The organism is Pedobacter aquatilis, from assembly GCF_030409415.1.
GTDB classification, from domain to species: Bacteria; Bacteroidota; Bacteroidia; order Sphingobacteriales; family Sphingobacteriaceae; genus Pedobacter; species Pedobacter aquatilis.
Window position 1 is genome coordinate 1 of sequence record NZ_JAUFPW010000029.1, and the last position, 57,671, is coordinate 57,671.

At 35.2% G+C, this 57,671-nt stretch carries 54 protein-coding genes and 1 riboswitch (1 of these 55 running past the window's edge); of the genes, 24 read left to right on the forward strand and 30 right to left on the reverse strand.

Features of this window, described 5'->3' with window-relative positions; translation table 11 throughout:
- Nucleotides 1-234: 234 nt before the first annotated feature.
- Nucleotides 235-1,617, reverse strand: coding sequence for a histidine--tRNA ligase (gene hisS, locus QWY86_RS11910; protein ID WP_290242410.1), 1,383 nt, complete (start codon nucleotides 1,615-1,617; stop codon nucleotides 235-237).
- Nucleotides 1,618-1,929: 312 nt separating this feature from the next.
- Between hisS and QWY86_RS11915 the strand changes: the two genes are divergently transcribed.
- A complete protein-coding gene (locus QWY86_RS11915; RefSeq protein WP_290242412.1) occupies nucleotides 1,930-2,988 on the forward strand; it encodes a nucleoid-associated protein in 1,059 nt (352 codons plus the stop codon).
- A 294-nt stretch (nucleotides 2,989-3,282) separates the two neighbouring features.
- On the opposite strand, the gene QWY86_RS11920 is transcribed toward QWY86_RS11915, so the two are convergent.
- Genes QWY86_RS11920 through QWY86_RS11945 form a run of 6 tightly spaced genes read right to left on the reverse strand, consistent with a single transcriptional unit; the run spans nucleotide 3,283 to nucleotide 9,364 of the window.
- Complete coding sequence (locus QWY86_RS11920; RefSeq protein WP_290242414.1) at nucleotides 3,283-4,629, reverse strand: DUF58 domain-containing protein; 1,347 nt, start codon at nucleotides 4,627-4,629, stop codon at nucleotides 3,283-3,285.
- 25 nt (nucleotides 4,630-4,654) lie between these two features.
- Nucleotides 4,655-5,632: an AAA family ATPase gene (locus QWY86_RS11925; RefSeq protein ID WP_290242417.1), complete on the reverse strand. Its 978-nt coding sequence runs from the start codon at nucleotides 5,630-5,632 to the stop codon at nucleotides 4,655-4,657.
- Entirely contained in the window at nucleotides 5,632-6,807 is a 1,176-nt protein-coding gene (locus tag QWY86_RS11930) for a DUF4350 domain-containing protein (protein WP_290242418.1), read from the reverse strand. Before QWY86_RS11930 ends, QWY86_RS11925 begins: the two co-directional genes overlap by 1 nt.
- Nucleotides 6,804-7,529, reverse strand: coding sequence for a DUF4129 domain-containing protein (locus QWY86_RS11935; protein WP_290242420.1), 726 nt, complete (start codon nucleotides 7,527-7,529; stop codon nucleotides 6,804-6,806). The genes QWY86_RS11930 and QWY86_RS11935 overlap by 4 nt, the downstream gene beginning before the upstream one ends.
- A 4-nt stretch (nucleotides 7,530-7,533) precedes the next feature.
- Nucleotides 7,534-8,412, reverse strand: a complete 879-nt coding sequence (locus QWY86_RS11940; protein ID WP_290242422.1) for a hypothetical protein — start codon at nucleotides 8,410-8,412, stop codon at nucleotides 7,534-7,536.
- A 1-nt stretch (nucleotide 8,413) separates the two neighbouring features.
- Nucleotides 8,414-9,364 carry a stage II sporulation protein M gene (locus tag QWY86_RS11945; protein WP_290242424.1) on the reverse strand — a complete coding sequence of 317 codons (951 nt, stop codon included), beginning with the start codon at nucleotides 9,362-9,364 and terminating at the stop codon, nucleotides 8,414-8,416.
- Nucleotides 9,365-9,507: 143 nt separating this feature from the next.
- Between QWY86_RS11945 and QWY86_RS11950 the strand changes: the two genes are divergently transcribed.
- Nucleotides 9,508-10,251 (forward strand): RDD family protein, encoded by a 744-nt coding sequence (locus QWY86_RS11950; protein WP_290242426.1) that lies wholly within the window; start codon nucleotides 9,508-9,510, stop codon nucleotides 10,249-10,251.
- Here the strand turns inward: QWY86_RS11950 and QWY86_RS20125 are convergent.
- From QWY86_RS20125 to QWY86_RS11970, 5 genes are all read right to left on the reverse strand, one after another.
- Nucleotides 10,248-10,580: a DUF2752 domain-containing protein gene (locus QWY86_RS20125; protein WP_353958916.1), complete on the reverse strand. Its 333-nt coding sequence runs from the start codon at nucleotides 10,578-10,580 to the stop codon at nucleotides 10,248-10,250. The two genes, QWY86_RS11950 and QWY86_RS20125, sit on opposite strands and share 4 nt — an antisense overlap.
- Complete coding sequence (locus QWY86_RS11955) at nucleotides 10,580-11,077, reverse strand: DUF5684 domain-containing protein (RefSeq protein WP_290242428.1); 498 nt, start codon at nucleotides 11,075-11,077, stop codon at nucleotides 10,580-10,582. Before QWY86_RS11955 ends, QWY86_RS20125 begins: the two co-directional genes overlap by 1 nt.
- A gap of 75 nt (nucleotides 11,078-11,152) precedes the next feature.
- Nucleotides 11,153-11,878: an SGNH/GDSL hydrolase family protein gene (locus tag QWY86_RS11960; RefSeq protein WP_290242429.1), complete on the reverse strand. Its 726-nt coding sequence runs from the start codon at nucleotides 11,876-11,878 to the stop codon at nucleotides 11,153-11,155.
- Between the two features lie 485 nt (nucleotides 11,879-12,363).
- Nucleotides 12,364-13,092 (reverse strand): lipoyl(octanoyl) transferase LipB, encoded by a 729-nt coding sequence (gene lipB / locus QWY86_RS11965; protein WP_290242431.1) that lies wholly within the window; start codon nucleotides 13,090-13,092, stop codon nucleotides 12,364-12,366.
- 14 nt (nucleotides 13,093-13,106) lie between these two features.
- The gene (locus QWY86_RS11970) at nucleotides 13,107-13,757 is read right to left on the reverse strand and encodes a 4'-phosphopantetheinyl transferase family protein (protein WP_290242433.1); all 651 of its coding nucleotides are present in this window, start codon (nucleotides 13,755-13,757) and stop codon (nucleotides 13,107-13,109) included.
- A gap of 72 nt (nucleotides 13,758-13,829) precedes the next feature.
- Here QWY86_RS11970 and dcd point away from each other — a divergent pair, with 72 nt between their 5' ends.
- The 7 genes from dcd (at nucleotide 13,830) to QWY86_RS12005 (ending at nucleotide 23,737) form a co-directional block, all read left to right on the forward strand.
- On the forward strand, nucleotides 13,830-14,366 hold the full coding sequence (gene dcd / locus QWY86_RS11975) for a dCTP deaminase (RefSeq protein ID WP_290242435.1): 537 nt from the start codon (nucleotides 13,830-13,832) through the stop codon (nucleotides 14,364-14,366).
- 84 nt (nucleotides 14,367-14,450) lie between these two features.
- A complete protein-coding gene (locus QWY86_RS11980; protein ID WP_290242437.1) occupies nucleotides 14,451-17,141 on the forward strand; it encodes a carboxypeptidase-like regulatory domain-containing protein in 2,691 nt (896 codons plus the stop codon).
- An 89-nt stretch (nucleotides 17,142-17,230) separates the two neighbouring features.
- Entirely contained in the window at nucleotides 17,231-19,915 is a 2,685-nt protein-coding gene (locus QWY86_RS11985) for a transthyretin-like family protein (RefSeq protein WP_290242438.1), read from the forward strand.
- 87 nt (nucleotides 19,916-20,002) lie between these two features.
- Nucleotides 20,003-20,764: an enoyl-CoA hydratase/isomerase family protein gene (locus tag QWY86_RS11990; protein ID WP_290242439.1), complete on the forward strand. Its 762-nt coding sequence runs from the start codon at nucleotides 20,003-20,005 to the stop codon at nucleotides 20,762-20,764.
- A 146-nt stretch (nucleotides 20,765-20,910) separates the two neighbouring features.
- Nucleotides 20,911-21,792, forward strand: a complete 882-nt coding sequence (locus QWY86_RS11995) for an SDR family oxidoreductase (RefSeq protein ID WP_290242441.1) — start codon at nucleotides 20,911-20,913, stop codon at nucleotides 21,790-21,792.
- Nucleotides 21,793-21,941: 149 nt separating this feature from the next.
- Nucleotides 21,942-23,213 carry a phosphoribosylamine--glycine ligase gene (gene purD, locus QWY86_RS12000; protein ID WP_290242443.1) on the forward strand — a complete coding sequence of 424 codons (1,272 nt, stop codon included), beginning with the start codon at nucleotides 21,942-21,944 and terminating at the stop codon, nucleotides 23,211-23,213.
- A 5-nt stretch (nucleotides 23,214-23,218) separates the two neighbouring features.
- Entirely contained in the window at nucleotides 23,219-23,737 is a 519-nt protein-coding gene (locus tag QWY86_RS12005; protein WP_290242445.1) for an SMI1/KNR4 family protein, read from the forward strand.
- A gap of 94 nt (nucleotides 23,738-23,831) precedes the next feature.
- Here QWY86_RS12005 and QWY86_RS12010 read toward each other — a convergent pair whose 3' ends face one another.
- Together QWY86_RS12010 and QWY86_RS12015 are read right to left on the reverse strand one after the other, a co-directional pair.
- Nucleotides 23,832-24,974, reverse strand: a complete 1,143-nt coding sequence (locus tag QWY86_RS12010; protein WP_290242447.1) for a TlpA disulfide reductase family protein — start codon at nucleotides 24,972-24,974, stop codon at nucleotides 23,832-23,834.
- 89 nt (nucleotides 24,975-25,063) lie between these two features.
- Nucleotides 25,064-26,245, reverse strand: a complete 1,182-nt coding sequence (locus tag QWY86_RS12015; protein ID WP_290242449.1) for a formimidoylglutamase — start codon at nucleotides 26,243-26,245, stop codon at nucleotides 25,064-25,066.
- Between the two features lie 70 nt (nucleotides 26,246-26,315).
- Here QWY86_RS12015 and QWY86_RS12020 point away from each other — a divergent pair, with 70 nt between their 5' ends.
- On the forward strand, nucleotides 26,316-27,278 hold the full coding sequence (locus QWY86_RS12020) for an NAD-dependent epimerase/dehydratase family protein (RefSeq protein WP_290242450.1): 963 nt from the start codon (nucleotides 26,316-26,318) through the stop codon (nucleotides 27,276-27,278).
- Entirely contained in the window at nucleotides 27,278-28,579 is a 1,302-nt protein-coding gene (locus tag QWY86_RS12025) for an HAD-IB family phosphatase (RefSeq protein WP_290242452.1), read from the forward strand. Before QWY86_RS12020 ends, QWY86_RS12025 begins: the two co-directional genes overlap by 1 nt.
- 74 nt (nucleotides 28,580-28,653) lie before the next feature.
- Here the strand turns inward: QWY86_RS12025 and QWY86_RS12030 are convergent, their stop codons facing one another.
- Entirely contained in the window at nucleotides 28,654-29,937 is a 1,284-nt protein-coding gene (locus tag QWY86_RS12030; RefSeq protein ID WP_290242454.1) for a voltage-gated chloride channel family protein, read from the reverse strand.
- Nucleotides 29,938-29,952: 15 nt separating this feature from the next.
- Nucleotides 29,953-30,015, reverse strand: a riboswitch (Fluoride riboswitch).
- A gap of 64 nt (nucleotides 30,016-30,079) precedes the next feature.
- On the opposite strand from QWY86_RS12030, the gene QWY86_RS12035 reads away from it, so the two are divergent.
- On the forward strand, nucleotides 30,080-31,045 hold the full coding sequence (locus QWY86_RS12035) for a tryptophan 2,3-dioxygenase family protein (protein ID WP_290242456.1): 966 nt from the start codon (nucleotides 30,080-30,082) through the stop codon (nucleotides 31,043-31,045).
- Nucleotides 31,046-31,168: 123 nt separating this feature from the next.
- A complete protein-coding gene (locus QWY86_RS12040; protein WP_290242457.1) occupies nucleotides 31,169-32,233 on the forward strand; it encodes a branched-chain amino acid aminotransferase in 1,065 nt (354 codons plus the stop codon).
- A gap of 201 nt (nucleotides 32,234-32,434) precedes the next feature.
- On the opposite strand, the gene QWY86_RS12045 is transcribed toward QWY86_RS12040, so the two are convergent.
- Nucleotides 32,435-33,115 (reverse strand): hypothetical protein, encoded by a 681-nt coding sequence (locus QWY86_RS12045; protein ID WP_290242458.1) that lies wholly within the window; start codon nucleotides 33,113-33,115, stop codon nucleotides 32,435-32,437.
- A gap of 252 nt (nucleotides 33,116-33,367) precedes the next feature.
- Between QWY86_RS12045 and QWY86_RS12050 the strand changes: the two genes are divergently transcribed.
- Nucleotides 33,368-33,823: a ferritin-like domain-containing protein gene (locus tag QWY86_RS12050; RefSeq protein WP_290242459.1), complete on the forward strand. Its 456-nt coding sequence runs from the start codon at nucleotides 33,368-33,370 to the stop codon at nucleotides 33,821-33,823.
- Between the two features lie 294 nt (nucleotides 33,824-34,117).
- On the forward strand, nucleotides 34,118-34,852 hold the full coding sequence (locus QWY86_RS12055) for a class I SAM-dependent methyltransferase (RefSeq protein WP_290242460.1): 735 nt from the start codon (nucleotides 34,118-34,120) through the stop codon (nucleotides 34,850-34,852).
- Nucleotides 34,853-34,862: 10 nt separating this feature from the next.
- Here QWY86_RS12055 and QWY86_RS12060 read toward each other — a convergent pair whose 3' ends face one another.
- From QWY86_RS12060 to QWY86_RS12070, 3 genes are all read right to left on the reverse strand, one after another.
- Complete coding sequence (locus QWY86_RS12060; protein ID WP_290242461.1) at nucleotides 34,863-35,948, reverse strand: acyltransferase family protein; 1,086 nt, start codon at nucleotides 35,946-35,948, stop codon at nucleotides 34,863-34,865.
- Between the two features lie 87 nt (nucleotides 35,949-36,035).
- Nucleotides 36,036-36,821 (reverse strand): glycosyltransferase family 61 protein, encoded by a 786-nt coding sequence (locus tag QWY86_RS12065; protein WP_290242462.1) that lies wholly within the window; start codon nucleotides 36,819-36,821, stop codon nucleotides 36,036-36,038.
- A gap of 26 nt (nucleotides 36,822-36,847) precedes the next feature.
- Nucleotides 36,848-37,078, reverse strand: a complete 231-nt coding sequence (locus QWY86_RS12070; protein WP_290242463.1) for a hypothetical protein — start codon at nucleotides 37,076-37,078, stop codon at nucleotides 36,848-36,850.
- A gap of 227 nt (nucleotides 37,079-37,305) precedes the next feature.
- Between QWY86_RS12070 and QWY86_RS12075 the strand changes: the two genes are divergently transcribed.
- Complete coding sequence (locus tag QWY86_RS12075) at nucleotides 37,306-38,184, forward strand: glycosyltransferase (protein WP_290242464.1); 879 nt, start codon at nucleotides 37,306-37,308, stop codon at nucleotides 38,182-38,184.
- On the opposite strand, the gene QWY86_RS12080 is transcribed toward QWY86_RS12075, so the two are convergent.
- The 8 genes from QWY86_RS12080 to QWY86_RS12115 all read right to left on the reverse strand — a co-directional run bounded on the left by QWY86_RS12080 (nucleotide 38,172) and on the right by QWY86_RS12115 (nucleotide 46,561).
- Nucleotides 38,172-38,981: a DUF5672 family protein gene (locus QWY86_RS12080; RefSeq protein WP_290242465.1), complete on the reverse strand. Its 810-nt coding sequence runs from the start codon at nucleotides 38,979-38,981 to the stop codon at nucleotides 38,172-38,174. The genes QWY86_RS12075 and QWY86_RS12080 overlap by 13 nt on opposite strands.
- Nucleotides 38,981-39,802, reverse strand: coding sequence for a glycosyltransferase family 2 protein (locus QWY86_RS12085; RefSeq protein WP_290242466.1), 822 nt, complete (start codon nucleotides 39,800-39,802; stop codon nucleotides 38,981-38,983). The genes QWY86_RS12080 and QWY86_RS12085 overlap by 1 nt, the downstream gene beginning before the upstream one ends.
- A gap of 9 nt (nucleotides 39,803-39,811) precedes the next feature.
- Nucleotides 39,812-40,939: a glycosyltransferase gene (locus QWY86_RS12090; RefSeq protein ID WP_290242468.1), complete on the reverse strand. Its 1,128-nt coding sequence runs from the start codon at nucleotides 40,937-40,939 to the stop codon at nucleotides 39,812-39,814.
- Nucleotides 40,940-41,054: 115 nt separating this feature from the next.
- The gene (locus QWY86_RS12095) at nucleotides 41,055-41,942 is read right to left on the reverse strand and encodes a glycosyltransferase family 2 protein (RefSeq protein ID WP_290242471.1); all 888 of its coding nucleotides are present in this window, start codon (nucleotides 41,940-41,942) and stop codon (nucleotides 41,055-41,057) included.
- Entirely contained in the window at nucleotides 41,942-42,742 is an 801-nt protein-coding gene (locus QWY86_RS12100) for a hypothetical protein (RefSeq protein ID WP_290242473.1), read from the reverse strand. The genes QWY86_RS12095 and QWY86_RS12100 overlap by 1 nt, the downstream gene beginning before the upstream one ends.
- A 1-nt stretch (nucleotide 42,743) precedes the next feature.
- Entirely contained in the window at nucleotides 42,744-44,570 is a 1,827-nt protein-coding gene (locus QWY86_RS12105; protein WP_290242476.1) for an ABC transporter ATP-binding protein, read from the reverse strand.
- Nucleotides 44,571-44,698: 128 nt separating this feature from the next.
- Entirely contained in the window at nucleotides 44,699-45,685 is a 987-nt protein-coding gene (locus tag QWY86_RS12110; RefSeq protein ID WP_290242478.1) for a glycosyltransferase family 2 protein, read from the reverse strand.
- On the reverse strand, nucleotides 45,686-46,561 hold the full coding sequence (locus QWY86_RS12115) for a glycosyltransferase family 2 protein (protein WP_290242480.1): 876 nt from the start codon (nucleotides 46,559-46,561) through the stop codon (nucleotides 45,686-45,688).
- 75 nt (nucleotides 46,562-46,636) lie between these two features.
- Between QWY86_RS12115 and meaB the strand changes: the two genes are divergently transcribed.
- The gene (gene meaB, locus QWY86_RS12120; RefSeq protein ID WP_290242481.1) at nucleotides 46,637-47,536 is read left to right on the forward strand and encodes a methylmalonyl Co-A mutase-associated GTPase MeaB; all 900 of its coding nucleotides are present in this window, start codon (nucleotides 46,637-46,639) and stop codon (nucleotides 47,534-47,536) included.
- On the opposite strand, the gene QWY86_RS12125 is transcribed toward meaB, so the two are convergent.
- Complete coding sequence (locus QWY86_RS12125; protein WP_290242483.1) at nucleotides 47,523-48,812, reverse strand: aminopeptidase P family protein; 1,290 nt, start codon at nucleotides 48,810-48,812, stop codon at nucleotides 47,523-47,525. The two genes, meaB and QWY86_RS12125, sit on opposite strands and share 14 nt — an antisense overlap.
- A 171-nt stretch (nucleotides 48,813-48,983) precedes the next feature.
- Here QWY86_RS12125 and QWY86_RS12130 point away from each other — a divergent pair, with 171 nt between their 5' ends.
- From QWY86_RS12130 to QWY86_RS12155, 7 genes are all read left to right on the forward strand, one after another.
- Entirely contained in the window at nucleotides 48,984-50,330 is a 1,347-nt protein-coding gene (locus tag QWY86_RS12130) for an OmpA family protein (protein ID WP_290242485.1), read from the forward strand.
- A gap of 97 nt (nucleotides 50,331-50,427) precedes the next feature.
- Entirely contained in the window at nucleotides 50,428-50,568 is a 141-nt protein-coding gene (locus tag QWY86_RS20130) for a DUF6728 family protein (protein WP_353958917.1), read from the forward strand.
- A gap of 10 nt (nucleotides 50,569-50,578) precedes the next feature.
- Nucleotides 50,579-50,959 carry a RidA family protein gene (locus QWY86_RS12135; protein ID WP_290242487.1) on the forward strand — a complete coding sequence of 127 codons (381 nt, stop codon included), beginning with the start codon at nucleotides 50,579-50,581 and terminating at the stop codon, nucleotides 50,957-50,959.
- Nucleotides 50,960-50,961: 2 nt separating this feature from the next.
- A complete protein-coding gene (locus QWY86_RS12140) occupies nucleotides 50,962-51,864 on the forward strand; it encodes an EamA family transporter (RefSeq protein ID WP_290242490.1) in 903 nt (300 codons plus the stop codon).
- Between the two features lie 5 nt (nucleotides 51,865-51,869).
- Complete coding sequence (gene recG, locus QWY86_RS12145) at nucleotides 51,870-53,975, forward strand: ATP-dependent DNA helicase RecG (RefSeq protein ID WP_290242491.1); 2,106 nt, start codon at nucleotides 51,870-51,872, stop codon at nucleotides 53,973-53,975.
- 86 nt (nucleotides 53,976-54,061) lie between these two features.
- Nucleotides 54,062-55,126: an MFS transporter gene (locus tag QWY86_RS12150; RefSeq protein WP_290242493.1), complete on the forward strand. Its 1,065-nt coding sequence runs from the start codon at nucleotides 54,062-54,064 to the stop codon at nucleotides 55,124-55,126.
- A complete protein-coding gene (locus QWY86_RS12155) occupies nucleotides 55,104-55,349 on the forward strand; it encodes a hypothetical protein (RefSeq protein WP_290242495.1) in 246 nt (81 codons plus the stop codon). Before QWY86_RS12150 ends, QWY86_RS12155 begins: the two co-directional genes overlap by 23 nt.
- A gap of 457 nt (nucleotides 55,350-55,806) precedes the next feature.
- Here the strand turns inward: QWY86_RS12155 and QWY86_RS12160 are convergent, their stop codons facing one another.
- Together QWY86_RS12160 and QWY86_RS12165 are read right to left on the reverse strand one after the other, a co-directional pair.
- Nucleotides 55,807-56,025, reverse strand: coding sequence for a PLDc N-terminal domain-containing protein (locus tag QWY86_RS12160; protein WP_290242497.1), 219 nt, complete (start codon nucleotides 56,023-56,025; stop codon nucleotides 55,807-55,809).
- A gap of 14 nt (nucleotides 56,026-56,039) precedes the next feature.
- Nucleotides 56,040-57,671 carry the 3' portion of an ABC transporter ATP-binding protein gene (locus QWY86_RS12165; protein ID WP_290242499.1) on the reverse strand. The gene runs 120 nt beyond the window's last position, so only the last 1,632 of its 1,752 coding nucleotides appear in the window; its start codon lies beyond the right edge, outside the window; the stop codon is at nucleotides 56,040-56,042.

The following is a 57,671-nucleotide window of genomic DNA, read 5'->3' on the forward strand; positions in this document are numbered from 1 at the left end:
AAGAACAAACTACTGAGCAGAGTCTTTGCAGCCGTAAAAAGAGGAACACCGTATCTTGCCGAAATAGCAACCTAAATTAATGCTACTCAGAAAAATTAATTAACCATTTATTTGCAAAAACCATAGAATACGGGTTTAAAAAACATAGGAATGTGGCTAGAAACATTTGCCGATATTCATTGCCGTTGGTTTCAACCAACGGATTCTTGATATCCACAAACCAATTCTAAACCCTTATTTCAACAAATCCATAATCGCCAAAGCCGTCATTTTTTTCTGCTCACCACTTTGCATATCTTTCAAAGTAAGTTCTCCACTTGCAATTTCATCGCCACCAATTAGTACAACGTATGGTATTTTCTTCGCATCAGCGTACGACATTTGTTTTTTCAACTTTGCTGACGTTGGATAAAGTTCTGCTGCAATACCTGCCGTTCTGAATTGTTGCAGGATTGGTAAGGCAAAGCGCTCGGCTTCCTCATCAAAATTGCTAATTAAAACCTTTGTCCCAACTTCTGCTGACGCTGGAAAAAGGTTTAGTTCTTCTAAAACATCGTAAATTCTATCTGCACCGAAAGAAACGCCAACACCTGTTAAGTCTTTTAAGCCGAACATGCCGGTTAAATCATCGTAACGACCACCACCGCCAATGCTACCCATTGCTACTTCATTAGTTTTTACCTCAAAAATGCAACCTGTATAATAATTTAAACCACGGGCAAGCGTAATATCGAGTTCTAATTTTGCCGTTAGCGGCAACGTGTAAGCAATCAGATTTTCTACATATTCAAAAACCTGTTCAATTTCTGCAATACCTTTTAAACCGGTTTCAGATTCTGCCAAAACAGTTTTTAAGCTGGCCAGTTTTTCTTCGTTTGTACCTTCCAGTAAAATCACCGGACGAAGTTTTTCCAAATCAGCTTCTGTAAATCCACGTTCTAATAATTCTTTGCTTACGCCATCCAAACCAATTTTATCAAGCTTGTCAATGGCAACTGTCATGTCGATAATTAAATCGGGTTTACCGATAATTTCGGCTATTCCGGATAAAATTTTGCGGTTATTAATTTTAATATTGAAATCTTTTAAGCCTAATTTGCCCAACGCTTCATCGTAAATCAAAATAAATTCTGCTTCATTTAGCAAACTTTTTGAACCCACAACATCTACATCACACTGGTAAAATTCGCGGTAACGACCTTTTTGTGGTTTATCTGCACGCCAAACCGGCTGCACCTGGAAACGTTTAAATGGAAGTGTAATGTCGTTTTGGTGCATCACCACATAACGGGCAAAAGGCACAGTTAAATCGTAACGGAGTGCTTTTTCAGATAGTTTAGATGTTGCGAGTTGCGAGTTCCGGGTTGCCAGTAATTGTTCATCAATCTTGCTCAGATAATCGCCACTATTCAAAATTTTAAAAATCAGTTTATCACCTTCATCGCCGTACTTTCCGGTTAAAGTTGAAAGGTTTTCCATACTTGGTGTTTGAATTTCCGCGTAACCGTATTTCCTGAAAACCGTTTTGATGGTATCATAAATAAAGTTGCGTTTTACCATTTCTACCGGAGAAAAATCGCGTGTACCTTTTGCTAATAAGGGTTTAATAACTGACATAGCCGCAAAAGTACAAAAAGGATTAATAACCACGGATATTTTAGAATTGAATTGGTCGTCATTGCGAGGCACGAAGCAATCTATTGCATTAAGATTGCTTCGTGCCTCGCAATGACGGAAATGTGCCTTAACCTGCTTTCACACTTAAACCCGGTAACAGCGGATACCGGCCTGTGGTTAAGGCCTGCAGGCGTATGAGCGGATAACGGGACTGAAATTGCCAAGAATTACCGATAATCATTTTCAAAAAATAAATGGATTTTAAAAAATCGTTACGAATCTTTCCGGTAGGTTTTACTTACTTTTGGCCCCATGATTTCATTTTTCGAAGCTTCGTTAAAGCAACTTTCTATACACCACACCGGCAATAAATTACTGGAAGAATATTATAATTTATCTGATGCGCCTCTGAAAATTGACGATGAAATATTGAGTAATTTGTTGATGCAGTATTTTTTAAAGCCTTTTGAAAAGGTAAATGAGGTTTATCATTTATATCACCCAAGCGATAATTTACAGTTAAACGAGGTTTTCCATTTTGCGAATGAGATTTTTGAAAATAATTCGCTCTTCCACGAAAATTCCGAGCAATTAGCGAAACATTTATATGATGTGGCGAACCACCCGAAAATAAAATCAGGGGAATTGTATGTTGCCTATTTTGAAAAAGTTCAAATCGAGGGCGAGCAGCTTGATGTTGTTGGGATTTTTAAATCGGAAAATAAGGATACTTATTTAAAAGTTTACCCCGAGCAAGATGGTTTTAATGTGAGTTATGAGCAGGAGGCAATTAACATTAATAAATTGGATAAAGGCTGTTTAGTTTTTAATGTGGAGAAAGAGAATGGGTTTAAAGTTGTGGTTTTAGACCAGGCAAAAAGCAGTAATGATAGTGCTGTGTATTGGAAAGATGAATTTTTAAAGCTTAAAATTAGGAACGACAGTTATAACCAAACCAATAATGTATTGGGGGTTTATAAAAATTTTGTAACCCAAAAGCTGGATGAAGATTACGAAATAAGCAAAGCCGATAAAATTGATTTACTTAACCGTTCGATGAAATATTTTAAGGAAAAAGAAACTTTTGATATTGAAGAATTCGGAAATGAAGTTATTGGAAATGCCGAAGGGATTGAATCTTTTAAAAATTACAAGAAAAGTTACGAGCAAGAGTATGAAAGTCCGATTGCGGATAGTTTTGAGATTGCAGATGCTGCGGTTAAAAAGCAAGCCCGTGTTTATAAAAGTGTTTTAAAATTGGATAAGAATTTCCACATCTACATTCATGGCAATAAAGAAATGATTGAAAAGGGTTATGATGATGAAAAATCGATGAATTATTATAAAGTTTATTTCAGAGAAGAGGAGTAGGGGTTTAGTTGGTTGGTTTTTTAGAAAGGAGTAGTTTTACATACTCTGACCCATATAAATGTATTGATGCAAACTCATAATGATATTTTTGTATTCCCGCCCAACTAAGCCTAAGCAGCAAATCTTCGTTAAGCTTAAATCGGCCTAACAAATTTTTGGGGATAGCTTAACCAAGCCAAACTCCTAACTTCAATACAAAAATTTTAAGCCGACAGTTTTGTTTCTTTTGCTGCCAAAAGAAAAAGGCCCGTCCGGCCAGGACAAAAAATAAATATCTATTGTGTTAATTCGCCATTAAATTTTTTGCTGTGCTTTCAAAGCCAAATATTGATTTATCACATTAATCGTTAATTTCTGCGGTGGGGTTAAAATAGAAAGAATGCCATGTCTGTTTAATTCCTTAACCATTACTTTTTTTTCGTAGATAAATTTTTCTGCAATGGTTTTGTGGTAAATGCCTTCAATGTCTTTCGCAGGTTCGGTACTTAAACTTCTTAACTCCGTGTTTTCGAAAAACACAACCAATAGCAAGTGGTATTTTGAAATTCTTTTTAGGTAAGGCATTTGCCTTTGCAATGCAGATAAACTTTCGAAATTTGTGAAAAAAACCAGAAGACCACGTTGTTTAATAACCGAACGTATGGTGCTATAAAGCGCTTCCATGTTACTTTCTAAATAACGTGTTTTCTCCTTGTAAAGCACTTGCATAATGTGACTCAGCTGAGTCGATTTTCGCTCTGCCGGTACAATAGAACCAATTTTTTCAGATAAAGTAATAATGCCAGCTTTATCTTGCTTAAGCATTGCCACTTTTGATAAAGCAACGGTTGCATTAATGGCATAATCGAGCAAACTTAAACCTTCAAATGGCATTCGCATTACTCTCGATTTATCGATAATGCAGTAAATATTTTGCGAACGTTCATCGGTATAAGTATTCACCATCAAGCTGTTCTTTCTTGCTGTAGCTTTCCAGTTTATTGTTCTGATATCATCACCGCCAACATAGTTTTTGATTTGGTCAAACTCGGTACTTTGTCCGATTTTTCTGATTTTTTTTACGCCAAATTCTGTTAGGTGATGAGAAGCTGCCATTAGCTCATATTGCCCAAGATTTATAAAAGATGGGTAAACCGGAAGCAGTTTTGAACCATCGAAATTAAATCTACGACTAACTAAGGCAAGCGCAGAACTGGTGTAAACCCTAATAAAACCAAAGTCGTATTCGCCACGCTTTGTTGGCCTTAAATTGTAATGAATAGATTTAACATCACCAGGTTTTAAACTCAATTTGAAATCTTTATCGCGTAATTGAAACTGAAATGGAACTTCATCAATTACCCTAAGTTTTACGCCAAAACCATATTTGTTTTGAATTTGAATTTGTATCGGGTTTTCATCGCCATTGCTTAATCTTTTTGAGGTTATTCGATGCGCATCAATGCCATTGTTTAAGCGGTAAAGAATTACAATATCTATAAGCAACAATATAAAAACAGCTCCAGTAATTATCTCCGGAATTTCGCTCAACCAACCAAAAAAAAACTTCAAAATAAACAATATTACACAAGCGGTTAAGGCTGCGAACAACCTGTTGCTTAGAAATAAGTTTTGGTAATACTGGTGAAATATTTTTTTCAATTGATTTGAGTTTTAAGCCTGAAAACTATCTTGGTATTTCTATTCTTTTAATAATTTGATGAACAACATCAGTTGTGGTAATGCCTTCCATTTCTTTTTCTGGCGATAAAATAATACGATGCGCCAAAACTGGTACTGCGACCGTAATAATATCATCAGGTGTTACAAAATCACGATTTTGTATAGCAGCCAGAGCTTTTGCACTATGAATAATTGCCAGCGAGGCCCTTGGTGATGCACCTAAATACAGCGATGGATTATTCCGGGTTTCGTTAACGATTTTGGCAATAAATTCGATAAGCTTTGGCTCTACAAATAAGTTGCGGATAATTTCCCTTGCCGATTTAATTTGCGCTACAGATAAAACAGGTTTCACTTCATCAAGTAAAGTTTTATTCACCAATGTGTGTTGCTTCATTAAAATCTCGGTTTCCTCCTCAAGCGATGGATATTTAACTTCGATTTTAAATAAAAACCTATCCAATTGTGCTTCGGGTAAACGATAGGTTCCTTCTTGCTCAATCGGGTTTTGCGTTGCCAAAACCATAAAGGGTTCTTCCATTTTATAGGTTGTGCCATCAATAGTAACCTGGCGCTCTTCCATAATTTCGAATAAGGCAGATTGCGTTTTCGCAGGCGCACGGTTAATTTCATCAACCAAAATAATGTTGCCAAAAATCGGACCTCTCCTAAATTCAAAATCTCCGGTTTTTGTATTAAAGATTGGCGTTCCCAAAACATCAGATGGCATTAAATCAGGCGTAAACTGTACTCTCGAAAACTGCGCATCAATGGATTTTGCCAATAATTTTGCGCTCAGGGTTTTTGCAACTCCCGGAACACCTTCAATTAAAATATGTCCATCAGAAAGCAAACCAACAATTAAAAAATCGATAACTTGTTTCTGACCGATAATAATGCCACTCAATACCGTACGGATTTGATTTACCGAATCGGTTAGTGCAGTTAAATCTGTGCGCTGGTTAAATTGTTCCTCTTCCATTAGGCTTTAGTGTTTTTGTAAAAATCTTCTATAATCTGGTTTAAACCAATTAATTCTGTATCGCTATAACTACTTAGCGATGGTATTTGCATGATATATCGGGTAAGCGATTTCGCCATTGCTTCGTTAATACCGGTTTTATGCATTAAGGTTGTAGCAAATGAACTATCAATTTCATTCGTTCTTAAATAATAGCGACTGCGTAAATGCTCTAGCAAATAGCTTATTTTCTTTTGCGCAATATCGAGGTTGTTGTGCTCGTGATAATAAACGCTACCTACGACTTGTGCATATTCTACAGATGTATTGGTGTATGGATCTGCAATCGGAATAATTCTTTGTCGTCTTTTTATATCGTAAAAAACAAAAAGCAACAGACTAAAAATGCAGAGGTAATAAGCGTATTTTAACTCCGGATGTTTAAAAAATACACGCAAAATATCGGTTTGCCCGGCATCAACGATATTGTAATATTCATCAAAAATTAAGGTATTAGTACCTTTTAAATAGCTAAGGGTTTTGGCTGCATACTCCGGCCCATATTTATCAAGCATGTTAAAATTACTATAGAAACCTGGTCCGGCGATTAAATATAATGCACCTTTACCATAATTGTAGCGGATAAAATTTGGTTTGTTATTCGCATCAATGCCTAAAATTGTGGTTTTTGAAGTATCTACATTTCGGTAATATTGATTGCCGATACCCTTATCAAAACCATAATTTACTACCGTTTTTAAACTCGGGTTGGTAAAGTTTAAGGAGCTTCCATCTTGATTAAAGTTATAAGCTGATTTTACTTTTAGTTCTTTTTCAGCATAATTCCCTAAATTATAACTGGCGATAAAAACCTTGTTTCCGGCAGAAGCAAACTTTTTTAATTGCTCAAAATCTTGCTTGGTAATTTTTACCTCAGGTGCTATAATTAAATAGCTGGCGTTATTGTAGTTTTTGCCTTTTAAGGTGTTGTAAATTGGTGTAGCAGATGCTTGCTTTTTTGTGCCGGGTAAAACATCCTGTATCCGGTTAAATAAAATAAATGTTCCGTAAGGGATTTTACTATCTTTTTTATAAGAAGGCGACCAATCTGTTGGTGTTGGTTTGTTAAATTGAGCCACAAGGTAAACCAATATCAATATTAGCCCAATCGCGAAATATACCTTGTAACTCCTCATTTAATTGCAGCGTTAAACTGGTTAAAGGAATGGTTAATTGGCTCAAATTTATTTTCATCAACCGGGAAATCTCCATACCATATATAATCAAACTGGTGGGTAAGTTTACCAAATGCAGATTGCAATTCTGGTTTGCTTATTTCTGTTAAATAGTTGTAGTTTGTTTTATCAGGTTTCCAATCTATAATATTGGCATCGCTTAATTTCTTCAAGCTTCTTAAATATAAAAGTCGCACCGCAAGGCGATATTTTCCTTGTCCGATTAATTTCTGAAGCTCTTTTTCATAATCGATTTCATGGATGTTGTCATTCAGCACATCATACTGTAGAATGGTTTCCTTTGATTTTTTGCTGAAAATATTCTCTGAACCAATGATTTTTATGATGATGTAAACCATAATGGCAATACCTACAAAAATGAAGAAATATTTAGACCCGGGAGTAGAACCAGCAGTAGTTATTAGTCGGGAAATCATTTCCCAAAACCACATCCAAAACCTATCCCAAAGGGATAAATCGCGGGTTTTTGACTCATCATATTGAAATTCTTTCTGCTCCGAATAGGTTTCAATCGCTCTTTTATCAAAAGATGAAGGGGTTACTTTACTGCTATCCGTTTTAACTGATGCGGTTAATTTAGTTTTTTCAACTTGCGCATAAACCTTCGCTTGCGTAAAGAGCAATAAATAACAAACAAGAAACTTGAACACCGATTTTAACATGCGCTTAATATTCTTCCGGACGATTATCAACTGGTTTTTCTTCGTTTCCGAATGTAGAAATACGTTGCATTAAGCCTGCGCTTTCCTTTTGCTCAACTAAACTGAAGTAAGATAGGGCGATGGTAATAATTGGAATTACGGTGCAAACCTGACAAAGGTATTGTATAACCGTACCAAGCATTGTAAACGTTAACGACATTTGTGGTTTGCTACCAGAAAATAAGCCAAGCATACTAAATAATGTTGTTGGTAAAACCACAAACGACATGCAGGCGTAAACGATTATCCAAATAATAAATAGAGTTCCAAAGGTTATCCAAAAATTATCTTTTATTAGTTTAAAACTTCTGTTAAATGCGTAACCAATTGTGCCATTTTCGATAACGATAATCGGGAATACCAATGAGATAATTGGCATAAGCCAAAAACCAGGAAGCAGGCAAAATAGAAAACCAACGGCAAGCAGTAAGCCTAAAAGCAGTGAGCTTCCAAAAATCCGAAAGAAATAATATTTAAAATAACCCCAAACTTCATCTGTTGTAGGTGTTAGATTGCCTTTTTGCACATAAATCGCAATGTAAGAAAGTGTTGCTACAGTTGTACTGGCGTAGCCAGCAAGTGAAAATAAAATGGCCAGAAAATATTCCAGGCCATAAAGACCTGCGCCAAATCCCCTGTTTCTAAATCCGTCTAAATTGTTTACGATGTTCACCATTTTGTACTGTTGCAACAACATGGCCAACATTCCGGCAATCATGAAAAGTCCGGAAAAAATAAAATAGGTTTTAACGAGTGGTTTGAAATTTTGACGAACAAACGTGAACGTATCGTTAATTATCTGACCGAAATCGCGTATTTTCTTAAATTCTATTTTAAGGAGCATATTAACTTAATTGTGATTTATAATAAATTTTTCTAGGGTAGATAAAAACATACCAAATGATGAAAGTGGCAGAGCTTGTTAAAATCAGGCCGCTTAACGTCCAGTGCATTTCGGTATGACGGGTAACAAAACTTTCGAAAAAAGCAGCTACAATAAATATTGGTACAAGTCCAAACACTATTTTTAAACCATCTTTAGCACCCTTTAAAACGGATGCCATTCTCGTGTAAGTTTTTGGAAATAAAAAGCTGTTGCCTAAAATAAGTCCGGCGGCACCGGCCAAAACAATTGCAGAAATTTCTAAAGTGCCGTGAACCCAAATCACTAAAACCGATTGAATACCCAACCCTTTGCTAAAGAAGAAATATTGAAACGAACCTAGCATTACACCATTTCTGAATAAGGAAACAATGCTTCCGAAGGAAAAAAGTATACCTAGAACAAAGGTGTATAGAGAAACGAAAATGTTATTTGCCCCAATTTGGATAAACATCATTATTGGGTTCTGTTGCTTATATACGCCGAATGGGTCGCCTTTTGCAATGTTATCATTGGTCATGTTTACATAACCGTCGCCCAAAATTAGTCTGATAAAAGTATCATCATACTTTGCAGAAATTGCGCCAATTGCACAAGAAACCAAGAAAAATACAAGTGAGTAAATGACTTGTTTTCTATGCTCGAAGAAGAGTAAGGGTAATTCTGTTTTCCAGAAAATTAAAAACCGGTTTGATTTTTCTTTTTTGTTTTTATAAACCGAGCCATGAAGTTTGGAGGCTAAGCCGTTTAAATAGGCTGTTGTTTTTGAGTTTGGATAAAAAGTTTTAGCATAAGCTAAATCATTTGTTATTTCAGTAAAACGATCGGCAAGTTCATCAGGACTTGCTTGTTGCAAATCGTTAAATCGCTGCCATTTTTCTGTATTTTGTTTAACAAATAAAGCTTCTCTCATTAATAGCTACTCAAATCTGTGGTTAAAATAGTTTAAATTTTCTTGCTAACAAAAATAAGCGGCAATTGCTTTATCAATTTTACGCTGAAAAATTTACAAACGCGAAACTATCATCTATGCATAAAAAAAATTATGTTTGAAATATGGAAACCATTACAATTAGCACTGCTCAAAATGTTGATATTGAATATGAAGTTGCAGGCTTGGGCGAACGCATAGCTGCCCGATTAATAGATCTTGCTGGCTTTGCAGTTTTGTACATCGTGGTTTTAATTTTAATGGTTGCGGCACAGTTCAGTACATCGGGCAATATTTCAATCGTCCTGATTATTCTATTTGCGGTAATATTTATTTTTTATGACTTGGTTTGCGAAATGCTGATGAACGGGCAAAGTTTCGGGAAAAAAATTATGAAGATAAAAGTCATCAGCCTTGATGGCGGACAACCAACCTTCGGCCAATATTTAATGCGTTGGATTTTTAGAATTGTAGATTTTGGAGTGTGGTTTGGATGGGGTGTAGTTGCCTTAATTTCTGTAGCAGTTACAGAAAAGCACCAGCGTATTGGCGATAAATTAGCGAAAACAACATTAATTAAAACGGTTCCCCGTACAAAAATTGATAACGTTGCCTTTAGTTTTTCATTGCCAGAAGATTACGAGCCCATATTTAAAGAGGTTTTGCATTTAAATGATAGAGATGCTGAACTTGTTTACGAGGTTTTAACGGGTTACTACACAACCGGAAATGCAGATTTAATTTATGCGATGGCCGCAAAAATTAAAGCACATATCGCTGTGAATATTCCTGCCGGGATGAACGAACTTCAGTTTCTGGAAACCGTTATGAGAGATTATAAACACATTACCGCCAATATTAATGTTTAGTGGATAAACATTTTATATAAGTAACATATCAATACAAAATTACCAACGATAATTATCATTGATTTTAGCACAATCGGGCTTTTTGCAAAGGGAAATTTTTGAATGATAAAAGCTGAAATAAACACCAAAATTAATGGAATTGCTGGAGGGTATAATTCCCAGCTTTGTTGAAAATTACCCTGAAACAGCAAGATAACTGAACGCTGAAAACCGCAACCAGGGCAATCTAAATGAGTTAATGTTTTAATAGGGCAGGGTATTAAATGATTTTGCAGCCAATCAACTAAATTGATTGTGCTGCAAAATATTTGTAAAGTAATCAATAACATTAAACAACCGGAGGAGGCGTATCGTTAGGATTGTTTTGATTACCAAATGGATTATTGAAGTTGTTGTTTTGGTTATTGAACGGGTTATTTCCGAAGCCATTATTTTGAGCCTCTGCCGCTGATGGACCTAAATATCTAGCATTTCCAAAACCTAAAAGTGGCCAGAAAACGTAAGGAAATATAACTAAGCCAACGGTAAAACCCTCTGATTTTCCGAAACTTTTACTTATTAAGTTTATTAACCAAATGACGAAAACAGGATAAGTACATGGAATCAATAACCACAAAATCCAAATCATTGGCTTGCCAACAATTTCAATCATCACAATAAAATTGTAAATTGGAATTAAAGCTGCCCAACCTGGTTTGCCGGCTTTTTCAAAAACCTTCCACATTCCAACAATCAGCAATACAATAATTGCCAAATAAACAATAATAGCAACTGCGCCAATGCCCGCGGCTATACCGCTACCTTCATAAGATTCGTACTCATTCATAAGTTTTCGTTTTTTAGATTAATAATAAACTAAGCTAAAATTTTAAAATTAAAAATGAAAGAAGCTGATATTAAATTATTTAAGTACTGCAGAAATTTTTGGTTGCAGTGCGCTTGCCCAATTTTCATACATTTTACCGCTTGGATGTAAACCATCGTTTGCAATTAATGTAGCATCATTTGCGGCCATTCTAGAGCCAAGTGTAATATTTGTGAAACTTACGCCTGCATCATTAGTTATTTTTTCTGCTGCTGTGTTAAATGCATCAATTTCTTTGGCAATTGCTTCAGCAGATTTGAAGCCACTTTTTGCGAAAGGTGTTACGCCCCAATCGGGTATAGAAACTACAAAAACTCTGGCTTTTTTCCCGCCAGCAAAACCAATGGCGGTTTCCAATAACTCACGAAATTCTTTTTTGTAAGTTTCTAAACTGTAACCTCTATATTGGTTATTTACGCCAATAAGTAAGGTAACAAAATCGAATTTTTGGGTAACTTTTGCCTGTACAATTGCGCCCTGAAGCTCGTCGGTTGTCCAGCCAGTTCTGGCAATTATTTTCGGCGTTTCTAAGTTAATTGCATTTTTTGCCAGTAAATTTTTAAGTTGAAAAGGAAAAGATTCATTTTGACTAACCGCCTCACCAATTGTATACGAATCGCCCAAGGCAAGGTATGTAAAAATACCTGTTGTGTTTTTTTCTACAAAAGAAGTATCGGTTGGTTGATTTACAGGCATTGGATTTTGCTTAGTGCAACCCGAAGATAGAAAAGAAAATAAAATAGCGCTCAATAAAATTTTCATGCACTAATTTACGCAAAAGTAGCTTACACGGTTTTAGATTTTTAGAAGCTCAACGGGCTTGCGTTTATGGCTAATTTTGTCCCGCCAATGCTGCAATCTTTTGGTTAAACTTACGAAGTCTAACAGGCATCTTCCAGTAGAGACTTCGTAAGTTTAAAGAACCAAAAGTATTTTCGCGTATGTCGGGGCTAATGTTCGCGGCTTGTTAAAATTATCACAATTATCCGTTGGTTGAAACCAACGGCAAAGAGCATTAGGAAGTTTTATAGGGTTTTAAGGAGAACAAGTTGTTTATTGCAGGCTTGCTTTAGGTGCCTGTTTTATGTTAAGCACTTTGTAGATTCGCAAGTTTTGTGCACTATTCTTTGTTCTCAAACCCGATTGAAGTGAAAAGCCCGCAAGCGAGGCACGAGTGCGGACTTGTAACGTAAAGCGGGACTGATGCCCGCCAAAAGTACCAACCGTTCATTTTCAAAAAAATTATATTATACCAATTCCATTTTGAAAAGATTGGCAATATGATTTTTCAGTTTTTCCTTCACTTCTTCGATATTGGGTTTATAGCCCAATTCATGTTCTAAAGAGGTAACCGCTTTATCATCAATACCGCAAGGCACAATGTTTTTAAAGTAATCTAAATCAACGTTTACATTAAAGGCAAAGCCATGCATGGTAACCCAACGACTGCAACGAACGCCCATAGCGCAAATTTTTCGGGCTTTCTCATTATCAGCATCCAGCCAAACGCCGGTATAGCCTTCGTATCTTCCGCTTTCAATTCCGTAATCTTTAAGGGTTAAAATTACCGCTTCTTCTAGCATTCTAAGGTATAAATGTATGTCGGTAAAGAAATTATCTAAATCTAAAATCGGGTAGCCAACAATTTGGCCAGGGCCGTGATAGGTAATGTCGCCACCGCGATTTATCTTGTAATATGTTGCCTGCTTATCTTTAAGGCCTTGTTCATCTAGCAGCAAGTTTTCTGGATGACCGCTTTTACCCAAGGTATAAACATGCGGGTGCTCATTAAAAATAAGATAGTTAGGTGTAGGTAAATTTGTGCCATTAACGCGATTTTCGCTTTTGATGGCTACGGTTTTATTTAACAAATCTTCCTGCCTATCCCAGGCTTGCTGGTAATCTGTTAACCCCCAATCTATAAATTGTGTTTTTACTAATTTATCCGCAGCGTATTTTTCACTTTCCTCGTTCATCTTCTTATTACGGTTTATTTTTCCGCAGCCTGTACATAGCCAACCATATAGCCATCTTTTGTTTTAAAATAATTTACAGTTAGTTCGCGTGTTCCGTTTGGTAACTCTACCAAGGCATTTAAACTGCCTTCGCTTTTTAGCTTAAAGGGTTTGATGTGTATGTGGGCCTTAAATTCCAGCCCTTTTTTACCATGCCATTTGTAAATTGCTTCTTTAGCACACCAACATACATAAAGTCCTTCGGTGTTATCGCCAATTTGCTTTTGTGCAAGCTCAACATCACTTAAAAACTTATGCTTTATGCTTTTTATTTTATGTTTGATGAGTTCGATATCAACGCCTACAGCGTAATCCTTACTAATCATTACAGCTGCGTAATCGTAAGAATGGCTTAAAGAAATTTTATAATCGAAGTTTACGAGGTATGGTTTGCCATCTTCATCAAATTTGCAATCGATATACTCGGCGGTATTTAAAAGCGTACGTAAAAGTAAACGAGTGCTTAACCAATGGAGCAACCGTTTTCCATTATTTAATGATGAAATGATATCGAGCTCATGCTGTTTTAACTGTAAACCGGCTAAAAGTTGCGCTTCTGTTTCCTCAATTTTCCAGATTGCCAGAACAGAGTGTTCATCAATATTTTTATTATAAACTATTGGCATTTATAAAATTGAAATTTAACATGCAAAATTATCTTAAATAAATGATAATTTAGGCCAAAAATACGCATAATAATGATATTATCTGATAAAAGGATTTTAGAGGAAATTGATAAAGGAACAATAATTATTGAACCTTTCGATCGCAGTTGCTTAGGCACCAATTCGTACGATGTACATTTGGGCAAATATTTAGCAACCTATAAAAGCCGTGTATTGGATGCAAAAAAACATAATGAAATTGAGCATTTCGAAATCCCAAAGGATGGTTTCGTGCTTCAGCCAGGTACATTATACTTGGGTGTAACATTAGAATACACCGAAACGCATAGTCATGTGCCATTTTTAGAAGGTAAAAGTAGCACCGGAAGATTAGGAATTGATATACACGCTACTGCTGGTAAGGGCGATGTTGGGTTCTGCAACACCTGGACTTTGGAAATTTCAGTAGCGCAACCCGTTAAGGTTTATGCAGGAATGCCAATTGGGCAATTAATTTATTTTGTTGTAGAAGGCGAAGTAGAAACCATGTATAACAGTAAAGGCAACGCCAAATATAATAACAAAACAACCCGGCCTGTTGAAAGTATGATGTGGAAGAACAGCTTTTAGCTTAATTTGGTTTTCATGTAAAATTCATAATTATATGCCTCAGGTTTTGTATCTTGAGGCATATTTACTTTTACACTACACCAAATGAAAATCAAAGTCTCGCTCCTTCTAGGTTTTTTCGCTGTGCTTTTTAGTTTTTTAGCATTTAAAATGGACGATGATCCATTCACCCAATTGCTAAAAAAGCTAGAAGATTACTCAAATAAATATCCACAAGAAAAAGTATATCTCCACTTAGATAAACCTTACTACGCCATTGGCGATGATATATGGTTTAAAGCTTATACTGTAAATACTAAAACGCTTGCACCATCAGAAATTAGTAAGATTTTATATGTAGAGCTTATTAATGAAAAAGATTCTTTAAAAAGACTTGTAAAACTGCCACTAATGGGAGGCATAACCTGGGGTGATTTTAAGCTTACAGATTCACTGGGCGAAGGAAATTATCGAATTAGGGCATACACAAGTTACATGCGTAATTTCGGAACAGACTTTTTCTTTGATAAAAACATTAAAGTTGGTAATGGCTGGGCAAACAAAGTCTTCACTTTTACAGAATATAAGTTTAGCAAAGAAAATAATACCGATAAAGTAAATGCAAGTATTCGTTTTGAGGATAAGAATGGAGTTGCTTATAAGGATAATGATGTAACCTACGAGGTTCAGCTGGATTACAGGACAATAGCCAAAGGTAAGGCCAAAACTAATGAATCTGGAATAGCAAATATCGATTTTGCGAATAATCAATCTTTCCTCAATAAAAAAGGAAAAGTTATTGCAGCAATTACATTAGATAACAAACAAAAGGTTATTAAGAATATTCCGATAACATCGACAAGTAACGAAGTTGATGTACAGTTTTTGCCCGAAGGCGGTGCCATGGTAGAAGAATTGCCACAAAAAATAGCAATAAAAGCAGTTAATGGAGCGGGTTTGGGAGAAGATGTTAAGGCTAAAATTGTAGATCAAACCGGAGCAGAAGTTACAAATGTAGAAACTACACATTTAGGCATTGGAAGTTTCATCTTAAACATGCAGGCAGGAAAGTTGTACACGGCAAAAGTTACTTTCAAGGATGGTTCTCAAAAAGATTTTCGATTGCCTTTGGCTCAAAAAAGCGGTTATGCGTTATCTATAAATAATTTAGATACTGGAAAAGTATCTGTTAAAATAATGACAACCGCAGATTTAACAAATTCTGATGAGGTAAAGATTGTAGGACAACAAGGTGGAAATATATACTATGTTTCGAAGGCAAAAGTTGATAAACAATTGCTAACTGCAATTATTCCAAAAAGTAAATTGCCTTCGGGAATTATTCAGTTTACGTTGTTTTCTGCTAATAATCAGCCCCTTGCAGAACGCTTGATTTTTAATAAAAATAAAATTGATGTGATAGATGTTAAACTAAATACGTCTGGCGCTTCTGCTGAGAAAAAGGGAAAATCGACTATAAATTTTAATGTATCAAACAGACAAAAGCCTTTGATTGGCAGTTTTTCTGTTTCTGTTACAAACGCCAGTAAAGTTACACCCGATGAAGATAATGAGAGTAATATATTTGCCAATTTATTACTAACATCAGATTTGGCTGGTTATGTAGAAAAACCAAATTATTACTTTAAAAATGATGATACAAAGACCATAAAAGATTTAGATAATTTGCTATTAACACAAGGCTGGCGGAGATTTCTTTGGAAGAACGTAATCAATGGAGTTGGTCCGACAATTACTTATAAGCCTGAGCAATCTACCTCGATTAGTGGTGTGGTAACTAAAGGTGGTAAACCCGTGCCTAATGGTAAAGTAATGATAATGGCTACCAAAGGAGGATTATTTATTCAAGATACGATAACAAATGCCGAAGGTAGATTTAGCTTTGATAACCTCGAATTTAACGATAGTGTAAGGTTTGTAGTACAAGCCAGAACAAAAACAGATAGAAAGTTTGTAGAAATTAAACTTGATGCGCATCCAGCTCAAATTATTACCAAAAGCAAGAATGGAGCAGAAATAGATGTTAATGTGAACAATACATTAATGAAATACATTAAAGAAAGCGATACATACTTTAATGAAATGACAAGATTGGGATTGCTGGAACGAACCATAAAATTAAATGAAGTTACCGTAACTGAGCAAAGAAATCCAGCCAAAAATTCGGCGAATTTAAATGGTGCTGGTCGTGCTGATTTTATATTAACTGCAAAGGATTTGGAAATGTGTGTAACACTCTCGCAATGCTTAAACGGAAGAATACCTTTTGTTTTGTGGAGAAATGGCATCCCTTACTCAACCAGAAGTCAAAATACACCAATGGCTATCGTTGTTGACGGCATGAATGTTGAAGCTGATTTTCTTGATGTTTTGAATCCCAATGATATTGAAACGATTGAAGTTTTACGCACCCCCGGCAATACAGCGATTTATGGCAGCCGTGGTGGTGGTGGCGTGCTCGTTATAACTACAAAACGTGGTGGTAGCGGCGTTGTAGCTAATAGTTATGCGCCCGGTGTAGTTACGGTTAACGAAAAAGGTTTCTCCATTTCCAGAGAATTTTATGCGCCAAAATATGATGGTGCAACAAGCACTTCAAGAGCAGATTTTCGTAGTACGATTTACTGGAATCCGCAAGTTGTAAGTGATAAAGATGGAAAGGCAACTTTTAATTTTTATAATGCCGATGAAGCTGGAACCTACAGAATTGTTATTGAGGGCATAGATGCTGACGGGCATTTTGCAAGATCTGTATCAACATTTGATGTAAAATAAATATTGCAATAACTAAAAGGTTAGTACTATGCTATTGATTTGTGCCTCAGGTTTATTAACTTGAGGCATAATCATTTTACCTAACCATTATGAAAAATCTAATCACTCGCCTCCTGCTATTCTCGGCAGTTTTTGTAACACTCTTAGCCTTTAAAGGAGATGACGATCCTTTTAATGCTATCCTTAAAAAATTGGTTGATTATAATACAAAGTATCCACACGAAAAAGTTTACCTCCATCTCGATAAACCATATTATGCCGTAGGAGACGACATTTGGTTTAAAGCTTACGCAACAAATTCTAATACTAAAGGACTTTCATCATTAAGCAAAATAATTTATGTTGAATTAATTGATGAAAAAGATTCGTTGAAGAGGCAACTTAAATTGCCACTTATGAATGGCGTAAGCTGGGGTAATATTAAAATAGCTGATAGTTTGATGGAGGGCAACTACCGAATTCGGGCATACACAAACTATATGCGGAATTTCGAAACCGACTATTTCTATGATAAAACTATTAAAGTTGGCAATAGCATTTCAAACACGGTTTTCACTAAAACAGCCTATAAATTCAGCAAAGAAAATAATTTGAATAATATTAATGCAACCATACATTTCGAAGATAAAAATGGTATGCCATATCGGGAAGATGAGATTAGTTACGAGATTCAAATTGATGATAAAACACAATCAAAAGGTAAAGCTAAAACAGACTTAAATGGTGATGCAAAAATTAATTTTACCAGCAATCAATTTAATAAGCAAGGTAAAATCTTAGCTCGTTTGCAACTTCCAAACAAGTCAAAGGTTTTAAAAGTGATACCAATTTTAAGTACATCTAACCAAATAGATGTTCAATTTTTACCCGAAAGTGGTGTTCTGCTTGAAGATTTACCACAAAAAATTGCCGTTAAGGCTATAAATTCTACTGGTAGAGGCGAAAACATTTCGGGCGTGGTATTAGATGATAATAAAAAAGTAGTGACCACCTTCCAAACCGCACATTTAGGCATGGGCAATTTTATTACAAATGTACAACCCGGTAAAACCTATACGGCTTTGGTTAAATTTAAAGATGGTTCTGAAAAGGAATTCAAATTTCCTGAAATACAAAAAGGCCATTCAATCTCGGTTGATAATACCGATGATAAAATATTAAAAGTGAAGATATTATCCTCTTCGGATTTAATAAATGGAGCGGAGCTTAAAATTATAGCGCAGAAAAATGGTTCTATTTTTCATGTGGCGAAGGCTAGAATTAATAAGCAATTGGTATCAACATCAATTGATAAAAGTAAACTTCCATCAGGTATTACGCAGCTTACATTGTTTTCTGGCGATAATCAGCCAATTGCGGAACGTTTGGTGTTTCTAAATCATAAAAACAATCAATTAGCTATTGATGTAAATGCAGATTCAGTTTCTGCAAGTAGAAAAGGCAAAACTGTTTTTAACTTTAACGCATCTGATAATAGCAAAGCAGCAATTGGTAGCTTTTCTATATCTGTTGCCAATATTAGTAAGATTAAACCCGATGAAAATAACGAAAGCAATATTTTAAGCAACTTATTACTTACATCAGATTTAGCCGGATACGTTGAAAATCCTAATCACTATTTCTTAAATGATGATGAAAAAACCAGGCAGGAATTGGATAATTTAATGCTTACTCAAGGCTGGAGCCGCTTTGTATGGAAGAATGTAATTAATGATGTTGCTCCAAAAATAACATATGCCGCAGAGCAATCTGCTGTAATAAGTGGAATTGTTAAAAAGGGAGGCAAGCCAGTAGTTGGCGGTAAAGTGATGTTAATGGCAAAGGATTCAAAAGCTTTTGTTTTGGATACCATAACCGATGCACAAGGTAGGTTCAAATTCCAAAACCTGTTGTTCAAAGATAGTACAAGATTTGTTGTCCAGGCCCGTACAAAAAGTAATGAAAAAAATGTGAACATTATACTAGATAATGTACCTGCTCAAATCATCACAAAAAATAAAAATCTGGCAGATGTTGAGGTTAATGTAAATGAGGTTTTAATGACCTATATTAAAGCCAATGATAGCTATTTCGATGAAATGAGGCGTTTAGGATTGATGGATAAAAGCATAAAACTTAATGAAGTAACCATTGCAGGAAAAAAGAACTTAGCGCCAAACTCATCTAACTATAACGGGCCTGGAATGGCAGATTTTGTATTGGGTGGAGATAAGATGAAAAATTGCCCTACCTGGACTTGTGTTTGGAGGCAAATCCCTGGTATAATTGCAAGGTTAGATACGCCAAGATTAATAAGAGGCAGTTTTGGCTCAACTACTTTAAAGCAAACGCCTATGCTGTATGTTGTAGATGGTATATATCCTGGTAGTTTAGAGGGTTTAATGCCGGCAGATATTGAGAGTATAGAACTACTAAAGACAATCGCTTATACAACTATATATGGTTTTGATGCTGGCGGAGGAGTTCTTGTAATTACCACCAGGCGAGGAGTAGATACACCGTATATTCCTGAAGGTATTGTTAATTTAAAACCAAAGGGTATTACTGTCTCTAAAGTATTTTATGCACCGCAATATGATAAGCCAGAGCCATTAAATATTGATGATACAAGAAATACAATCTATTGGAATCCGGAAGTTATTACAAATGATACTGGTAAAGGGCGGTTTGAATTCTATAATGCTAACGAGCCAGGAAATTATAGAATGATTATAGAAGGTATTGATGTATCAGGACGTTTAGCGAGAAAAGTATATACTTATAGCGTTAAATAACTAAAAAGTAATAAATTTGAATTAGTATGCATGCATACTAATTCAAATTTATTACTTTGCTTCAAATACATTCAAAATATCATTAAAATGAATACAATAAAAGTTAGCGTTAAAGATCGTTTGGCTACGATTACCTTAGATAGAGGCAAGTCTAATGCCATGAACCGGGAATTAATTGTAGAATTTAATGATATGTTGCAAAACATCTCCAATGATGATAATATTGGTGGTGTTATTTTAACAGGTAAGGCGCCTTTCTTTTCAGCAGGGCTGGACCTTGTAGAACTTTATAAGTATAATGAAGAAGAGGCTAAATCTTTCTTTGAACTTTTTTTCAGTTTTACGGCAAATCTGGTCGCTTTTAAAAAACCAATTGTTGCCGCCATTAGTGGTCATAGCCCTGCGGGTGGTTGCGTTATGGCCTTGGCCTGCGATTACAGAATCATGGCAGAAGGTCAATTCATCATTGGTTTAAATGAGGTTCCGGTTGGGATTATCGTGCCGAACAGTATTTTTCAATTATATTCATTTTGGATTGGCAGCGCAGAAGCATCACGAAGTTTGTTAACCGGAAAATTGTTTAATCCTGAAGAAGCATTAAAAATCGGTTTGGTAGATGAAGTTGTAAAAAATGAAAGTTTGCTTACTGCTGCAGAGCGGAAAATAAAGAAATTTATGGAGCTTGAAAGCAACACCTGGTCGCAAAGTAAACTCAATATTCGAAAGGATTTAATAGCTGCCGTAAATGGCGACCAATCTGCTACACTCGAGAAAATGCTGACGCAATGGTGGTCGCCATCAACCAGACATATCTTGAAAACCATTTTAGAAAATCTTCAGAGAAAATAATCAAATTCAAAATCACAGTTGAACAATTGAACAATTATCCTGTTCAACAGATAACCAATTTCAACGATTAAACGGTTAACCAATTCAACAATTAACCAATTAACCGCTTAGTCAGTTCATCAATTAACCAGAAAACAACCACATATATGTTAAATTTCAATCAACCAATGCTTCGTGATGATGCTTTAAAAGGTAAAACTATCCTAATTACAGGCGGTGGTACTGGACTAGGAAAGGCGATGGGTATTTATTTTTTAAAATTGGGTGCCAACTTGGTTATCACCAGTCGTAAGCAAGATGTTTTGCAAAAAACGGCTGATGAAATGGAAGAGAAAACAGGCGGTAAAGTTTTGGCTGTAGCTTGTGATGTACGCGAGATTGAACAAGTTGAAAACGTTCTCGCAAAAACAATCGAAAAATTCGGTTCGGTAGATGCGCTTTTGAATAACGCTGCGGGTAATTTCATCTCGCCGACCGAGCGCCTTTCAGCGAATGCATTTTCATCAATAATTGATATTGTATTAAAAGGCACAGTTAATTGTACTTTAACTTTTGGAAAGCATTGGATAAAAGAAAAACAAGCTGCCACGGTTTTGAATATTATTACAACTTATGCTTTTACAGGCTCTGCGTATGTTGTTCCGTCTGCTTGTGCAAAAGGAGGCGTATTAGCTTTAACGCGTTCGCTTGCGGTTGAGTGGGGTAAATATGGCATCCGTACAAATGCAATAGCACCAGGTCCTTTTCCTACAAAGGGCGCTTGGGAAAGATTGTTACCCGGAGATTTGGCCAAAAAGTTTGATTTTAAAAATCGTGTGCCATTAAAAAGAGTTGGCGAACACCAGGAGCTTGCAAATCTTGCAGCATTTCTAGTAAGCGATTTTTCTGGATATATCAATGGCGAAATCATCACAATTGATGGTGGTGAATGGCTTCAAGGTGCTGGTCAAATGAACGGTTTAGAAGCTATCCCGAACGAAATGTGGGATATGTTGGAACAAATGACCAGAAGCGCAAAAGGAAGTTAAAAAAATGAAAGATGTAATATGGATGATGGAAAATGCTGGACTTTCCATCATCCATGTTTTTTCCCTTATCCATCTACCATTTTCCCTTATCCATCTTTTTCCATCGCCCATTTACCATTTTCCATCCCTCATTTATTATCTTTGCCCACATGAATATCTTACTATTAGGTTCAGGTGGCAGAGAAAGTGCATTCGCCTGGAAAATCAACCAGTCTTCACATTGTGATAAATTGATTATTGCACCTGGTAATGGTGGTACTGGCGCTTACGGAACCAATATCAACATCAGCGTAAACGATTTTGATTCAATTAAAAAAATTGTTTTAACTGAGCAAATTGATATGGTTGTAGTTGGACCGGAAGAACCATTGGTAAACGGTATTCATGATTTTTTTCTTGCTGATTCAACCATTGCACACATTCCCGTTATCGGACCAAAGAAAGAAGGCGCAATTTTAGAGGGTAGTAAAGATTTTTCTAAGCAGTTTATGGAGCGTCACGGCATTCCTACTGCAGCTTCACGTTCATTTACCCCAGATACTTTAGAAGATGGATTAGCTTACCTTCAAAACCATGCTTTGCCAGTGGTTTTAAAAGCTGATGGATTGGCGGCAGGTAAAGGCGTTTTAATTTGTACTGAAACTATTGAGGCTCAGGAAGAACTTAAGCTAATGCTAGGCGGCAAATTTGGTGCTGCTGGCGCAACAGTTGTAATAGAAGAATTTTTAAATGGTATCGAGCTTTCTGTTTTTGTTTTAACGGATGGCGAAAACTACATCACTTTACCAGAAGCTAAAGATTACAAACGCATTGGACAGGCCGATACAGGTTTAAATACCGGTGGTATGGGTTCTGTTTCTCCGGTTCCTTTTGCATCAGCAGAGTTTCTAAATAAAATTGAAGAAAGAATTATTAAACCAACGGTAAATGGTTTAAAGAAAGATAATATCGATTATACGGGTTTTATTTTCTTTGGCTTGATAAAAGTTGGAGACGAACCTTACGTTATCGAATACAATGCCCGCATGGGTGATCCGGAAACAGAAAGTGTTATCCCAAGAATAAAAAATGATTTGGTTGAACTTTTTATGGCAACTGCCAATAAAACTTTAAACCAGGTTAAGCTCGAAATTAGCGAAGAAACTGCTGCAACCGTAATGATTGTTGCTGGAGGATATCCGGGCGAATACATAAAAGGGAAAGCCATTTCAGGCATTGAAAACCTTCGTCATTCTAATGCTTTCCATGCCGGAACTTTATTGGATAATGATGTTGTTAAAACAAACGGTGGGCGTGTAATTGCCATCACAAGTTTGCAAAAAGATTTGTTTACCGCACTTCAATCAGCAACTGCTGATGCTGGCAGAATTTATTTTGACGGTAAATATTTTAGGGAAGATATTGGTTTCGATTTAATTTAATTTTGATGGATATCAAACTGAAAAAAACACTGAAGAAAATTTCAGAAACTGCGATTAAACAAGGAGAGTTCATATTTACTGATGAACAAACTAAGTTGAAATGGTTAGGAAATGAGCCAGCTTCTGCGGATGAGATTAAGCAACTGGAGGAGAGATTACAAATCACTCTACCAAAAGATTATAAAGACTTTCTATCGATTACAAATGGCTTTACTACCCCAAATGAAAACATTGAGCCTACTTTTGAATCGACGGTTAATGTTGGGTTTTTAAAGGATATTGACCCGGAAATAATTGAAATTTGGATTAATAACGATGAACTTTTGGATGTTGCAATTAAATTAGCCAGAAGCATTATTGTTGGTGGCAGAAATCAAGAGCAATACTTCCTCTTAGTTCCGCCATTATCAGAAAGTGGCGAATGGGAATATTGGAAATTCGCATCATGGATTCCTGGAGAAGACCCATATGAAGGTATAGAGAATTATTTTATCAATGCCCTCGATTTTCTGAAAGGGGCTTAGGAAAATCGGTTTTAAAATCAAAAGCCACAGATTAACAGATTATTTTTACCTAAAATCTGCTAATCTGTGTCTTTCCTATATTATAGAAAAAATCTTACTTCGATTTGCTGCCTAAAAGCTCTTGCAATTTACTTTGTAAGGCTTCTTCTCTTAATCCCTTAGCGATAATTTTACCATTTGGGTCTATTAAGAAGTTGGCCGGAATAGAACGGATGCCATACATCACTGCCACTTCATTTTCCCAGAATTTTAAATCTGAAACTTGTGTCCAGTCTAGTTTATCATCAGCAATGGCTTTCACCCATGCATCTTTTGCACCTGGTCTATCTAAAGAAACGCCTAAAACAGTAAAACCTTTATCCTTAAATTTGTTATAAGCTACAACAACATTTGGGTTTTCCTGACGGCATGGTCCACACCAAGATGCCCAGAAATCCACCAAAACATATTTACCTTTAAAATCAGATAGCTTTACAGGCTTACCATTAACATCATTTTGTGTAAAATCCATTGCCATTACACCAACAGCTGTTTTTTTAGTAGCTTCTAAAGTTTTAGCTAGAGTTGTACCAATTTTAGTTGCTCTTAATTCAGGGCTTAAGCCTGCAAAGGCAGTTTCAACTTGCGTTTGAGCATTCGGATCTCCAGATAACTGGCTTAATGTTACCAAGCTTACATAAGATTTTGGATTACTTTTAGCGAAAGCTAAATAAATTGGCGTCATTTCCTCCGAAGCTTTTTCAAAACGCTCACGTATACCAGATACAATTGCTTTATCTTCCTTTTCTGCTGCGCTAAGTTTGGCGTACTCAGCATTTAATGCTTCGAGTTTGTCTGTAGCAGGCTTTAAGCTAGCTTTTAATTTTGTATTATCATTATTGGCTGGAGTTCCGCTTACAGCTATTGATTTAATTGAATCAGCAGAGCTTACTACAATATTCCCTGGCTCCAAAAATAAATTCGCATAGTCTAAGTTTTTGGTATTTGCACCTTTAACATAAGGATTTATTTTTGCGAAAAGATTACCAGATATTGGATCGGTAGCAGTTCCTTTAAACTCAAATTTACCATTGGTAACGGCAGCAGAATCTGTTTTGCGCTGACCATTTTCGTTGTAGATAAGATAAATCTTGTCGCCGGTTTTTAAAGCTTTTGCATCACCCTTAACCGTAAAGGGCTTTTGAGCTAGTGCAGCGAAAGGCAGAATTGCCATTGCTGATAAAATTATTTTTTTCATTAGTTGGTTTTTTAAGTTTGATGAGGGTTAAAACTCTTAAAATCAAATGTAAAGAAATGTAATCTTATCAGGTTATAATTTATGTAAAATTATGATAGTTTTTGGTATGTACGCCACCATAAATCAGGCATATCGCCATTTACTGCAGTCTGATAATCATCATAACGGCATGGAACCAAATGATAACGCTCATTTTTAGATTGCTGCGCAGGGTATGGAACCTGCATCCACCACCTATCTGATTTTTTGCTTTTCACGAATGTCATCTCGCCAGAACCATCTTTTAAACTTGTTCTGTAGATAATAAATTGAGATTTTGGAGTCAATGGAAAATCCTTTTTACGAGCATAAAAGCCATCTACAAAATACCAAACCATTTGTGCCAGTAAAAATGCAGTTTGACCATTATTATCATAGGCTGGGTTAAATTCGTAAAAACCGATAGAAGTTAACTTATCATTCATGCCTGCATAACGGGCAATTCTGCAAGCTTCTTCACCATCAAATCCGTTAGGCGTTGTATTCGCATTTGCAGCAGCATCAGCAGAACGTATGGCGCCAATATCAAAACTCACCATATTCGCATTGCGGATTATTGGTTCGGTAAGGGTAATGTCTTGTGCAAATTCGCCAACACGGTGTGCATCAAAATAAAGCTTATCCATAACGTTTAAACTTTCCTGATTTACAAAATAAGTTTGATAGCCAAGGTTACTGAAGTTGAAGAGATAGTTAGGCTGATGCAAGAATATTTTGTTCAAATAACAATCAGAACGGGTTTCAATGCCTTCACTTTCGTGCCCGTCGATATCAAATTGGTTGTCAACAACCACCAAATCTACTTTTTGCTCTAAATCTTCATAGCCTAAATATTGAGCGTATGTGATGTCTTGTCCGCCGCCAATAATTACCGGAATAATGTTGTTTTTAATTAATTCAGAAACAGCCATTTTCACTGCAATGTAAGTGTCAGAAACGTTAGCCCCTGGTCTTATATTTCCTAAATCGACAAGTTTGCTTTCAAAAGCACCTTCGTTAAGCTTGTAAAACTTTTCTCTAAAATAATCAGGGCCAATTCCGCAGCCTTCATTATTTACCGCATTTCTTCCATCTAAAACTCCAAAAATTGCAATATCAAATTTACCTTCTTCCAAATCGGGAAATGATTCAGTATGAAATTCAGTCTTCATGCCCAGCTGACTGGTTAAAAAACCTTGTTTTGGTGTAAATTGATCAATATTTAAGGGAGAAAAGAAATCGGTTAATGACATATATTTAAAACTATCGCCTCAAATATCTATTTTTGAAAGCGTATTTTCACCAATAGCCCCAAAAAATATAATGATACTCGTAACCGGCGGAACGGGATTTTTAGGATCTGAATTAATAAAACAGCTTACTGATAATGGTTTAGCCGTGCGGGCGCTGAGAAGAAAAACATCTAAAATCCCATCGCTACTTGCAAACATAAAATTAATTACTTGGGTTGATGCCGATATAAACGAGCTCGCTGATTTGGAAGAAGCCTTTGTTGGCATTACAAAAGTTTTCCATTGTGCAGCTTTTGTTTCTTTAGATTCGAACCATAAAAAACAACTTTTCCATGTTAATATTGATGGAACTTCAAACCTTGTAAACCTCTGTTTAGATAATAATTGCAGATTGGTGCATGTAAGTTCTGTTGCAGCTTTGGGCGAACCTAAAAAAGGAAATCAAATTACAGAAAAAGATGTTTGGGAATACGATGCGAAGGCTCATGCTTATGGTTTATCTAAATATGAAGCCGAAATGGAAGTTTGGCGTGGCATAACGGAAGGGCTGGATGCCGTGATTGTTAATCCATCCGTAATTATTGGTAAAAATGCTGGTTTTGAAGGTAGTGGTGCAATTTTCAAATTGGTAAAAGGCGGCTTTCCGTTTTACACGAATGGCGCATCGGGTTTTGTTGATGTTGAAGATGTTGTAAAATCGATGATTGCACTTATGGATAGCGATGTTATTGCAGAGCGCTATATTATTTCTTCTGAAAACATCCACTATAAAGATTTATTTACTTCGATTGCCAACGGTTTTGGCGTAAAGGCGCCAACCAAAGAAGCTAAACCCTGGATGCTTGGAGTTGCCTGGAGAGCCTTAAAATTCTTCTCCTTTTTTACCAGAAGCCAACCATCAATTACCAAAGATACAGCCAAAAGTAGCGTAACTTTAAGCTACTATTCAAATGATAAAATCGTAAACCAAATCGGCATACAATTTAAGCCACTTTCAAATAGTATTGCAGAAATCACCCAACACTTAAAATAATGCCTAAACAAAAAGCCTACTACATTATTGATTTTGATAGCACTTTTACACAAGTAGAAGCATTAGATGAACTTGCCAGAATTTCTTTAAAAAAGCATCCGCAGAAAGAATCTATTTTTCAAAAAATTGAAGATTATACCAATCTGGCGATGGAAGGAAAGTTGTCTTTTTCTGAAAGTTTAGCGCAGCGTGTAAAATTATTAGAGGCAGATGAGGAGCACTTAAAACAATTAATCAAGCATTTGAAGAAAAAAGTTTCGACTTCTTTTTCTCGAAATGCAGAGTTTTTTAAAAAACATGCTGATGAGGTTTTGATTGTTTCTGGCGGATTTAAAGAATTTATAACGCCTGTTGTAAGTCAGTATCACATTAAAAAGGAAAACATTTATGCCAACACTTTTGTAACCACAGGTGATGGAAAAATTATAGATTACGACCATGCAAATCCATTAAGCGAGGAAGGTGGAAAGGTTAAATTGCTACAGCATTTAAAATTAGAGGGTGAGCTTTTCGGTATTGGAGATGGATATTCAGATTTCCAACTTCGTGAAAGCGGTTTGATCAATAAATTTTTTGCTTTCACTGAAAATATCGCCCGTGAAAGTATTGTTGCAAAAGCCGATCACATTACACCAAGTTTTGATGAGTTTTTATATGTGAATGATTTGCCAAGGGCAATTTCATATCCAAAAAACCGCATTTTATGTCTGGTTATTGGTGATGTTGATCCTAAAAGTATCACACTATTGAAAAATGATGGTTTATCAATCAGGCATAAAACGAGCTTCGAAGAAAAGTACGTTAAAGATGTTGGCGTAATTTTACTTGCAGATGGAGAGAAAATTGAAAAAATTCAGCTTAAAAATGCTGTAAAACTAAAAACGATAGGTTATTTAGGCAATTCAAAAAATAAAATCGATTCAGCGTTGTGTACCAAAATGGGCATCGTCATTTTTGATGATGCTAAGGGAAACCCTCGTAACTTCGATTTTATACCTAAAAGGATTATCTATTTTATGAACACCGGAGCAACTTATCTGAGCACGAATTATCCGAATTTGCAATTGCCAAAAATTGATAAATCGCACCGTTTAATCCATATTCATAAAAATGTGCCAGGTATAATGGCGCAAATTAATACGGTTTTTGCGAAGCATAATATCAACATTGTTGGTCAATTCTTAATGACCAATACAGATATCGGCTATGCCATTACAGATATTAATACGGAGTATGATAAGCAATTGTTTAAGGCGCTTAAAAAGATTGAGCATACCATAAAATTCAGAGTTTTGTACTAAGGTATTATTGTCATTCTGATAAAAGCGAAGAGTTTCTTCAAGGTTTTTCGCTAAAATAAGAATGACAAATTCATTTAAAAATGATGCCTCTTTATTAGCAAATGTTTTGGGCTTCCCACAGCTTGAGAACGGTAAATTCCGCTGTGCCCAGAAAATAGATATGCAATAACGCAGGCAATAGCAATGTAAATACCACTGCTGCTTCCGAATAATTCGATGCCCATTATCATACAAGCTAATGGTGTATTTGCGGCACCAGAAAAAACAGCCACAAAGCCCATGCCTGCTAACAATGCAATCGGTAGCGGTATAAAAATGCTTAAAAAGCTGCCTAACGTTGCGCCTATAAAAAATAAGGGGGTTACTTCACCACCTTTAAAACCGGAACCTAAGGTTAATGCAGTTAAAAATATTTTTATCGCAAAGGCAAAATATGGTTGCTGGATTTGGAATGATTCTGCTATCGTTGGAAGACCTAATCCAATATATTTAAAAGCATCCGTAAAGAAAATTAAGATGACCAATATTGCTCCACCAACAACTGGTCTTAATGGCGGATATTTTATGTTTGAGAAAAGTGTGCTGAAACCGTGACTCAGTGCTGAGAAGGCACGGGCAGCAAGCCCAAATAAAATTCCCGCGGAAATAGTTAGTAGAAGATTTAATGCATTTAATTGAGGTATAACATTTATCTCATAATGGCTGTGACTAACACCCCACGTCTTACAAACATAATCTGCAATGACCGCAGTTAAAAATGAAGGTAACATAGCGGTGTAAAATAAGCTTCCGATGATGAAAACCTCTAAGCCAAAAACTGCACCAGCCAATGGTGTTCCAAAAACCGAGGCAAAACCTGCGCTTATTCCACAAATTAATATAACTTTCCTATCTCTTGGCTTTAGTTTGAATAGTTTTGTAAACTGATCTGCAAATGCTCCGCCAATTTGAACTGCAGTACCTTCTCTTCCGGCTGAGCCACCAAATAAATGTGTAATGATTGTTCCACCAAAAACCAAAGGCGCCATTATTAATGGTATTATTTTTTTGGGGGTTTGAAGTTCTTCAATCAGTAAATTATTGCCTTTTACAGCATCTTTACCAAAATGGTAGTAAAATAACCCAATGAGCAAGCCTGCTACTGGAAGCAAATAAATAATTTGTGTATTTTCCTCCCGATAGGTAGTAACGAAATCAAGGCTAATAAGAAATAGAGCAGATGCGGTGCCTACAATGACTCCTAATATAATTGAAATAATAAGCCACTTTGTTAAGCTTAACCATAAAACACGGACATCTAATTTTAAGAATCGGGTAACAGATAGAAGAAAAACTTCCATTAATTTTTTAACAGGCATTTGAATCAATTTTTATAAATCGTAGGAGTCATCAGCCTGTTTGGGCGGTTTTGGCGGTACCCCATCGCCATGCGCTCAAATTTATAAAATTTAGCTTTTGTTGCAAAATGTTTAACACCTTTGTAAAGAATAAATATTGCTGATGGATTTTACACCAGAAATTAAAAACAAGCTAAATCAATTACAGGAAAAATATACTGCTATGGGGCAGGATATGGCTTCTTACCTTGATGGTTTATTGTACGCTGATTTTTTAACCTATTGGGATTACATACATTTGGATACGCTGTTAAGTCTGCAAAGTCCAAAAACGCCTTTTCCGGATGAAGAAATATTCATCATGTACCATCAGATTACGGAGCTTTATTTTAAACTAGCCATACATGAATTTAATCAGGTTGCTGAACATGATAATCTTACCGTTGAATTTTTTACAGCCAGGGTTAAAAGGATAAACGCGTACTTTAATGCCTTAACAACTTCGTTTGAGGTGATGGTTGATGGCATGGAAAAGGAACAATTCCTGAAATTCAGAATGTCGCTTTTACCGGCTAGTGGATTTCAATCTGGCCAATACAGAATGATTGAAATTAGCGCAACAGATTTCATCCGCCTTACAGATAAAAGCAAACGCGAAGAACTAAAAAATGCTTCGATTGAAGAACAGTTTGAACACATTTACTGGAAATTTGGTGCAACAGAACTCGCATCAGGTAAAGAAACACTAACCTTAAAGCAATTTATCAAGAAATACGCTGCTCAATTTTTGGAGTTAGCAAAAAATAGAGCATTAAGCAATTTTGCAGCTTTGTACCATAAGTTAGAAGCCAAAGGCGATGATATAACTTTATTGGCAGAAGAATTGAGAAAGCTCGATTTATATGTTAATGTAGAATGGCCTTTATCGCACTATAAATCTGCAGTTCGCTATCTCGAAAAAGACCCTGTAGATATTGCCGCAACAGGCGGTACAAACTGGCAGAAATATTTACCTCCGCGTTTCCAAAAAAGAATATTTTATCCGTTTTTATGGACTGAAGAACAGATGGATGAATGGGGTAGAGGATGGGTGCTTAGTGTGCTTAAAACACTAAAGAACAAAGATTAATATCCTAAAATACTATTAAGATAGCTCGTTTTTTAGTACCTTGCGCAATATAATTAATGATTGAATTAGAGAATGCATGTCTATTACTCATTCAAAAAGCAATCATTCAAAAATTAAATAACAATGACTGAAACATTAGATATAAAAGTTGTTAAAGCCGATAAAACACGTTTATCAGTTACAGATTTTTCCCAATTGCCATTTGGTAAAGTTTTCACCGACCACATGTTTACAGCAGATTATGAAGATGGGGAGTGGAAAAATTTACAGATTTTGCCATACGGACCAATTCCAATGAGTCCGGCTATTTCTGCTTTACATTATGGTCAAGCAATTTTTGAAGGTTTAAAGGCTTATCGCCAGCCAGATGGTAAAATAAGTCTCTTCCGTGCGGATAAAAACTTTGAGCGCTTTAATAAGTCTGCTGCAAGAATGTCGATGCCGACAATACCTGAAGAGATTTTTATGCAAGGTTTGGCGACTTTAATTAATATAGATCAGAAATGGGTACCTGCTCAAGATGATTATGCATTATACATTCGTCCGGTAATGTTTGCAACCGACCCTTATTTAGGCGTTAAAGCTTCAGATACTTATAAGTTTGCCCTGCTTACTACGCCAACTGGTCCGTATTACAGCAGTGCTTTAAAAGTTAAAATTGAAACTGAATTTACAAGAGCAGATGATGGTGGCGTTGGTTTTGCAAAAACGGCTGGTAACTATGCCCGTTCGTTATACCCATTTGAACAAGCCAAGAAAGAAGGTTACGACCAACTTATCTGGACAGATTCTGTGAACCATGAATATATTGAAGAAGCCGGAACTGCAAATTTAATCTTTGTTATCAACGGTAAATTGGTTACGCCTTCTGTGCGCAGTACGGTTTTAGATGGTGTAACTCGCGATACAATTATAAAATTAGCTAAAGCCGCAGGTGTAGAAGTTGAGGAACGTAGAGTTTCAGTAAAAGAAATTATTGAAGGTATCGAAAACGGATCTTTAACCGAAGCTTTTGCTGCCGGTACAGCTGCAACTGTTACTCAAATTGGTGAAATTGGTTATTTAGGCAAAACCTATAAATTAACTGATTCTGCTACAAGAACAATTTCGAATGGTATTGCGAAAAAATTAAATGATATTCGTTACGGCTTAATAGCAGATGAATTTGGCTGGAACTGGGTTTTGTAAAACTTAAATAATTTGAAGTTATGGGTCTTAATTTTGCCAATAAGCATGAACGTTTAACTAAGCCCAAGCGCAAAATCTACGAATACGAAACACAGTTTTAATGGCAAAAACATTTATTAGAACCGTATCACGTTAATTATATCTAAAAAGCTCCAAACTAATCATTTGGAGCTTTTCTTTTTACTAACCTTAAATAAAAATCTATTTGATTTTTAATTTTTGAGTTGTACTATCTAAGAAAATGTAATTCAGCATACAGAAAGAAGCAATTGCGCCGAACGTATGCCATAAAAAATGAGTGCCAATTTCCAATATTTCCCACTTATCAGCAATTCTAAAAGTTAGCGCAAAAATGAAGGCGAGTAGTGCAAAACCTACCCATTTGCCATTCTTCCACTCGGTTTTTAATAAATATCCAAATACCGGGAACAACACTAAAGCTGCCATGAATGCATAATTTATGTTTACGAAAATCTGAAAATCGCCACCGGTAAATTGTTTCCTTAATACAAGTTGAAAAATAGCATATACCAAGACAATTAATACGGCGAAATACCATTTTGTAATTTTAGCCAAAAAGTAAATTCCTGCCGATAAACATAGCAGCATTATTGGCATCCAATCCATCATAATAAATATCGGCCAGCGCCTTAAGCCATGGTAAGTTGTTCCGCCAATGCCACCAATGTAAAGCAAAACTAAGGCAAATGATAGGAACTTATATGTTTTAAATTTCCTCCAAACTTTAAAACTAAAATAAACTGCAATAGCCAGAAAGAAACAACTTGTAATTGTATTGAGCGGTTCGGGGAAGAAGTTTGCCAGATTGGTTTCGGTATAAATTGTACCTCCATCTGGTGGGGTTTGAATTAGTGCATTCATATTTTGCAACATGAGTTTTTTAATAATTGCAATGTGCATTTATAAACTCAATGTTTTATCGCTTAGTGTTGGGCGCTAAGTAAAAAAATTGCGACTGAAAATTAATAAAATAGTAATATGATATGATTTGTAAGTCGGGCGTACTTATAAGATATATTATAGCAAATCGGTGTAAGGAATTTTTATTATGACAAACCTTTTTTTAATCCTTCGTGTTGCTTAAGTACATCGAAACTATAAAAAAATAAAGATATGAATACTACAACATTAACAGCGGAGGTTTTAAATGACCTTGTTCAAATTAACAACGATAGAATTGAAGGTTATGAACGAGCTCGCAAAGAATTAAAAGATGGGGATGCAGATTTAAAATCTTTATTCTTAAATATGATAGAAGAAAGCCAAAAAAATAAGTTGGCATTGGCTCAAGAAATTGGCGTTTTAGGAGAAGACGTTGAGACAGGTACAACCAATTCTGGTAAAATTTATAGAGCATGGATGGATGTTAAAGCTTTATTTACAGGTCATGATCGTCAAACTGTATTAAACAATTGCGAGTTTGGTGAAGATGCGGCACAAAACGCTTATAAAATGGCTTTAGAAGTTGAAGGTGTTCCTGCAAATATTAGAGAATTGATTTCCGAGCAAAAGGCTTCATTAAGAGTTTCTCATGATGAAATTAAAAGATTGCGTGATGCACATGCTTAAGTCATAAATTTAACATCATAGGATTTTTTTATTATATTGTCGACGACTAATACATAAACAAAATCTATTTTGAATATATCCAATTCATTGAAGGCGAGTAACGAAAATTGCAAAATTTGTTACTCGCCTTTTTCCAATAAATACCTTGTGAAAGAAATGATGTTTGGCTTTCGCGACGAATTTAAATACAATCAATGCTCAAGTTGTGGCTGTTTGCAAATTGCGGAATTTCCTAATAATATTGACAAGTATTATCCCCCGTATTATTACTCCTTTAATGCTGAAACGGCACTTTTGAAAAGACAGCCATTTCTGAAAAGGCTTGTGGGTCATTTTAGGTTGAAAAAGCTATTCAAAAAGGACCGACCAGCCTTGCGCTATCTAAAACCAATTAATCCAAATTTCTCAGATAAAATTTTGGAAATAGGCTGCGGCAAAGGCAAACAAATTTGTGATTTATTTAACCTTGGTTTTGAAAATATTGAGGGTGTAGATAAGTTCATCCCAAAAGAAATTGATCATGGTTTTGGTGTACGTATTCTTAAAAAGGATATAAAAGAACTTAATACCAATACTTATGATTTAATTATCATGAACCACGTTTTGGAGCACATGCCCGAACAGCAGGATGTTTTAAAGGATTGTAGGCTATTGCTTAATGAAAAGGGTTGTTTGCTTATAGCCATTCCTATTGTTGCAGAAGCTTTTAATGTATATAAAGAGAATTGGGTACAGTTGGATGCGCCAAGACATTTTTTCCTCCACACCGTAAAGAGCATGAAAATCTTAGCCGAGCAGACTGGTTTCCAAATTAAACATACGCTTTTTGATTCATTAAACTTCCAGTTTTGGGCAAGCGAATTGTATAAAAAAGATATAGAGCTCTTTCCCGCAGAAAATAATCGATTAGCTTATCCTGTAGAAAAGTTTTTCACTACAGATGAAATTGATTATTTTGAAAAGCAGTCGGTAAAATTAAATAAAGAAGGCCAAGGCGATACAGCAGTTTTTTATTTATATAAATCCTAAATAGGAATATTTATTGCCCAACAATCCATTTGATTCTATTTACTTTATTAATCAAGTAAACCAAAAAATAACTCGCAAAATAAGCCATAAAAAATCTTACGTATTGAATTATTACTAATTCAAATGATGATTTTCCGGCTGATGTAATGCCTAGAGGATTAAAGATTGTGGGCAATACCTGTACTATAATTATATAATGGATTAAATGAATTCCGTATGTGCTACTACGGGGATTTAATTTTTTAATCCACTGAGGATTACCTAAGCGGTATAAGAAAACAAAGCATACTAATGAATACACAATGTTGGTAAACTTTAAAGTATTGTATGGATCAGCTTTTACACCCGCATTTATTAAATAGTAACTTTCCCAGCAAGAAATAACTAAGGCTATAACAGCAGCCAAACCTAATGTATATACAGAACGCCTCTTAACCCATGTGTTAAATTCTTTAAAATATTTGTGTAGAATTACGCCTAGCCACAAATAAAAAACAAAGCCTAATATAGCTGTAGTATGCGTGCTGTAAATCCACTCGTGGTATAAATTAATAGAGTAAAATAATGAGCATAATCCTAAAAAAATACCAACTTTATAGCTGTATAGATGCTTTCTGAAAATTAATAAAATTGAAATACTCCCTAGAAAGTTCAGAATAAACCAAAAACTTGTTTTAACCACAATATTATAAATGTGTTCTCCAAGGCCCCAAAGTGGTTCTTCGAACATTGGCGACCAACTATGTTTTATGTAAACAACAAACAGATTGGCATATATTAGAATCAAAAATATACATACCCAAAACAACCAAGGTTTAAACGTACCATCAAAACGTCTTTTTAAATATTGTAACGATGTTGTAGTATGTATTTTATCGCCAATTAAAAAGCCTGCAAGTATGTAGAACATAATTGTACCGAACTTAAAAACCTGCATGGTAAAGAGCTGGATTGATTGCTCATAAACATCCTTAAAAAATTTAGGTTCAGGCCACATATAAGTATGTTCTATAACAATTGTTATAATGGCGATAAATCTAAGTGAATCAATAAAATCGTAATTTGCTCTCTCTTGTTTTTTTGTAGCACCATCCATAATTCTGCAATATTATAAACTAAATGTGAATAATCATTGAATAATGTTTATTGCTTATAATATTGATATAAATTTTTAGTATTAGTCTTAACTATTATAATTAATTTCCATATTTAGTAATAAGTTGTTTAGTTTATCAGGTTCAATGGCTAAATTACAACAGTCACCTCCTTCTATAACTAAGTTTTCATTATCAGGTTCTCCAAAAAGATAATAGTATTTTAAATCTAATGCATCAGCTAAATGCCAAAAACATTGATTATGATAAATTTTATCTCTTCTAAATTCTAATACCGAACCATATTTAGGCATAAACATTGTGTTTACTAACCCAGCTCCATGGATTGAAACAATTGATTTTGAAGACGCAGCTTTTAAAATTTGTTCTTTCCAGCTCATGTCTTCAAATCGAACTATCTCGTATCCATTACTTTTTACAACATCTTGAATATAATCCTCGTTCAAAACTTTTCTATATCTAGCTTGGTCGCGGGTAATGTATATTTTGCTAAGGTTAGCTTCATTTTTCAATTTGCCCCCGATGTAATTTTGAATATCTTTCATTATTTTATCATTGGTGTAACCTGTTAAACAAGTATGGGTTACGATTGAAAGGTTTTTAACTTTTAGGAGCTCGTTTTCCTCAATAAACTCTACACCTGCAGGCTTTAATTCAAAAAAATCAAGTGATTCTAATCCAATATTTAAAACATATTCTGTTTTAGGTAATAATATTATAAAGTCTTTAAGAAACTCTTTTATAGAGAATAATCGAGGTAAAACATCACAAAACCAATGGTAATGAGCATTTGACCAATCGTCAAACGCTAATAAATATCTTCTGTTATCTAATTTCCTTTTTTTCTTTATCAATACCTTTTTAATGTAATGCTTTCTGCTTAAGAATTTTGGAATGGTTTATCATCAAGTAATGAAAATTTATTAAGCTTCATTTTTCTTTGCTCGTATGCAAAACCACGATAATTTACAATACAGTCCATTAAATCGATAATTTTTATATCAAAGGTTTTGTATGAAAACTCGCGTCTGCAAAAATCTAATTCGCCTTCAGAGTAATTGACTGGCATTCGTCTATGAATCAAATAACTTTCCAAAATATCTATTGGCATAAATTCTTTGTGTTTTAAATTAAAAATTTTAAGGGTCTATAATTCAATATCTTAAAGAAAAATTAATGAAGGAAGTGTTAATGACATTTATCAGCAATTTTTATTATTTGAAAACAAAAGTAACATTAAGCTTTAGTGAAGTTGTATTTTTTTTTATATCGTTTGCTATAAATGAGGTTCGAATATTTAATTTCGTGTATAATCTATATTAAAAGCCCGAATTTTCAATGATATCTATAATTATATCTTCAAGCAACCGTATTTTTTTAGAAAATATAACCAAAAATATTACCGAAACTGTTGGGCTTACTTTCGAAATTATTAGTTTCGATAATGCAGATGGTAAAAAGGGTTTATCAGAACTCTACAATGGAGGTGCAAACAAGGCAAAGTATGATCTTGTATGTTTTATGCATGAGGATGTAAACATCAAAACTAAAAATTGGGGAGTTGTTATAGCTAATATTTTCGAGCAAAATGAAAAGGTAGGTTTAATTGGCCTTGCAGGTAGTTCGTATAAAACGCTGGTTCCTTCTGGGTGGTTTTGCGATGCCGGATCAAAGATAACCAATCATGTAAATATGCTTCAACGGTATAAGTTTAGTGAAACAGAAACTAAACTTGTTTATCAAAACCCAAAGGGCGGCTCAATTTCAAAAGTTACAGCAGTTGATGGCGTTTGGTTCTGCACCAAAAAATCAATTGTCAGCGAATATCCGTTTGATGGAACGCTTTTTCAGAAATTTCACTGTTACGATTTAGATTTTTCTTTTAGCGTAAGTCAATCTTATGATGTAATGGTAACTTATGAAATATTATTGGAACATTTTTCTGAGGGAAATTATGATAAAACCTGGATAGAAGAAACGCTCAAACTTCATGAAAAATGGAGCAACTATTTGCCATTAGATTATGAAGGCTTAAGTAAAAAGGAAAAATTTATTGCCGAAAAATATTCTTTTCGTGTTTTTATAAAGCAAATGTTAACTGTGGGGTACTCTAAATTCGAAATTTTTAAGATATTCTGGAACAGCTCATTTCGAAAACACAATCTTAAATTATTTTTTAAACTAGTAAAGGAAATTCGCCGAACTCAAATTTCGTAACCAGCAGATTTAAAATACGGACGCCAGAAATCTAAATGTAAATCCCAGGCGTGGCAGCCAAAAGGTAACTTTCCATCTGTTATTTCAATTGCTCTTTCTGGTGCTGTTTCAATAGAAAAATGGATTGCTTTTTTATAAGGCGGAACTGTAATCCTCTTTGATCTTCTATTTACCTCAATTGTCCAAAACATATCCTCATTAAAATATCCTGAGTTTTGATATTTGTATGAATTTACTAAATCGGGTTGCTCAACGCAGAAGTTGTAAAAGGCAGAAACTTTTCTTAACGAAAAGCCTCCATTACCAACATTATTATTCATTTGACGTTGAATTTCAGGCTTACCATGTTTATCCAGGTAATTATATCTTCTGTGGAGATAAGTTCTGATTTGTTCCTTAAATTTTTTAAAAAGCGTTGGATATTCTTTTTCTCTTAACCAGGGCGCTCCAATATAGTCATAGCCTAAGTTACACCAATACTTCAATTCGTCAGCAAAAACAAAAGCATCTAATTGATAGATAAGCATGTATTCATAACTCAAAAATGCTTTATAAAAATCTGTTTCCAGCATCAAATCATTATAGCTAAACACATTTTTAAAATATTCATCTGAGAAAGAAATTACACCTTTTACAAACGACAAATCAAAGTTTATAGCTTGCTCATTTAAACTCTTCGGTTTAATTATTATTACATCATGTGATGATAAAATTCTTTGACATTGACTTAGCGCAATTCTCTCCAATACCGTTAAATCTGTTTTATATATTGGAATAATTACCGTGTAGTTAGACATTATTGCGCTTCCTTTTTCGTAAATAAACTTAAGGTACTCATTAAACCTTTTAATATTTTAAAAGCGATTTTGTTTTTTGAGATGGCTAGAAACTGTTTTGTTCGCTTTGAGTTTAATACTTTGATATTTTTATAGTCTTCAATAAATAGGGGAAAATACTTCTCCATTGTTTTAGCTCTTTCAGCATGCATTAATTTATGATTATCAATAACAGATGAAATGCCTTCAGTATCATAATTACAGATAACCTGATCTATGTGCTGATATGATACATTTGCCTTGCAAATAGTATAAATAAAAAACGCCCAATCAGATACTATTTTATACTCTTCATTATAATAAAAAAAATCATCAAATAAAGTTCGTTTTATGAAACTTGCCTGATGCGAAAGATTATGCTCCACAAAATAGCTAAACGTAAGTTTATTCGGATAGGTACGAATTTGCTCACCATTTTTTTCTATATATGCAGCATCTCCATAGTAGATATCAATATTTTTATCCAGATGAGGAATAGCTTTTTCTAATGTTGAATTTTCATAGAAAGAATCACCACTGTTTAAAAATAAAATGTAATCTCCTGTAGCTTTGCTGATTCCTTTATTCATGGCATTGTACACGCCAGTATCTGTTTCACTAATCGAATAGGTAATGTTTGCCTGCTCTTTAACTAATACGCTTTCAACACCATCAGTACTTCCGCCATCAATAATGATAAACTCAAAGTTTTTCCAGGTTTGAGCTTTAACACTGTCAACGGTTTTTTGCAACCCGATTTTGTTATTAAAATTTACAGTAACGATGGATAATTTTACGCTCATTTTTAATAATTATGTATCGAGTTTTTTAAATAATTCAGTTAACTTTTTAGAAACTTCAGCAGGTGTGTAATCAAAAATTGATTGATACGCATTTTCTTTTACCCTATGCCAAAGATTAGCATCCTGATACAATTGAATAATTTTATCAGCAAAATCTTTTCTTTCATTAGCGAGCATCACATTTTTTTCATGTGTTAAATTCATGCCCTCGGTACCAATTTCTGTTGATACAATTGGTAAACCAAACTCTAAACTTTGCCCGATTTTACCTTTCATTCCGGCTCCGTATCTCAGTGGTGCAACAAAAATTCTTGAGTTTAGAAAATACTCACTTACATCTTCTAAAAAACCAGGCACAAATACATTATCTCCAGCTAAATTTTTCACCTCATCTGGCGGGAAACTACCCAATAAATAAACGGGTATTTTGCCGAGCTTATTCCATACCAAAGGCATAATTTCATTAATCAGCCATATCACAGCATCAACGTTTGGCTCGTGTTTATATCCACCAATAAAAACAATTCCCTTTCGGTTTTCAAATTTAATTTCTGTTTCAGGAATACTTAAAGCGTGTACATTCGGGATAACAGTAATATTGTTAATGCCCTCTTGCTCTAAAAGTTTTAGTTCAGTATCGGTTACAACAAGCGTCGCGTCTGCCTCTTTTGCCAGGTTTAATTCTATTTTTTTAAACTTTATGGCTTTTTTATTCAGCTTTTCATTTTGCTCTTTTTCTGCCTGCCTTAACATCCGCACAAAATGTAAATCAACAGTATCGAATATAATTTTAATCTTTCTATTCGATTTTAATATTTTTCTGAATTCGATATTTAAAATCGGTCTAGAAATCCATGCAAAATCAATATGTTTTTTGAGCCCATCGAGATTATAAAGCAATCCATTTCTATCTGGCGAATTTAGAAGAACATCAACGCCCAAATCAGTTAACTGTTCGTAATAGGGCGAAATTTTTATTCCGTTATTTGGAAGGTAAATAACATTGAAATTTAAGTTTTTTAAAATTTTTATGATTTCAAACAACCGTTTCGAACCTGAAGATTTATCGTGTTGAGGTAGATCATCATCTATAACCAGAATTGTTTTTTTTGATGAATCTAAAAAATTAAAGACCATGGCTATTGGTTGTGTATTCTTAAACCATGATTTTATTTTACTCAACATACGGTAACTTTCTTTATACGATTAACGAACAAAAATATAATATTAATCCTTTAAATGTGCAGCAATATTATTTTGAACTCTCCCGGTATATTAATTTTATTAAAGAGAAAACAGAACGTTTTCTGATGTAGAAAAGTGATTTTACATTAGATACTAAGGTGTTAAAAAGCTTTGTTGAGAAACTATCCGTATTTAATAGCTCATAACCATTTAATAAAGATTGAATAAATTCTTTTAGATTTTTAGGTGTTAAAGGATGGTTGAGGAATAAATTTAGATGCGCTTTTCTGGTTGTTTTAGCATCAGTTTTATCTTTTCCGGTAGAGCTTTCTTCATGTTTACGATGAAGCACAAGTTTATCTGTTAAATAAGTAATTCTACCCGTGCAAGCGGCAGTATAGGCTAACCACCAATCGTAATAAAAATGGGCTGGAAATTCAGGTGTTAAGGTTAAAAGTTCTTTCTTTATTAGGCAGGTATGACCAGAAACGCAGTTATAATAAAGTAGGTTTTTTGCGCATTCACCTTTTACAAAACGATGGTGCGAAAGCGTACTTTTTCTTGTTGATTTGTCTTGATTATCAATAAACTCTGAATTGTGGTAAATCAAAAGATTATCGCCAATGTTATTAACTAAAACAGAAATTTTGTTTTCGAGCCAAATATCGTCCTGGTCTGCAATGGCAATAAAATCACCGGAACAATTATCTATCGCCTTTTTAAAATTCTGATTGAAACCTAAATTAAAATCATTTATCCAAAACTTAATATTCTGATTTTTTGCGGCGTAATATTCTAAAATTGCTGCCGTTCCATCACTCGAAACGTCATCGCTAATGATAATTTCCAGATTTGGGTAATCTTGATTTAAAATTGAATCGAGTTGCTTAGCGATGTATTTTTCGCCGTTGTAGGTGCATAGAGCGATAGAAACCAGAGGTTGTTTAGTAGCCATTATTTTCTACGCTTATGTAACCCGTTCCACATCCTAACAAAAAACAAAAACAATGGGTTTCCGCCTAACTTGCCTAAAAATGTCCCCGATAAATGAAAAACTGTTGAATTGGTTTGTATCCATCTGCTTCTAAAAAAGCGATTGTATTTATTTATTAACTCGGTTCTAATTCTAAAAAAGTCATCGTCACGATTTCCACGGCTTTTATGCGTTAAGTTAAATGGGATCACGTAAGATGAAAAACCATTTAGTTCGGCTTGCAATACCAAATCGGTTGCGTACAAATGAAAACCGTTTAAATTATTCGAAACTTTAAGGTTAGCACTATTTTTTACCAAAAGGAAATTTTCATCTAAACCTGTAACTTTTAATGGAAACTTTCCTTTGTTCATAAAAGTTCCATCAGGATAAGAAATATAATATACGATATGGTTTGGTCCGGCTGCACCGGCATTGCCACAAACGCCCCAGCTGGGGTCTAAATTATCGAGTTGCGCCAAACATTTTACTAATTCATCATAACCATCTTTGTTTATCAAAATATCTTGATGGCAAATAATGATATATCTCCCTCTTGCTTTTTTTAGAAATAGATTGATGGCAGAAAATGCATCGAAATTATTTTTTTCTGCGTTATCTGCATAAATAAATTCGCACTTATCTTCGTTAAAACCTTCCGTTAAAAATGATTCGAGCATTTCGTTGTACTCTTGTTTTCGGGTTACAAGTGTACATATCGAAAATTCAAAAGCGTAATTTTCTGCCTTAATAGAATTTGCGATATTTAAAATACTACTCATTTTAATCGTTAAATGCTTGCATGTCAATTAAACGTTTGTACAGGCCATTTTGCGACATTAGTTCCTGGTGAGAACCTGTTTCGATAACTTCGCCCTTATCAATCACCACAATTTTATCAGCATGCTGAATAGTGCTTAAACGGTGTGCAATTACAATAGAAGTTCTGTTCTTCATCAAGTTATTTAATGCTTCCTGTACCAATTTTTCTGATTCTGTATCTAATGCAGAGGTTGCTTCATCTAAAAGCATAATCGGTGGATTAGCTAAAACGGCTCTGGCAATACAAACGCGTTGTTTTTGTCCACCTGATAATCTATTGCCTCTATCACCAACCAAAGTCTGGTAACCGCTTTCCGTATTTTCTATAAAGTCATGCGCATTAGCAATTTTTGCTGCCGCGATAACTTCGGCTTCTGTAGCATCTGGTTTTGCAAAAGCGATGTTATTAAAAATGGTATCGTTAAACAAAAACGATTCTTGATTAACAGTACCCATATTGCTGCGAATACTTTCTACAGTTAAATCACGGTAATCGTGACCATCGATTTTCACAGTTCCTGATTTTGGGTCGTGAAAGCGAGGAATTAAATCCATCAATGTACTTTTTCCACCACCCGATGGGCCAACTAATGCAACGGTTTCTCCTTTTTCTATCGTTAAATTAATGTTTTTCAAAACCTGTTTTTCGCCATAACTAAAAGCAACATTTTCGAAAACTAATGATTTTCCAAAGGTATCTAATGTTTCAGCTTTAGGCTTATTGGTGAGTTCTGGTTTGGTATCAATTAATTCTAAAACACGCTCGCCAGCCGAAATACCAGAATGAATGCCGCTAAAAGAATCGGTTATGGCCTTTATTGGCTGCATAACCTGACTAAAAGTTGCAAGGTAAACCACAAATTCACCGCCTTTTAAATTTCCCTGACCAGTTAAAATCATTGTACCACCGTAAAGCAAAATAAAAACAACGACTAATACACCCAATGTTTGCGATACGGGAGATGCAAGCTGTTGTCTTCTTGCCATTTTACGATTTAAAAATGAATAGAATTTGTTTTCTTCGCCGAATTTTTCCTTAACTCTACTCGATGCGTTGAAAGCTTTAATGATTTTAATTCCGCTTAAAGATTCATCCAAAAAGCCAATCATTTTAGCGAAGGATTCATGAGATTGGGTTGCCTGCTGCTTTAATCTTTTAACAATTTTACTAATGATAAAACCAGAAACCGGAATTACTAAAAGCGAAAACAAAGTTAATTTTACAGATATAGATAACAATACGGCAATAAAAAAGATTAGTTGTAGTGGCTCTTTAAAAACAACCTGCAAAGTGTTTGTAACAGTAAATTGCACCACCTGTACATCAGATGCAACTTTAGAAATTATATCTCCTTTTCTTTCATTGTTGAAATAGCCAACATGCAAATTCATCACATTGTTGAATACCGTTTTGCGGAGGTTTAGCAAAGTATGTACCCTTAAATCTTCCATGTATCGCTGAGAGAAATAACGGAAAAAATTTGAAAGTAACACTGTTATCACAATTACAATACAGATTATTTTTAAGGCATAAACATCACCGTGTTGAAGACTAATCTTATTAATGTACTCTTGAAAAATCTCTCTTGGGTCTACAAGAGATTTGCTTTCTGTGGTTGGTATTGGAGTTGAGCAATCGTCTTTTAAAAACAATGCAGTCATCAACGGTCCTAATAAAGTGAATAAAAACGTATTAAAGATAATAGCAAAAAGCGTTGCAATAACATAAGGTATGGCAAACTTTTCAATGGGTTTTGCAAAGGATAGTAAACGAAAATAGGTCTTCATTTTATAAAAAATGGAATATGTATGATGGATGATGAATAAACACCATCCAAAAAAAATCTAATTAAAACTTAACAAATGTACGGTTTTCAAATAGAGGTTTATATTTTGAGGTGTTTAGCCTTGTAAAATTACAATCGCTTTATGCTTTTGCCTGCGAGCGATTTATCTATGAGTTGCGTAATATCGCTCACATCAAGTTGTGAATTGTATTTGCTCTTCAGTTTAATTAATTTACTTCTACTGGCTGTAATTGCATTTTTCATTCCTTTATATTCTTGAAAGGCATTCCATATCCAGAACTTGCCGGTTAAAATTTTCGGAATAATTTCAGCAAAAAGTAAATGTAAAGGCAGTAAGTTTAAGCGTAAGCCATTTAGCTGAATAGCTTGCAATAAAAATCTGTTGCGATAATATATCTTCTTTATAAAATTCGATTTTATTTGGGTTTTTGTACTTCCGCTAACGTGATGAAAACACACAGATTGGTGTTCGTAGTAACACTTCCAGCCCAACTGCCAAGCCCTTAAACTTAAATCAAAATCTTCTGATGAGAAAGGTGAAAATATTTCATCAAAACCACCTAATTCTTTGAGTTTTTTAGCCTCAACCAAAGCATTAGCGCCAGATAGATAAGCAGTATAAACTTGCTCGTCTTCGGGGTTTTCGCTGTAATAGAACTTATTGGCTTTAATTCTGCATCCGCTGTAATAGAGAAGTCGGGCGGCATCTTCAATTCTGTTGCCATCAACACTCATTATTCTGCCCATCACCCCAAACGTATCTTCCTTTTCAAAATACTTCCATTGGTGCTCAAAATAATCTGGCGTTAACTTAACATCCGAATTTAAAAGTAAAATTAGTTCATATTGCGATTCGCGGATGCCATGATTACAGGTGTAAGAAAAACCCCTGTTCTTATCATTTATAAGCAGCTTAACATTTTGATAATTATTTTTAATAAAATTGATGCTATCATCTTTTGAACCATCATCAATTACGATTACTTCGAAATCAGTTTTAGCATTTTCTACAGCAGTAAAAACTGATGGTAAATAATTTTCTAACAGATGCCTGCCGTTATAATTTGGAATTACAATTGAAACGCTTTTTTGCATCTATTTCACTATTTTATAATTACGGTATTCGAATAAACGTAGTCCGGTTAAATCTTCAATTTTTTGCAAAAGCTTTCTCCTGAAATTCATTTTTGAAGGCAGCTGCGTCAAGTCTTGCTCAAATTTCCAGTTTGCAGCGGCAATTCTATCCTTCATAACTTCTGGGTGGCTGCCCTTAAAATGAACCAATCTATCTGCGTTATGCATATCAAACGTATTTTGTACCGGGTAACGTTCTTCAATCCATTCTTCTGATTGATAATATTGATTGAAATTTCTAACCTTGCCTTGTAAACCTTTTGGTGGTTTCACCCATCCATAATGATAAATGAAGGCATCAATTAGTTTTACTTTTAACTTTCTATCATTAATTCTAAAACCTTGTGCATCTTTATAAGAATGTATGCCCGGCAGGTTTTTAAGAATTCTTACTTCTCTGCGGTACCAGCGTCTTGATTCTGCTAAATAATCGTAAGAAGCATAGAAATGTTTGTACTTTAAAAGCAGCGCTTCTACATTTTTATTATGCAGTTCCGCCTCCATTTCCATTTTTATCAGCGGCAAATAATCTTCGTGAATGGCTTCATCGCCCTGAATGTAAACCATCCAATCGGTTTCTTTTGATATTTTGGCTATGGCTTTGTTGGTTTCATCGGCAAAAACAAAGCCACCTTCCTTCAAACTTTCATTCCAAACGGTATCAAAAGTTTTGATTTTTGGGTCGATGCTTTTAACCAAGGCCGCAGTTTCATCAGTCGAGTTGCCGAGCGCAACAACAAATTCATCGCATAAAGGCAAAACTGAAAGTATGGCTTCTCGTACCGGATAATCGTTCGCCACAGCATTTCTGATAAAGGTAAATCCGGTAACTTTCATTTATAAAATTTGTTGTTGATTTTAGCTTCTTAACGCTATATATTTTTGTTTATTTGTACAAATATAGTTTTATTGATGAATACCAACCTATCGGTTATACGCGAAATTAAGCAAGGCAATATTAAAACGCTCGCCAGAACTTTAACACTGGTTGAGAATGATATTGCACCTTCAAACTTAATTTTAAAGGGTTTAGAGAGTAAAGCAGAGGTTAGGGTAATTGGTATAACCGGTCCACCGGGAGCTGGGAAAAGCACACTCGTTAATGAGATAGCAAATCATTTTACCAAGGAAAATAAACGTGTAGCCATTCTGGCAATCGACCCAACCTCGCCATTTAATTTTGGTTCTTTATTGGGCGATAGGATTAGAATGGCAAGCCAATTTAATAACCCGAATGTGTTTATCCGTTCGCTTGCTACGCGTGGTGCATTAGGTGGCATTTCTGCAAAAACTATCGAAATGGTTGATGTTTTAAAGTCAGCAAACTTCGATTTAATTATTGTAGAAACGGTTGGCGTTGGGCAATCGGAAGTTGAAATTGCTGGTTTGGCCGATAAAACGATTGTGGTTTTAGTACCCGAATCGGGAGATGAAATTCAGAATATAAAATCTGGATTGATGGAAATTGCAGATTGCTTTGTGGTTAATAAAGCCGATAGGGAAGGTGCAGATGTTTTTGCCAACAATTTGAAAAAAATGGTTCATCAGGGCGCTAAAGAAATATCTGTTTTTAAAACCATTGCTGATAAAAATACAGGTATAGATGATTTATGCGATTGGATGAGGTCGCCAGTATATGGAAATCAGGCAGGAAGAAAGGAGTTTTTGTTTGCAGAAAAAGCTTGGAAACTTATTCAACAGGAAAAAATGAAAGGTATTGATAAGAAAAAGCTCCGCGAATCAATCCGCGAAGCTTTAAAAAATGATAATTTTAATATTTATCGTTTTGCTGATGAATTTACGAGTTCATAATGTCCTCAATTTCTTCAGCTTCTACGGGTATATCTGCCATTAAATCTATATTTCCGTTTGAGGTAATTAAGATATTGTTTTCTAAACGAATACCCAGCCCTTCTTCCGGGATGTAAATTCCAGGTTCTACGGTAAGGATATTTCCAATAGCAAAAGGCGTGTATCTTCCCGCAAAATCATGTACATCTATACCTAAATGATGAGATGTACCATGCATAAAGTATTTTTTGTAAGCCGGCCAGGTTGCACTTTGTTTTTTTACATCATCTGTAGAAATTAAACCTAAATTAATAAGCTGTTCGGTCATTATTTCCCCAACCTGCTCATGATATGTGTTCCAAACCGTTCCATCAACAATCAACTTAGTTGCTTCTTTCATTACATGAAGTACGGCATTGTAAACATCTTTTTGTCTTGGGGTAAAACGGCCACTAACTGGTACCGATCGACTCATATCCGCATTATAGTTTGCATATTCTGCTCCAAAATCAAATAAAATTACATCGCCCGCTTTACACTCCTGATTATTATCGTTATAATGCAAAATGTTGGCATTATGCCCAGATGCAATTATTGGCGTATAAGCATGACCGGTTCCACCTTGTCTGATAAATTCATGAATAATTTCGGCCTCAACTTCATACTCATTAACGCCAGGTTTTATAAATTTCAAAACCCTTACAAAAGCATCTCGGGTTAATGCGCAAGCTTTTTTTGTTAATTCGATTTCAACATCAGATTTGATTGCTCTCAGTTGCCTCATAATTGGAGCTGAACGCTCAAAATGATGCAGCGGATATTTGGAACGGATTTCATTAATAAATCTGATATCGCGATAGGGAACTGTATGTGCATATCTATCGTTTTCGTTTGTATTAAGATAGATGTTGTCTGCATAATTAACTATACTGTGTAAGATATTGTCGAAATCCTCTAACCAGAATATGCTTTTAATGCCAGAAGTTGCCAAAGCTTGTTCCTTGGTGTATTTATATCCTTCCCATACTTTGATGTAATCATTCGTCTGTCTTAAAAACAGGACTTCTCTATACAAAGGATTAGGACAATCAGGGTAAAGCAGCAAAATAGTTTGTTCCTGATCGATGCCTGATAAATAAAATAAATCTGGATTTTGCTTAAAAATAAAATTCTGATCGCCACTTCTTGGGAATTCATCATTCGATTGAAATATAGCTAACGAGTTGTTTTTTAATTGTTTAACGAAGTTTATTCTATTTAAAACAAATAAATCCTGATTAATTTGGGGATATTTCATAATTGTTATTTTGTAAAACAGGTGATGGCCAAATGTAAGAAAATGATAATTGATAGCGAAGTTTGGAACGGAGTTTGTATAAAAGTTTGAAAATTTAATATTTTGTTTAATTTTGCAGTTACTGAAAAATTAATCAATTAAATTGTTTAACCCTTAAAAAAGAAAAAGATTATGAATTATTCTACTTTAAAGAAAAGTGTTGCGCTTTCTTTAGTGGCATTAACAGGAGTTGCTTCTCTTGCTGTCGCTCAGGATGCTCCTGCAACAACTTCTTCTACCAAGGTATTTGGTGGAAGAGGACAGTACAGAACATGGTCGATTGGCGTACACGGTGGTGTATTAATGCCGATTGTTGCTATTGGTGGTACTAATGATTTTAACAAATGGGATGCTAACTTAGGTTACGGTTTAAACATCCGTAAACAATTAAGCCACGCATTCGGTTTAGAATTAAACGGAACTCGCGGTAAACTTTCTGGTACTAACGAAGGTGTAACTGGTGCTACTGTTAGAGAATTCGAAACTCAATTACAATATGCTGTAGATTTACGCGGTGTTATCAACTTAGGTTCTATCGATTTCTTACGTCGTGAAAACGCTGTAGGTTTCTTCGTTACTGCTGGTGCTGGTTACATGGCTTATGCTCCAAAAGTTACTTATACTAACGGTACTGTTGTTGATTGGAAAGGTAAAGCTTTAGGCCCTGCTGATGACAGACACGATTCTCCAAAAGACTACGTGAAAGGTATGTATATCCCAGTTGGTGCTGGTGTTAAATTCAAAGTTTCTGAGCGTGTTAACTTTAACTTAGGTTATACAATGAACTTTGTTGATGCTGATAACTTAGACGGAGTTTATGCTAAAGGTCAAACTAAAGATAAATTCTCTTACGGTTATGCTGGTTTAGAGTTCTCTTTAGGTTCTTCTGCAAAACCAAGTTTAGAATGGTCTAACCCATTAGCTACAATGTACGATGAGTTAAAAGATCCTACTTTACGTCAAGAAGTTGAAGCATTGAAAAACCGTGTATCTGCTGTTGAAAAATCTGTTGAAGATTTGAAAAAAGATACTGACGGTGACGGTGTTGCTGATCAATTCGACAAATGCCCAGGAACTCCTGCAGGTACTGCTGTTGATGGTTCAGGTTGCCCACTTCCAAAATATGAGGCTCCTGCTGATTCATCAAATGTTACTGGCTTTGAGAAAATCGGTTTCGATTTTAACTCATCAGTATTAAAAACTGAGTCTTATCCTACTTTAGATAAATTATCTTCAGTGTTACGTGAAAACGGTGGTAAAGCAACTGTAACTGGTTACGCTTCAAGCGAAGGTACTGCTGCATATAACATGAAATTATCTAAAGACAGAGCAAACTCTGTTAAAACTTACTTAGTAAACTCTGGCGTTAACGCTAGTCAAGTTACTACAAAAGGTTTAGGCGAAGCTAATCCAATTGCTTCAAACGATACTGAAGAAGGTCGTATCCAAAATCGTCGTGTTGAAACTGCTAGAAACTAGTATTTCAATATAAAGTTTAAGAAGCCCCGATATTTATCGGGGCTTTTTTTATGCCTTTTTAATTTTCAGGCTGAGCCTTTTTTATTAAGTTTGCCTCATGTATTTCTTTAGGAAAAAGAATCCCAATAGACCAAATAATATAAATTTGAAAATTATGCATTTTATAAATGCATTGGCCATTATTGTTTTCCTTGCAGGCATAATCTATAAGCTCATCCAGTGGCTTTCTAAATCATAATTATATTAAAATGAAACAAATTATCAATACCACTAGTGCGCCGGCGCCTATTGGTCCATATAATCAGGCGGTAATGGCTGGCAACTTTTTATTCGTGTCTGGTCAGGTAGCTATAAACCCAGAAAACGGAGAATTAAATATGCCTAACATTGAAGAAGAAACGCATCAGGTAATGCGCAACTTAAAGGCTGTATTGTTAGAAGCAGGTTTAACCTTCGATAATGTAGTTAAAAGCAGTATATTTTTAACAGATATGGGGAATTTTGCTGAGGTGAATGAAATTTATGGTAAATATTTTACATCCGATTTCCCCGCCAGAGAAACTGTTCAGGTATCGGCTTTGCCTAAAAATGTTAACGTAGAAATTTCTGTAATTGCTGTTAAAGGTTAATTTTGGCAGCAAGCAGAGCAAAGTATTTTATCGCCGGCATTATTCCCTATATCATATGGGGAACAATGTCGGTTCCATTGCGTAATATAAAAGGTTTTCCTCCCCAGGAAATATTGTATTATCGTCTTTTCATTTCTATAGTTGTTGTTTGGAGTACGATTGCATTCTTCAGAAGAAAGGCTTTGGCAAGTGACTTAAAATACTTAAAATCTATTTCAGCTAAGGAGAAATCGAAATTATTATTACTTACCTTCCTATCAGCAGTTCTAATTACCGGAAATTGGTTCACATATATCTACGCCGTAAATAGCGTTAGTTTAAAATCGGCAGCCTTTGCCTACATGGTTTGCCCCTTGCTTACCGCTTTGTGTGGTTTTATAATCCTTAAAGAACAATTATCAAAGGCAAAGATTACTGCATTACTTGTAGCTTTTATAAGCATTGCTTTGTTGGCTACAGGTTCCTTACACGAGGTTTTATGGGCTGTTGTCATTGCATCATTTTATGCTTTGTATGTAATTGTATTAAAAGTAATTAAGCATATCGACAAGTTTAATTTTTTAGGTGTACAATTAATCATTTCTGGATTGTTGTTGCTGCCTATGTATTTAACAAGCGCAGCGCCTTTCCCAACGGATACTTTTTTCTGGGCGCACATTTTTTTAATTGCCATAATATTTACCATTATTCCACTTTTCCTTAATTCTTATGCACTTTTAGGAATGCCCTCATCAGCACTTGGTATTTTAATCTACCTGAATCCAATTGTAGCATTTGCGGTCGCTTTTTTCTATTTTAAGGAGAAAATTGATGTGCATCAGCTTTTTGCTTATTTGCTTTTGCTATTGTCGATAGTTATTTTTAATGCTCAATTGATGAAAGGTTTGATTTTTAAAAAGCAGTAAATATTTTGTTTAACTCGATTTTAGATACCCCTGTTGAGTTTATAAAAGGCGTTGGCCCAAGTCGTGCTGATGTGCTTAAAAAGGATTTAGGCCTGTTTACTTTTCAGGATATGCTCTCGCATTATCCCTTCAGATATATTGATAGAACGAAGTATCATAAAATCAATCAAATCAACCTTGATTCGCAACACATTCAAATCATTGGACGTATTGTAAGCAAAAAAGTTGTTGGCGAAAAGCGTACAAAGCGTATTGTTGCTGTTTTTAAAGATGAAACCGGATTGATGGAACTGGTTTGGTTTCAAAGCCTAAAATGGGTTGAGGAAAACATTTTAGTTGGTGCCGCCTACGTAGCATTTGGTAAGCCAACTATGTTCAATAATACATTTAGCATTTCGCATCCCGAGATGGAATTGTACCAAAGTAAAGTGGCAGGTAGAGGAAACCAGACTTTACAACCAGTATACAATTCAACCGAAAAGCTTAAAAAATTCAATCTGGATTCGAAAGGCTTACAGCGTTTAATAGCCGGTTTGCTTGACCAAGTTATTCCCCAGGTAGTTGAAAATCTTCCACCATATATTTTATCAAAATATCAACTTCCAGATAGGCGAATAGCTTTATTGAATATTCATTTTCCTAAAAATCAAACAGACTTAAATGCTGCGGAAAGAAGGTTGAAATTCGAAGAATTATTTTTTATTCAGCTTCAACTCCTGCACAATAAGCAACTCAGACAATTAAAATTTAAAGGTGTTTTATTTGATAAGGTTGGCGATAAGGTTACTCGGTTCTACAATGAATTTCTACCCTTCGAATTAACCAATGCCCAAAAGCGGGTTGTAAAAGAAATCCGTTTGGATACCCAGAGAGGCGTTCAAATGAACAGGCTTGTACAAGGCGATGTGGGTAGCGGAAAAACTGCTGTAGCTTTGATGAGTATGCTTCTGGCTAATGATAACGGCTACCAAGCTTGTATGATGGCGCCTACTGAAATTTTAGCACGACAACATTATGCTTCTATTACCGATTTGGTAAGCGATGATTTGGTTAAAGTTGCCATCTTAACAGGAAATACCAAGAAGAAAGAAAGAACGATGCTCCATGAGCAGCTGGAAAACGGTGAAATCGATATTTTAATCGGAACACATGCGCTTATTGAAGATAAGGTTCAGTTTAAAAATTTAGGTTTAGTCGTAATTGATGAGCAACATCGTTTTGGTGTAGAACAAAGAGCTAAATTATGGCGTAAAAATGTTATTCCACCGCATATTCTTGTAATGACGGCAACTCCAATTCCGCGTACCTTGGCCATGACTTTGTATGGCGATTTGGATGTTTCGCAAATTGATGAATTACCAGCCGGAAGAAAACCGATTGAAACCAGGCATTTATTTGAAGGTCAGCGTTTGCGAATGTTTGGTTTTATGAAACAGGAGATAGCCAAAGGTAGACAGGTTTACATTGTTTATCCACTAATAAAGGAAAGCGAAAAATTAGATTTGTTGCACTTGGAAGCGGGTATAGAACAATTAAGCTATCAATTTCCACGACCAGATTATCAGATTAGTATTGTACATGGTAAAATGCCAAATGCTGATAAACAATTCGAAATGCAGCAATTTATTGATGGTAAAAGCCAAATTATGGTGGCGACAACCGTGATAGAAGTAGGTGTGAATGTGCCAAATGCATCGGTTATGGTCATCGAAAATGCCGAACGTTTTGGTTTATCTCAATTGCACCAGCTTCGTGGTCGTGTTGGAAGGGGAGCAGAACAATCTTTTTGTATTTTAATGAGCAGTAACAAACTCAGTAAGGAAGGAAAAATCAGGTTAGAAACAATGGTTCGTACCAATAATGGCTTTGAAATTTCTGAAATAGATTTGCAATTACGCGGACCAGGCGACATTACCGGAACCCAGCAAAGTGGTGTACTCGATTTAAAACTTGCCGATTTGGCAAAAGACCAGGCAATATTATCCGAAGCAAGAAACACTGTAATTTCAATCTTTGAAAACGATCCTCAATTAGAAAAACCAGAACATGCATCGCTAAAAGCACATTTACGAAAGTTAGAAAGGGGAATATCATTTGACAAGATTTCCTAATATCATTTATCGGTAAATTACCATCGTATATCAAAATCTAATGCAATTTTAATTTCTCAAAACGTAGTTTTACATAAAAATTTTTAATGGCAGATTCAGACCCCAATCCCGTTACTGTAAAACCCGATACATTCGCAGCATTACGTTATAAGGAATTTCGTTCTTTTTTAGGCATGCGCTTCTTCTTTACACTTGCTTACCAAATGCAGGCGGTAGTAATTGCCTATCACATCTACGATCTAACACACGATCCTTTAAAACTTGGTTTGGTAGGGCTTTGCGAAGTAATTCCAGCAATTTGTATAGCCCTTTACGGAGGTTACATTGCCGATAAAAGTGAAAAAAGGGGTCTGTTAATTAAAATTTTCTCTGGTGTTTGGTTCGTTTCAGTACTCATGTTAATCATCACCAGTAAGTACCTCCATTTAAAAGAAGATGCTATCGTTTTAATAATGTACGGTCTGGTTTTCTGCATCGGGATTGCAAGAGGCTTTTTTGGTCCAGCAACATTCTCCCTAATGTCTAAAATTGTCCCTAGAGAACTGTATCCAAATGCAAGTACCTGGAGTACGAGCAGTTTTCAATTGGCAACTGTTATCGGGCCATCTTTGGGTGGTTTGGTTAATTGGCTTTGGGGCATTACGGCAGCTTACAGCGTAATTGTAGCGTTTGTCAGTATCGCTTTAATCTGTATCTTAACCTTTAAAAAGCATGAGGCAACATACTTACCAACTCAAAATATTTTCAATAGTTTAAAAGAGGGCATTCAGTTTGTTTTTAAAACCAAAATGATGGTTTGGGCCATGAGTTTAGATTTATTCTCAGTATTTTTTGGAGGAGCAGTGGCGTTATTACCAATTTTTGCGAAAGATGTTTTCCATCTTGGTTCTTTTGGTTTGGGTATGATGAGGGGCGCTGCATCTCTTGGTGCGGTAATTACCATGTTGGCAATGACACGCTTTTCCCCGATGGGAAAACCTTGGCGCAATTTACTGATTGCCGTCACAGGTTTTGGCTTAAGTATAGTTTGTTACGGATTATCAAGAAACTTCTACTTAACCCTGTTTTTCCTTTTCCTTGAGGGTTCTTTTGATAGTGTAAGTGTTCGTTCTTATCCGCCAAACCATTATGCAGTTACTCACGCCAGATGAAATGCGTGGACGAGTATCTGCTGTAAACAGTATGTTTATTGGTTCATCAAACGAAATTGGCGAATTTGAATCCGGTTTAACGGCTAAATATATGCGGCTCGTTCCTGCCGTTGTATTTGGCGGGAGTATGACTATCGCGATTGCCTTTGTAACCTGGCTAAAAACAAAACCACTTACAAAGCTGAGTTTGCAAGATATCAACGAGCAAACCGCTAAAGGTTAGGTGTTTAGGTTTTTTCTTCGGGTGTGAATGGTTAGCTAAGCCTAAATACTAAATCTTCGTTTTACTTATTTCCGGCCTAACATCCCGAAACTTCAGGATTCAGCAGGCGTTTTTTGTTTTTTCACTAGCTTTTATTTTTTCATTTGTGTTCAAGCTAGCTTCGCTGGTCTTTTTGACGTCAAAAAGAAAAAAGCCTGTCTGGCTAAGACTTTTAAAAAATAGATATCAGGTAATCAAATATTTAGAAAAGCAGAAAGACTGCTAAAATTTGAGCATCTTCCTGCCTTCCTCCAATCTTTTTGTTTTCGTCAACACAATTCTTAAGCAACTGCAACAAAAAGTATTTCCGTACAGTCAGGTTTATTTAACCAAAACTTGTGCTACTATTAGTGTCCAATCGCCTATAAAAACCTGCAAAATCTGCGTTTCTTATCAATTTAAAGCTGCGGGAAAACGATTAAAACTTCCTGTTTTTACCCCAGATTAAATAAACTATCGAGCCTAAAAACGGTGCCATAACGATAATTATAAACCACAAAACCTTAACGGTAAAGTTCATTCCAGTATTTCTTGAGATATGATAAAGCGCTACAAGAATCAATATCAGCCATAAAATAGCCGGAATAATAATAAACAACGCAATTTGGTTGCTGTTAACATTGGTTTGTAATAGCATAATAGAAAGATATATTATGCTTCAACAATTCTCTCGCCAATTTGTTGACGCCACATGGCTTGATACAAACCATTTTGAGCAATTAATGCTTCGTGCGAACCTTGTTCTATGATTTGGCCTTTCTCTAAAACGTAAATTACGTCAGCATGCTTAATGGTTGATAAACGGTGTGCAATTAGAATGGTAATGTGGTCAGTTAAATCCGATACATTTCTAATCGTTTTGGTAATTTCCTCTTCGGTTATCGAATCTAACGAAGAAGTTGCTTCATCAAAAACCAAAATATCTGGTTGTCTTAGTAAGGCTCTCGCAATAGATAAACGCTGTTTTTCACCGCCTGAAACTTTTACACCACCTTCACCAATTAACGAGTCTAAACCTTTATCAGCCCTAGCTAAAAGCGTTTGGCAAGCTGCCTGATTTAAAACTTTAAAGCATTCTTCATCAGTAGCTGTCGGGTTTACAAAAAGTAAATTTTCTCTAATCGTTCCTGAGAAAAGTTGTGTGTCTTGCGTTACGAAGCCTATTTTTTCACGTAAAACATCCAAATCAATATCATGGCTTGTAATACCATTATATAAAATTTCTCCTGCTTTAGCCGGATATAAACCAACAAGTAACTTAACCAACGTAGATTTTCCTGCTCCGGACGGACCAACAAAGGCAATAGTTTGTCCGTTATGTGTTGAGAAAGAAATATTTTCCAAAGCATTTCTGTTTGCCGTTTGGTGCTTAAAGCCTACAGCGTTGAAAGTTAAATCCTTAATCTTTTGAATAGATTTCGGGTTTGCTGGTTTTTTATCAATCGGTGTGCTTAAAATCTTCTTAAAGTTACCTAATGAAACCTCAGCTTCCCGCCAGGTTAAAATTACATTACCCAATTCTTGTAATGGTCCGAAAAGGAAGAATGAATAAAACAGAAATGAAAAGTATTGTCCGGCAGATATCGTATTATCAAAAATTAAGAGCAACAAAACCAAAACCATTGTACTTCTAACCAGGTTTACAGTTGTTCCCTGCACAAAACTCATGCTTCGAACGTATTTAACTTTTTTAAGTTCTAAGCCTAAAATTTTGTAGGTAGTTTTATTTAACCTTTCAATTTCCTGGTCGGCTAAACCTAAACTTTTTACGAGTTCGATGTTTCTTAGCGATTCTGTTGTCGAGCCAGCCAAAGCCGTAGTTTCACCAACAATTGAGCGTTGTATGGTTTTAATCTTTCTACTTAAAAACCAGCTTACAAAGCTGATGATTGGAATTGCCGAAAAATAAACCAAAGTAACCTTATAACTTACCGAAACCGAGTAAACGATAACGAAAATCATCCCGATTAAGCTTACAAAAAGAATGCTGATAAATGCGGTGATAAACTTTTCGGAATCTAAACGTACTTTTTGTAAGATACCAAGCGTTTCGCCACTTCGCTGATCTTCAAAAACCTGATAGGGTAATTTTAGCGAATGCTGCAAGCCATCAGCATACATTTTTGCGCCAACTTTTTGAACAATTACACTGGTAAAGTAATCCTGAAAGTTTTTAGCAATTCGCGAAATCATTGCCGCACCAATGGCTAAACCGATTAAGCCTAAAGAACCCCATAAATACTGACTGTATGTGAGCTTATCTTTTTTATTGATGAAGTTATC

What these genes read in the sequence shown, in the direction of transcription:
- QWY86_RS11950 (WP_290242426.1), top strand. Translation starts at nt 9,508, where the DNA reads ATGGAAACCATTACAATTAGCACTGCTCAAAATGTTGATATTGAATAT.
- QWY86_RS12075 (WP_290242464.1), top strand. Translation starts at nt 37,306, where the DNA reads ATGATATCTATAATTATATCTTCAAGCAACCGTATTTTTTTAGAAAAT.
- QWY86_RS12135 (WP_290242487.1), top strand. Translation starts at nt 50,579, where the DNA reads ATGAAACAAATTATCAATACCACTAGTGCGCCGGCGCCTATTGGTCCA.
- QWY86_RS11935 (WP_290242420.1), bottom strand. Translation starts at nt 7,529, where the DNA reads ATGTTAAAATCGGTGTTCAAGTTTCTTGTTTGTTATTTATTGCTCTTT.
- QWY86_RS12095 (WP_290242471.1), bottom strand. Translation starts at nt 41,942, where the DNA reads ATGGCTACTAAACAACCTCTGGTTTCTATCGCTCTATGCACCTACAAC.
- QWY86_RS12020 (WP_290242450.1), top strand. Translation starts at nt 26,316, where the DNA reads ATGATACTCGTAACCGGCGGAACGGGATTTTTAGGATCTGAATTAATA.
- QWY86_RS11980 (WP_290242437.1), top strand. Translation starts at nt 14,451, where the DNA reads ATGAAAATCAAAGTCTCGCTCCTTCTAGGTTTTTTCGCTGTGCTTTTT.
- QWY86_RS12050 (WP_290242459.1), top strand. Translation starts at nt 33,368, where the DNA reads ATGAATACTACAACATTAACAGCGGAGGTTTTAAATGACCTTGTTCAA.
- QWY86_RS12155 (WP_290242495.1), top strand. Translation starts at nt 55,104, where the DNA reads ATGCAGTTACTCACGCCAGATGAAATGCGTGGACGAGTATCTGCTGTA.
- QWY86_RS12045 (WP_290242458.1), bottom strand. Translation starts at nt 33,115, where the DNA reads ATGAATGCACTAATTCAAACCCCACCAGATGGAGGTACAATTTATACC.
- QWY86_RS11990 (WP_290242439.1), top strand. Translation starts at nt 20,003, where the DNA reads ATGAATACAATAAAAGTTAGCGTTAAAGATCGTTTGGCTACGATTACC.
- QWY86_RS12040 (WP_290242457.1), top strand. Translation starts at nt 31,169, where the DNA reads ATGACTGAAACATTAGATATAAAAGTTGTTAAAGCCGATAAAACACGT.
- QWY86_RS11960 (WP_290242429.1), bottom strand. Translation starts at nt 11,878, where the DNA reads ATGAAAATTTTATTGAGCGCTATTTTATTTTCTTTTCTATCTTCGGGT.
- QWY86_RS12105 (WP_290242476.1), bottom strand. Translation starts at nt 44,570, where the DNA reads ATGAAGACCTATTTTCGTTTACTATCCTTTGCAAAACCCATTGAAAAG.
- QWY86_RS12030 (WP_290242454.1), bottom strand. Translation starts at nt 29,937, where the DNA reads ATGCCTGTTAAAAAATTAATGGAAGTTTTTCTTCTATCTGTTACCCGA.
- QWY86_RS11945 (WP_290242424.1), bottom strand. Translation starts at nt 9,364, where the DNA reads ATGAGAGAAGCTTTATTTGTTAAACAAAATACAGAAAAATGGCAGCGA.
- QWY86_RS12080 (WP_290242465.1), bottom strand. Translation starts at nt 38,981, where the DNA reads ATGTCTAACTACACGGTAATTATTCCAATATATAAAACAGATTTAACG.
- QWY86_RS11940 (WP_290242422.1), bottom strand. Translation starts at nt 8,412, where the DNA reads ATGCTCCTTAAAATAGAATTTAAGAAAATACGCGATTTCGGTCAGATA.
- QWY86_RS12090 (WP_290242468.1), bottom strand. Translation starts at nt 40,939, where the DNA reads ATGGTCTTTAATTTTTTAGATTCATCAAAAAAAACAATTCTGGTTATA.
- QWY86_RS11925 (WP_290242417.1), bottom strand. Translation starts at nt 5,632, where the DNA reads ATGGAAGAGGAACAATTTAACCAGCGCACAGATTTAACTGCACTAACC.
- lipB (WP_290242431.1), bottom strand. Translation starts at nt 13,092, where the DNA reads ATGAACGAGGAAAGTGAAAAATACGCTGCGGATAAATTAGTAAAAACA.
- QWY86_RS20130 (WP_353958917.1), top strand. Translation starts at nt 50,428, where the DNA reads ATGTATTTCTTTAGGAAAAAGAATCCCAATAGACCAAATAATATAAAT.
- QWY86_RS11995 (WP_290242441.1), top strand. Translation starts at nt 20,911, where the DNA reads ATGTTAAATTTCAATCAACCAATGCTTCGTGATGATGCTTTAAAAGGT.
- dcd (WP_290242435.1), top strand. Translation starts at nt 13,830, where the DNA reads ATGATATTATCTGATAAAAGGATTTTAGAGGAAATTGATAAAGGAACA.
- QWY86_RS12110 (WP_290242478.1), bottom strand. Translation starts at nt 45,685, where the DNA reads ATGCAAAAAAGCGTTTCAATTGTAATTCCAAATTATAACGGCAGGCAT.
- meaB (WP_290242481.1), top strand. Translation starts at nt 46,637, where the DNA reads ATGAATACCAACCTATCGGTTATACGCGAAATTAAGCAAGGCAATATT.
- QWY86_RS12070 (WP_290242463.1), bottom strand. Translation starts at nt 37,078, where the DNA reads ATGCCAATAGATATTTTGGAAAGTTATTTGATTCATAGACGAATGCCA.
- QWY86_RS11915 (WP_290242412.1), top strand. Translation starts at nt 1,930, where the DNA reads ATGATTTCATTTTTCGAAGCTTCGTTAAAGCAACTTTCTATACACCAC.
- hisS (WP_290242410.1), bottom strand. Translation starts at nt 1,617, where the DNA reads ATGTCAGTTATTAAACCCTTATTAGCAAAAGGTACACGCGATTTTTCT.
- QWY86_RS12100 (WP_290242473.1), bottom strand. Translation starts at nt 42,742, where the DNA reads ATGAGTAGTATTTTAAATATCGCAAATTCTATTAAGGCAGAAAATTAC.
- QWY86_RS12060 (WP_290242461.1), bottom strand. Translation starts at nt 35,948, where the DNA reads ATGGATGGTGCTACAAAAAAACAAGAGAGAGCAAATTACGATTTTATT.
- QWY86_RS11970 (WP_290242433.1), bottom strand. Translation starts at nt 13,757, where the DNA reads ATGCCAATAGTTTATAATAAAAATATTGATGAACACTCTGTTCTGGCA.
- QWY86_RS11955 (WP_290242428.1), bottom strand. Translation starts at nt 11,077, where the DNA reads ATGAATGAGTACGAATCTTATGAAGGTAGCGGTATAGCCGCGGGCATT.
- QWY86_RS12150 (WP_290242493.1), top strand. Translation starts at nt 54,062, where the DNA reads ATGGCAGATTCAGACCCCAATCCCGTTACTGTAAAACCCGATACATTC.
- QWY86_RS12035 (WP_290242456.1), top strand. Translation starts at nt 30,080, where the DNA reads ATGGATTTTACACCAGAAATTAAAAACAAGCTAAATCAATTACAGGAA.
- QWY86_RS12130 (WP_290242485.1), top strand. Translation starts at nt 48,984, where the DNA reads ATGAATTATTCTACTTTAAAGAAAAGTGTTGCGCTTTCTTTAGTGGCA.
- QWY86_RS12115 (WP_290242480.1), bottom strand. Translation starts at nt 46,561, where the DNA reads ATGAAAGTTACCGGATTTACCTTTATCAGAAATGCTGTGGCGAACGAT.
- QWY86_RS12085 (WP_290242466.1), bottom strand. Translation starts at nt 39,802, where the DNA reads ATGAGCGTAAAATTATCCATCGTTACTGTAAATTTTAATAACAAAATC.
- QWY86_RS12015 (WP_290242449.1), bottom strand. Translation starts at nt 26,245, where the DNA reads ATGTCATTAACCGATTTCTTTTCTCCCTTAAATATTGATCAATTTACA.
- QWY86_RS11985 (WP_290242438.1), top strand. Translation starts at nt 17,231, where the DNA reads ATGAAAAATCTAATCACTCGCCTCCTGCTATTCTCGGCAGTTTTTGTA.
- QWY86_RS12025 (WP_290242452.1), top strand. Translation starts at nt 27,278, where the DNA reads ATGCCTAAACAAAAAGCCTACTACATTATTGATTTTGATAGCACTTTT.
- QWY86_RS12005 (WP_290242445.1), top strand. Translation starts at nt 23,219, where the DNA reads ATGGATATCAAACTGAAAAAAACACTGAAGAAAATTTCAGAAACTGCG.
- QWY86_RS12010 (WP_290242447.1), bottom strand. Translation starts at nt 24,974, where the DNA reads ATGAAAAAAATAATTTTATCAGCAATGGCAATTCTGCCTTTCGCTGCA.
- QWY86_RS12125 (WP_290242483.1), bottom strand. Translation starts at nt 48,812, where the DNA reads ATGAAATATCCCCAAATTAATCAGGATTTATTTGTTTTAAATAGAATA.
- QWY86_RS12160 (WP_290242497.1), bottom strand. Translation starts at nt 56,025, where the DNA reads ATGCTATTACAAACCAATGTTAACAGCAACCAAATTGCGTTGTTTATT.
- QWY86_RS11930 (WP_290242418.1), bottom strand. Translation starts at nt 6,807, where the DNA reads ATGAGGAGTTACAAGGTATATTTCGCGATTGGGCTAATATTGATATTG.
- QWY86_RS20125 (WP_353958916.1), bottom strand. Translation starts at nt 10,580, where the DNA reads ATGTTATTGATTACTTTACAAATATTTTGCAGCACAATCAATTTAGTT.
- purD (WP_290242443.1), top strand. Translation starts at nt 21,942, where the DNA reads ATGAATATCTTACTATTAGGTTCAGGTGGCAGAGAAAGTGCATTCGCC.